Raw genomic sequence first — 52,345 nt, 5'->3', positions numbered from 1 at the left:
ACAATTCCGACGATTGGCAGCGGGCCCGGATGGCATATCGCTTGCTTGCGAACACTACGATCGAATCCCAAAAGGTTGAAAAGTTATGCTTGGAATTGGAAGTCAACTACCGTCGTTCGAAGTCGTCGGCGTGAAGCCCGGATTTGAAGTTCAGGAAGAGAAGGGTGAGAGCGCGTTCGAGACGCTGACCGAAAAGAGCTTTCCAGGAAAATGGAAGATCGTGTTCTTCTATCCGAAGGATTTCACTTTCGTTTGCCCGACCGAGATCGCCGAATTTGCTCGTCTCGCGAAAGATTTCGAGGATCGCGATGCCGTCGTGCTCGGCGGATCGACCGACAACGAGTTCTGCAAGCTGGCCTGGCGGCGCGACCACAAGGATCTGCGCAAGCTGCCGATCTGGCAGTTCGCCGACACCAGGGGATCGCTGGTCGACGGTCTCGGCGTCCGTTCGCCGGATGGCGTTGCCTATCGCTACACATTCGTGGTCGATCCCGACAACACGATCCAGCATGTCTATGCCACCAACCTCAATGTCGGCCGCAGCCCCAAGGATACGTTGCGCGTGCTCGACGCGCTACAGACCGACGAACTCTGCCCCTGCAACCGCGAGGTCGGCGGCGAGACGCTGAAGGTCGCCTGACAGCAGCCATGTCGATTGATCAACTGAAGGACATGGTCCCGGACTTCGCCAAGGACGTGAGGCTCAATCTTTCGTCCATGGTGGCCGACGAGAGCCTGGGCGAGCAAACCAGATATGGCTTGTTCCTCGCGGCCGCGGTCGCGACGCGCAATCCAGCGGTGATTGCCGGGTTCCAAGCGCTCGCGGCCGACAGGCTGACGCCGGCCGCGGTCGCTGCAGCGAAGGCCGCGGCATCGGTCATGGCGATGAACAACATCTACTACCGTTTCGTCCACCTTGCCTCGAACAAGGAATACGGAGCCATGCCGGCACGGCTGCGCATGAACGTGATCGGCAACCCCGGCGTCGACAAGGCCGATTTCGAGCTTTGGTCGCTCGCCGTGTCCGCCATCAATGGCTGCGGCGCCTGCATTGATGCGCACGAGAAGGTCTTGCAGGAGGCCGGCATCGCGGCCGGTACGATCCAGACCGCGGTGCGCTTTGCCGCGATCATCCAGTCGGTTGCGGTCGCCATCGAGGCCGGCGGAGCTGCCGTCCTGACGGCCGCGGAATAGGCCAAGCGACATCCGGACGCCGCCGGCCTCACCGGCGGCGTCCGGATATTCAGCCGAACTTGAACAGCACGCCGTAGCCGCCGCGCGGATAGCTCCACTCGATGTCGCCGCTCTCCTCGCAGATCACCCGGCAGGTGCCGCATTCGACGCAGCCATCGACGGTGACCTCGACCTGCCCCTTGTCGTTGAGCTCATAGCAGCGCGCCGGGCAGGCCTTGAGCATGGTGAGCAGCTGCGGCGACGGTGTCGCGTGCGGTCGCACCTTGATGTGGGCGCGGCCGGCATCGACCAGATAGCGGTTATAGAACAGCTTGTCCTCGACGCGTACGGATGGTTCGATCGACATGATTTTGGTCTCCATCGTTTGTCGCTATGTCGGCTCTCAGCGCCAGGCGCGGGCCAGGCGGAAGGCGTCGCCGAACAACCCGGTCCAGGATCGCGCCTTGATGAAGGATCTCAGCGTCACCTTCTCCTTCTCGATCTTGGGCGTGCCATCGACGCGAAGGAAGTTCTGCATCGCCTTGGAGACGAGTTCCGGATAGGTCAGGAAGAAGTTCTGCGACTGGGTATGCATCAGCGCCGGCATATCCTTGTACTTCTTCAAGTCCTTCATGACGAAGGACTCGTCCAGCATCTTCTTGTAGAGCGCCAGATTGTGCGCCGTCATCGGATCGCGCCGCGACTTGATCTGGAAGATCGCCTCGGCCGCGATCCGGCCGGAGGTCATCGCAAGGTTCGAACCCTCGCGATGAATGGCATTGTTGAGCTGCGCGGCGTCGCCGACCACGACCCAGCCCTCGCCATAGAGCTGCGGAATCGCATTGAAGCCGCCCTCCGGGATCAGGTGGGCGGAATATTCCTTCACCTCCGAGCCTTCGATCAGCGGCGCCACCGACGGGTGCCGCTTGAAGCGATCGAGCAGGCCGTAGGGCGTCTCGCCAGTGCGCTGGAAGTCAGCGACCAGGCAGCCGATGCCGAGCGAGATGCACTCCTGGTTGGCGTAGATGAAGCCCATGCCGGTCATGCCGCGCGAAATGGTGCCGGCGGCCTCGATGACGACGCCTTCGTCGCCGCGAAGGTTGAAGCGCGCCTCAATGGTCTCGCGCGGCAGAAAGTGCATCTCCTTCACCGCGAGCGCCACCTTGTCCGGCTTCGGCCGGTCGCGCAGGCCGGCGCGCGTTCCGAGCAGGCCGTTGACGCCCTCCGCCAGCACGACCACGTCGGCGTGGATCTCGCCGTCAGCGCGATCGGTGCGTACGCCGATCACCTTGCCATAGGCGTCCTGCGCAAGCTCGGTCACCGTGGTCTCGCACAACACCGTCGCGCCGGCTTCGCGGACCCTCGAGGAGAACCATTTGTCGAACTGGGCACGGATGATGGTGTAGCGGTTCGGCTTCTCCTCGTTGAAGTCGTCCGAGCGATAGTGCAATCCGGTGTGCGAGCGGTCGTCCATCATCCAGAAGCGCTGCTCGACCAGATGCCGCTCGAGTGGCGCATCCTCGCGGAAATCCGGGATCAGCTTCTCCAGCATGTCAGCGTAGAGGATGGCGCCTTGCACGTTCTTGGATCCCGAGTATTCTCCGCGCTCGAGCTGCAGAACTTTCAGGCCGCGCTGCGCCAGAGTGAGCGTCGCCGCATTGCCGGCCATCCCGGCCCCGACGACGATGGCGTCGAATTTCTCCTCGATCATGGCGGTCCTCTCCCTAACTTGCGATGCGGTCGCGCGAATGCGGCGACAGCCGCGCGCGGAACGCGGCGGTCAAAGCCGGTAACAGCCTGATGGCGTCGGTGACGATGCCCACATGGGCGAATTCGAAGATCGGCGCGTTTTTGTCGGTGTTGATGGCGACGATGAGGTCGGCGCCCTCGACGCCGACGCGATGCTGGATTGCGCCGGAGATGCCGGCGGCAATATAGAGCTTGGGCCGGATGGTCTTGCCGGTCTGGCCGATCTGCCGGTCGGAGGTGACCCAGCCCTTCTGCACCAGCGGCCGCGAGCAGCCATATTCGGCGCCGATCACGGTCGCGAGCTGGCGCACCAACTGGAAATTCTCCGGCGACCCGAGCCCGAGGCCGCCGGCGACGACCACGTCGGCGTAGGCGAGATTGGACTTGGCGGAGTCGCGATCCGGCAGAAACGACAGCACTTTCGTGACGATATCGTCCTCGACGAGGCCGAGCGGACGGCTGACGATGCGGCCGGTGTCGCGCACCACGCGCTCCGGCATCGGCATCACGCGGGGACGGACTGTCGCCATCTGCGGCCGGTAGTTCAGTGTATAGATCGTGCAGAGCAGCGAGCCGCCGAAGGTCGGCCGCGTTGCTGCCAGCGAGCCGTCCGCATCGACGTCGAGCTCGGTACAATCGGCGGTGAGGCCGGTAAGCAACGTGGTCGCCACCGAGCCCGCCAGATCGCGGCCGAGCGTCGTGGCACCGAGCAGCAGGATCTCCGGCTTGTAGGTGTTGACGACGTCGGTTAGCGCCTTCGTGTAGGATTCGTTGCGATAATCGGCCAGCAGATTGTCTGCGACCATATAGACGAGGTCGGCACCGTAACAGAAGGATTCGGCCGCAGCCTGTTGCGTCGCCTCGCCATCCGGACCGATCACGACAGCGGCGAGATCGACCTTGAGCTTGTCGGCAAGCTTACGGCCGGCCCCCATCAACTCCCAGGAGACCGGATGCACGACGCCGCGCTCCTGCTCGATGAAGACCCAGACATGCTTGTAGGCCTTGAAATGCTCGGGCAGCTCCTTCTTGGTGGAAGCGCGGCCACCGGCGGCCTGAGCGGGAGTTTTCGGTGCGGTGCTCATAGTCGGTACTCCCTTCGCATCAAAATCCACGCGCCAGCGTGGCGAGTTCGGTCTCCAGCGCCGGCTGGCGCTTGAAGATCGCCTCGATCAACGCTTCGGCCGGTTGCTCGCCGACCTCGATCAGATTCGCCTTTTCGCTGCGCGCGGCCGGTGCAAACACCCGCTTGACGATCGTCGGCGATCCCCTGAGTCCGCATTTCGAGATGTCCTCGACGCCTGCATCCTGGGCGCTCCATTTCACGATCGGCGCGCGTGCCGCGCGGAGTGCATCGGCCATGGCGCCACGCCGAATCTGATTGGTCGCTTCCAGCATGGTGACCAGACACGGCAGCCGGGTACGCAAGATCTGCACGCCGCCTTCGGAGCGACGCTCCGCGTCGATCGTACGCGCCTCAAGATCAAGCGCGCTGATCTTCGCGACATAGGTCAGCTGCAACAGGCCGAGCCGCTTGGCGATGCCAGGACCGACCTGGGCCGTGTCACCATCGATCGTCTGCTTGCCGGTGAAGACCAGATCCGGCGGTCCGAACTCGGTCGAAATCTTCCGGATCGCGGTGGCAAGTGCGTAGGTCGTGGCCAGCGTATCGGCACCCGCGAAGAAGCGATCGGTCAGCAGCACGGCGCGATCGGCGCCAAAGGTCAGCGCTTTGCGCAGCGAGTCTTCGGCGGATGGAGGGCCCATGGTCAGAACGGTGACCTCGCCGCCGAACTTGTCGCGCAGCTCGAGCGCCGCTTCGAGCGCAAACAGATCATAGGGGTTGATGATGGTCGGCACCCCTGGCGCATGACGGTGTTGGTCACGGGATGCACGCGAATCTGCGCGGAATCGGGAACCTGCTTGATGCAGACGACGATGTGCATGCGCTTCTCCAAAGCTTGGCCAGATAGAGGACAGCAAGTGTCGTACCAACTGCCGCGACGAAGAAAATCGATCAGGAGTCCAATGGCTTGCGGTGGCGCGGGGACGAGTTTCCCTTCGGGTGGGCACGACACTCGACACACGCGTCGGAAATCCGACAGGCCTCGACAGACATGATTGCCCCGAGGCAGGCGTCCCAGGGCGCACGCAAGCCCGCCCGCGGATCATTCGCGGCTCCGCTGCACGGCCAGAGTACGTTCACTTCAATGTGCCGAGCTGCACCAATGTCGGCGTCGGCTTCGCCTGCGGCGCAACAGCATCCTTCAGGACCTTGAAGACCCGCTGGTCGATCGGCGTCGATGCGACAAAATCCGCATAGGCCCGCTCAAGTACTGCCGTGCATCGCTTGACAACGACATCGTCCGCAGCGCCGGTAAAATCCTCGCCAGCGAGGTATTGGCCCATCCGCCGCAGGATATGCAGCCGCGCCACGTTGACTATCTTCGCGTCGTAGTCGACGCCAAGCAGCGCGAAGAACTCCTCCGCAGAAGACGCGCCATTCAGTTTCGCCAGAATTCCGTCAGCCATTGCAGGTCTCCATCAGGCTCGTGGTGCCGCCACAATCGGACATCGACACGGCGGGATCATCGGCCCGGCCCGGTACGCCGGCCTCACGCAGGCGCTTCTGCATGTGGGTGAGCCGCGCTTCCAGGAATTCGACGCGATCAAGTAGCACCTCGATCGCATCGCCGACGGGGTCGGGCATCAGATGATGATCGAGATCGATCCGTCCGACCACGCGGCGGTGGCTCAATTGCGGCCGCACCACGCGCGCGGGGATGCCGACCACGGTGACGTCGGGCGGCGTGCTCTCGATCACCACCGAATTGGCGCCGACGCGAGAGCCCGCCCCGACCGTGATCGGCCCGAGAATCTTGGCTCCGGCCCCGACGATGACGCGGTCCTCCAGCGTCGGATGACGCTTGCCCGGCGACCAAGACGTACCGCCCAGCGTGACGCCATGATAGAGCGTGACATCGTCGCCGACCTCGGCGGTTTCGCCAATGACGACACCTGCGCCATGGTCAATGAAGAAGCGGTGACCGATCCTGGCGCCAGGGTGAATGTCGACATTGCTGAGGAAACGTCCGAGCCAGGACAGCAGCCGTGCCGGAAAGCGCCAGCCGCTGTTCCACAGCCCATGGGCGATCCGATACCAGATCACCGCGTGGATCCCGGGATAGGTCAGGAGCGTCTCGACCTGGCCGCGCGCGGCAGGATCGCGCTGACGGACACAGGCGATATCCTCGCGGATCAACGCGAGCAAGGACGGTCCAGCCGGCCTCGCATCGTCCGGATCGGCCATTGGAATGTCGACGACACAGGCCATGATAACCTCACGCACAGTTGAGGAGCGAGCGCTCGTGCACTTCGCGCCAGATCGCAGTCACCGTTTCGCGCGCAACCGCGCCCTTGTGTTCGACCGCATGCTTGCGAACCCGGGCAAGAATGGTCCTGGCCTCCTCCGCACTGACTGCAAGCTGCAGTTCCGAGAGCAACGACGTGATCGCCGCCAATCCCGAGTGCTTGCCGATGACGATACGGTTGGCGCGGCCGAGCAAGCCGGGATCGAGCGCCTGATAGGTACGCTGGTCCTTCAACAGGCCATCGACGTGAATGCCCGACTCGTGCGTGAAAACGTGCTCACCGACGATCGCCTTGTTGAGCGGAATCGCACGGGCGGCCGCGGCGGCAACCACCGCGGCGACATTCTCCAGTTCCGACAGCACCACGCCGGTGTCGTGGCCGTAGAGTTGCTTGAGCGCGACCGCGACCTCCTCCAGAGGCGCATTGCCGGCCCGCTCGCCAAGCCCGATCACGGTCACGGAGGCATGGGTGGCGCCGGCCTTGATTGCCGCGAGCGTGTTGGCGGTCGCAAGCCCCAGGTCGTCATGGCCGTGGAACTCGAGTTCGAGATCGGTGGTTGCGCGGAGCGCTTTCATGAGCGCGAAGGATGCGTCGGGATCGAGCACGCTCAACGTGTCGGCGATACGAAATCGGCGCGCACCGGCGGCCTTGGCGGTTGCGATCAGCTCGACCAGAAAATCGACGTCGGCACGCGATGAATCCTCGCCGCCGACGGCAACGTCGAGCCCCTTGTCACGGGCGTAGCCGACCACCCGCCTCACCTGCTCCAGAGCCGCAGCCCGTCCGCCACTGAGTTTGGCGGCAATCTGCACGTCGGAGGACGGGATCGACACATTGACCATGGAGACCCCCGCCGCGATCGCCGCGTCGACGTCCGCCGGCCGCATCCGGCACCAGGCAATCGCCGTCACCGGCAAGCCCGCCTCCACAATGGCGCGGATCGCGGTCACCTCCTCGTGCCCCATGGCCGGGGTCCCGGCCTCGATTTCGACAACGCCTGCCCGCGCCAGCGCACGCGCGATCGATACCTTTTCCCCGTGGTGAAGGCTACGCCGGGCGCCTGCTCGCCGTCGCGCAACGTCGTGTCGTTGAGAACGATGGGGCGGGACAATACCTTGTCCGACAGTGTCGTTACATCGGCGAACGCCATCAGCGGGCTCCGTATCAAATTCTTCCGCTGTTCCTCAGCAACCTGCGTGCCACCACCGACGGCAGCCACAGATGCTTGAAATCAAAGATATTTTCGGCTGATCTGGCTTTGTCGCAAAGGCGACAAGGTTGCGAAGACGACGCGTCAGATGTCCGATGGCTTGCGGCAGATGTGAATGATGATGTCGAGCCGGGATATCTCGTGGCCCGGCAAGGCTTCCGGCATCTGCGCCACAATCAGCCGTTCCGGAACATCAATCAGGACATCCTCGCCCACCAGATAGAAATGCGGATGCACGCTGGTATTGGTGTCGAAGAAGGATCTCGATCCGTCCGGACCGATCCGGCGCAGCAGGCCCGCCTGCGTGAACTGATTCAGCGTGTTGTAGACGGTCGCCAGCGAGAGCTGGATGTTGGCCTCGACCGCCTCGCCATAGAGCATCTCGGCGGTGACATGGCGATCGCCCCGGGCAAACAGCAATTCGCCCAGCATCACGCGCTGGCGCGTCGGCCGCAGGCCTGCATCCCGCAACAGCCGTGCACAACCGGGCCCATCGGCATCAAGCCGCCCGCATCCCGCTTCGGCCTCCGCGTCAACAAGGAACTCCTGATATTTTTCGCCAGGAAACAGGTCCATGTGAGCTTGCCTCAGGGCTGCCGATCGCCGGCCGGATCGACATGATCGTCGGCGCCGCGCAAATATTCCCGGCGGCGCTCGGCCATGCGGCTCTCGCCGCTCTCCTCACCGAAGCAGAGATCGAAATCGCTGCATTGCGTGCAGATGGGCGTCGTGCACATCACGAAGCCGTCGTCCTCGCACAGCATGCGATAGAAGAAGCGCTTCCAGCGCATGTTCCGGGTATTGCGCGCCGCCAGAGGCGCGAAGTGCCGGGTCAGCAGACGGGACAATTCCGGGCGCTCGCGCAATCCGAGATCTTCCCACAGATGGTTCGGCTCCATGGCGCGACGTGCCACCATCGCCGCGAGCCAGCGGCTTATCTCGCCGTCGGTTGACCGCTGCGTGAGCAAGAGATCGCGCACCATGACCGTCTCGTCGTCGCCGTCCCGATCGGACCTGGCATCCCAGGCGAATGCTCTCACCCCGGCCGACGGGAAACATTGAGCCAGCAGTTCATTGAGTTCCCGCTCGGCGAGTCCCGCCCGCTCGGCGATCTGGCCGCCATCCATCACCGAAGCAGCCAGGATGGACGCCAGTACGTGGCGATCGAAATCGTCGTTGTCGCGGATATCGGCATCCGCCGGATCAAGTCCGGTCAGCAGGCGGTAGAAGGCTCTTCCGGCGTGCGTCTCGCCGGCATCTGCCGGCGCGAACGGAATTGACGACACGTCGATCCGGCTCGCTTGTGCTGCAATCACGGAAGGCTCCGCTGCTGTCGTTGTGAAGCCGATGCCGGCCTCCCCGGTCGGGAGGCCGGCACGAGGGATCAGGCCGACATGGCGGCAAGCTCGGCGGCGGTCTTGCCGACGACGGACTCGTCGACCGCCTTCATGATGCCGTGCTCCATCAACATGTCCTCAAGCTCATCCATCGTGATCGGCGTCGGGATGATGCCCTTGCCGCCGTTGTTGTGGATCTTGTGCGCGAGCTTGCGATAGTGCTCGGCCTGCTGGGACTCCGGCGCGTATTCCAGCACCGTCATGCGGCGCAGCTCCGCGTGCTGCACGATGTTGTCGCGCGGCACGAAGTAGATCAGCTGGGTGCCGAGCTTCTTCGCCAGCGCTTCCGCAAGTTCCAGCTCCTTGTCGGTCTGCCGTTCGTTGCAGACCAGGCCGCCGAGACGCACGCCGCCCGAATTCGCATATTTCAGAATGCCCTTGGAGATGTTGTTGGCGGCATACATCGCCATCATCTCGCCGGACATCACGATGTAGATTTCCTGCGCCTTGTTCTCGCGGATCGGCATCGCGAAGCCGCCGCATACGACGTCGCCGAGAACGTCGTAGGACACGTAGTCGATGTCCTCATAGGCGCCGTTCTCTTCCAGGAAGTTGATCGAGGTGATGACGCCACGGCCGGCGCAGCCGACACCGGGTTCCGGACCGCCGGACTCGACGCAACGGATGTCGCGGTAGCCGACCTTCATGACGTCCTCGATTTCGAGGTCCTCGACGCTGCCGGCATTTGCCGCCAGGCTCAGGATCGTATCCTGCGCCTTGGCATGCAGGATCAGGCGGGTCGAATCCGCCTTGGGATCGCAGCCGACGATCAGGATCCGGTGGCCCATCTCCGCCAGCGCGGCCAGCGTGTTCTGCGATGTCGTCGACTTGCCGATACCACCCTTACCGTAAAACGCGATTTGTCTCAGTGAAGACATGTTGCTCTCCATCAACCGATTGCCAATGATTTCGCACGATGCTCGCGCGAGATTGTTTCTCTCTCAGAAACGTGGGCACACGGGGCTCGGGAAGGAGAACATCGCTCGCCATCGGCGTCGGCGTGCTCTCAGCCCTCACTCGTTGTTGCGGCATCCAAATAGCAACTGGCGTGCCATTCCCGGCACGCGCACTAAGCGACTGATCGTGCTTGAAGAATAATTCGCAGCCGGCAGCGACAGAAGCTGTGTCGAACCCTACAGAGGTAGTGCCACTGTCGGAAACCGGACAAGCCTTCGAGCCGAAACGAGCCTGTTTGACGGCCTTTTTCGTGACCGGAAAGCGGAACGGAAATTGCTAACTCTCTTCGTCAGATGCGATTTGAGGAGAGCGACAGATGCAGATCGGAGTCGAGACAGCCAAAGCCGTGGACCAACGACGCGTGTTCGTGGTCGACGAGGACGAGATCACCCGCGCGGCCCTGCAATTCATGCTGCACGACGAGATCGAAACCCATGAGTTGACCAGCCCGGAAGAGGCCTATGCAAAGGGCGTCGACTGGCTCAAGCCCGACGTCGTCCTGCTCGGCGTCTCATTCCTTAGGAGCCGCGGGCCCGGCTTGATCGGGGAGCTCATCGCAAAATTCCCTGGCGTCCGCATCCTTGTCGTCACTGACAGGTCGAACGAGGCGACCGCGGTCGACGCTATGAAAGCCGGCGCGCATGGCGCGGTGGTCAAGCCCCTGACACTCGAGGGCGTGCGGCAGAAGGTCGACACCATTCTCGGCCGCGGTGGGGCCGCGCCGCTGATCCAGCTTTCCGTGATGAAATAGGCGCACGCCATGGCGACCGTCCTGTTCTACCAAAAGCCGGGTTGCGGCACGAATGCACGACAGATCCGCGCGCTCGAAGCCGCGGGTCATCAGGTTGTCGCCAAGAGCCTCCTCACCGAGCCCTGGACCGCGCCGGATCTGATGACCTTCTTCGGAGATACGCCCGTGGCATCCTGGTTCAACCCAGCCGCGCCACGGGTGAAGTCTGGCGAGGTCGATCCCGCCACGATCGATGCCACAGGCGCGCTCGCGCTGATGATCGACGAACCGCTGCTGATCCGACGGCCTCTAGTCGACGCCGATGGCGCGCGATGCGCCGGCTTCGACCCCGAGCCGGTGCTGTCGCTGCTTGGTGCCGGCTCACGCGACGATCTCCAGGGCTGCACACGACCTGAGGCCGCGCCGCGTTGCCCGGATCCCCTCACCGCGACTTAGCTTCGCGCCAACACCATCACGAGGCGATCGACGCGCTTGCCCTGCTTGAGATGGGACTCGACGATCTCGTCGACGTCCTCCGGCGTGGCTGGGCGATACCAGACGCCATCGGGATAGATCACTATCAGCGGACCGGCGGCGCAGAAGCCGAGACAGCCGGACGCGGTGAAACCGATATCCGTCAGCCGCTGCGCCTCGATCGCCTTGCCGAACCGCTCCCACAAAGCGGCACCGCCGACTGCGCCGCAGCTGCCGCGAGGATGGCCGGGTGGGCGCTGGGTATGGCAGGCAAAGACGTGATGCCGGTAGAGTTGCGGGAGCTGGAACTCCTCCTCGTTCAGCTTGTCGCTCATACCCCCGCCACCGCGATACCCTTGTCGTTCAGCAGCGCGGTGAGCTCACCGGCATTGAACATCTCGCGGACGATGTCGCAGCCGCCGAGAAACTCGCCCTTGACGTAGAGTTGCGGAATCGTCGGCCAGTTCGAGAACGCCTTGATGCCATCGCGGATCTCCGGATCGGCCAGCACGTTGACGCCGGCAAAGGGCACGCCAAGACCACTGAGGATCTGCACCACGGCTCCCGAAAAGCCGCATTGCGGGGCCGCCGGCACGCCCTTCATGAACAGCACGATGTCGTTGCTGGCGATGACGTCCCTGATGCGTTGCTCGGTCGGGTTAGTCATGGACATTTTCTCCTCATGATCATGGATGATTGACAGCCGGACGCGCGCCGTTCACTTCGGTACGTCCGTTTCGAGCGCCAGCGCGTGTAGCGCCTCGCCCATGTTTCCCTTCAACGCGGCGTAGACCATCTGGTGCTGCTGAACGCGACTCTTGCCGGCAAAGGCCTGCGAGACGACGCGCGCGCCGTAGTGATCTCCGTCGCCTGCGAGATCAGTCACGATCACCTTCGCGTCCGGGAACGCCTCGCGGATCAACTGTTCGATGTCTGGTCCGGCCATTGCCATGTCATGAACTCCTGCTCTCGGGCCCTTCCATGCAAGCACCAAACCAATCCGGAGAATGCGTTTTGACGTGATCTCCGGGCGCTGTGGCCCGCATCGTGTTCGACTCCCGACAATCCTGTGCCTATCGCTGTCGCGGACGTGACGGCATCGGGCCGCCTGGCGTTCATCGAGATCATCGCTCATCGTCACGCGCCGAATTCACGTCCGTACGGAAGATTTTCCGCGGCCCGGCTCTTGCTTTGCAACAGCGTGACTTGCCGCCCGATGCCAGGAACTGCACCTGCGTTGCCGTGCAGTGACACCAGAATCGGACGCCCGATATGAACACTCGTGAACCATCGTGATCGCCATGCTCGCTGACACCGACGCCATCAATTTCGGAGAGCTCCCGCCGGAGATCGACGCCCTGCTGCAGCGGGGCGTCATCAGCTACCGCTGCGATCCGATCGAGGCCGATCGCATCTTCCGCCAGGCACTGGACGCCGCCCCGACCGAGCTTGCGGTGTATTTTTGCCTCTACAAGATCCACACCTATCGCGGCTATCTGGACGAGGCCCAGGAAATGGCCGAGCGTGGCCTGCGCGAAGCCGCGCTGCAGGCTGGCTGGGAAGCCGACTGGCGAGGCTGGCAGCCTCAGGATGAGCTGCCGGAAGGGGCCGGACGCTTTGCCCTCTACACACTCAAGGCGCTCGCGTTCATCCATTTGAGGAAGGACAACCGGAGGCAGGCGCACGAATTTCTCCTCGCCTTGCGCAGGCTCGATCCCGCGGGCGCCGTCGGCTGGCCGGTCGTGGCCGCCCTCGCCGATGGATTGCAATGAGGCCGTGATGATGACGTCCGCTATTGCCGACAGAGATGCATTGGTCACCGAGATCGTCGCTGCGCTGCGGACCGTGCATGACCCCGAAATTCCCGTGAACATCTACGATCTCGGGCTGATCTACCGGATCGAGCCGAAGGATGACGGTCAGGTCGACATCGACATGACCTTGACCGCACCCGGCTGCCCCGTCGCCGGCGAGATTCTGAATTGGGTGGAGACGGCGGTCCGCGCCATCGACGGCATCGCCGGGGTCGAGGTGCGGCTGGTGTTCGATCCGCCCTGGGACAGCTCGCGGATGTCCGATGACGTCAAGCTCGAGCTCGGCCTGCTCTAGCGACACGGCCGAAGCACATCAACACGGAGGATGCACATGATCGAACTGACCGCAGGCGACGGAAGCCATTTTTCCGCCTATCGCGCCGATCCGGCGGAGACCCCAAAGGGAGCCGTGGTCGTTCTTCAGGACGTCTTCGGGATCACGCCCGACATCCGGAAGGCCGTGGACACGTTTGCCGCCACGGGCTATGTCGCGATCGCACCATCCTTGTTCGATCGCGTGAAACCGGGGGTAAGCCTCAGCCAGGACGAATCCGGCCGGGCTGACGGCACGGCGATATCGCAACAGATCGGCAAGGACCAGGCGATCTCCGACATTCAGGCTGCGGTGAATGCGGTGAAGGATGCCGGCAAGGTCGCGATCGTCGGCTATTGCTGGGGAGGCGACCTCGCCTACTCCGCCGGCAACAAGATCGACGGCATCGCCTGCGTGATCGGCTATGACGGCAGCGAGATCGTCGCCGACTACCGCGAAAAGCGCAAAGTGCCAACGCTGTTGCATTTCAGCGACAACGATCCGCGGGTTTCGCTGGAGCAGATCACCCAATTCCGCGCCTATCGCCCCGACGTCAGCGCCTTCACCTATCCAGGCGACAGCTATCGCGAGGACGCCGGTGATCAGGCGCTGGCGCGCACCCAGTTCTGGATCTCGCAATATGTCCAAGGCCAGCCGCCCATTCTCCTGAAGAATGCGGGTGCCTATGCGCAGGCAAAGACCGAGAAGAAGAAAAAGAAGAAGGACGACGATCTCGGGCCGCCGTTGGATTGACAGCTCGCCCGTCCGCGACCTGGAAGGAGCACCGCATGCTTCCGACGACCATTCTCATCGACGATGCACCGCGCTGCGTGGTTCGTCCGACCGACAGCAAGGATCTCAATCGCTTCATCCGCAACGGCAAGGCCTTCCTGCTAGCCGAAAGGGCCGACGGCAAGATCACGTACCGCCCCGCCAACGAGTCCGAGCTGGAGCATTGGCGGAACGGCCTCGCCCTGCACGAGGCGTGGGGCGGCTCGGAGGACGATTTCTTCGGCTTGCCACTGCCGGGATGACGGGACACCGGCTCAAGCCGGATGGCCGCCGGCATCATGCGGATTGCCGGCCTGGTTGCGCATCCAGTCGGCGAGACGGGACAACGCCACGTCGAGCTCCTGGCGCGCTGCGCCGTTCGCGACCGTCTCGTCCAGCGCACCACGCATGCAAAGCAGCCAGGCATCGCGCTCCGCGCTTCCGATCGGAAAGCCCATGTGCCGCTGGCGCAACCGCGGATGCCCCTTCTCGACCGAATAGAGCTTCGCGCCGCCGGTCCACTCCGTGAGATAGCGCTTCAGCACCTGCTTGGTGCAGTCCAGGTCGGAGGGATGCATGGCCCGGATACAAGCGGCCTCCGGCAGCTCATCCATTCGCCGATAGAAGCTCTCGACCAGCCGGTCGATGGTGACCGTGCCGCCGATCCGCTCGAACATTGAAACCACGACTGCCGTATCACTCATTGGTGTCCCGCTCCTTGCTACGCCGTGCTTTCTCCCGGCCGCAGGGGTCTCACTCGTCCATGCTGGGCGACAAGACGACCTCTGCCGGCGCGCCCGGCCCTTGCCCTGCAACGAATTCCAGCGCCGCGACGCGCGACAGCCCGCCGCCACTGTCCACCAGGACGACGGCGTCGCCAGGCAGCCTGTTCAATTCCTCGAGCAACTGAGCGACGGTCATGGGGTCATTCCGGATGGATCATGATCTCCATGGTCTCGTCGTGGTCGTCGAACGGATCGCGCGGCTGGTCGTCCTCGACCAGCCGCTCGCCGCACAGGCAGACTTCGCCGTCGACCACCGCAAGCGCGATCGGCTCCAGGCTCTTGCCTTGGCATGGTCCGTCGATACCGAGCCCGCTGTCGATCTCGAAGGTCGCGCCATGGCGGCCGCACTTGAGAAAGGCGCGGTCCGGCGTGAAGAAGTCGCCGCTGCCGATGTTGAGCCACACGCCATCATGCGGGCAGGCATTGACATAGCCGATGTAGTCGTTGTCGTGCGTTCTTATCACGACGATCGGGAACGGGCGGCTCTCGCCTGACGCGTCGATGCGTGACAGGCTGAAGGCCTTCGCGCCGCCGCGTTCGACCGCGTCGGTGGCGCAGATGACGAAGACCTCGATCTCATCGGTGTCCATGCGATTCCCCTTCCGGCCCTAGGCCGCGGCCGGCGTGGCGGCCTCCTTCAGCGCGTTCAGCTCTTCCCGCGTCAACCGAAACACGCCCCGGCCGCCGGCCAGCGCCTGGTAGACATCGCCGGCCTTGTCACTGAGGAAGTTGAACCAGTCCTGCGGCGCGAGGCCGGCCGGCCGTTCGCCGATTTCGACAACGGTGCCGTTCGGCGCGAAACGCGCATGCAGCACAATGCTCTGCGTCTCCATTTTTCCCTCTTCCGCGCTCATAGGCCCGAGCCGAATCCGAGCAACTCGATCCTGATGTCCTCGGTGCCGAGCACGGTGGCCTGGCAGGCGAGCCGCGACTTCGAGCCGATGCCGACGATGGAATCCAGCTTCTCGTTCTCGAGCCGCGCGATTTTCGACAAGCCCTTGCGGCCTTCTTGCACGTAGATGTGGCAGGAGCCGCATTTGGCCTGGCCCTCGCACTTGTGCGGGACCGCAATCTCGGCGCCCAGCAGCGCCGCCAGCAGCGTCGTTCCTTCCGAGACCTCGATGGTCTTGCCTTCCGGCAGCACGGTCAGGGTCGTCATGGTCTTCATCCTCTCTGTTACGTTGGCTTTCAGTTCAATAGATCGCGGCTCCGGCCCCCACGTTGATCGAGGCGTCCTTCATGGTTTCGACGATGAACTCGATCTGGGCATCGGTGAGATGGCTGTGGAACGGCAGCGCGACGGCACGGTCGGCGATCTTTTCGGTAACCAGGAGGTCGCCGCGCCGATAGCCGAGATCGAAATAGTGCCGCTGCAGATGCAGCGGATGGCAGTACGCCGTCGCCTCGACCTGCTCGACCCGAAGATCCTCGGCGATGGCGTCGCGACTGGAGCGGGAGAACCGGGTACCGAGATGCACGACATAGAGCAACCAGTTCACCTCCGTCACGTCAGGGGCGATATAGGGCGGCTTGATGCCCTCGAAGGACTGCACATGCGTTGCGTACAGATTTTCTGTCAGCCGGCGCCGCTCGATGATTTCCTCGATGCGCTCGAGTTGCGCGAGCCCCAGCGCGGCCGCTAGATCGCTGATGCCGGCCTGGTAGGGCGCGGCGGAACTGACCACGACGGAAGAACGCTCGTCCAGCCGATGCGAGCGGTGCCGACGGAGGGTCACGGCAAGGTCGATATCGTCGGTGACGACCATGCCGCCCTCACCGCACGTCAGGAGCGAGGGCTGGGAGAAGTCGAATATGGCGGCATCGCCAAATGTTCCGACCAGTTCGCCCTTGTAGCGTGATCCTATCGCCTCGGTTGAATCCTCGAGCAGCACGAGCTTGTGCCGCGACGCGATATCGCGAAGTTCCGACCAGACCGCTGGATGGCCATTGTTGTTACCCGCAACGATGGCGCGGGTCCTGGGCGAGATACGCTCCTCGACCTTCTGCGGCGCCAATACGCCCGACCAATAGTCGATATCGGCAAACACCGGCCGCGCCCCGGCAAGGCTGATCGCGTGCGCGGTTTCGCGGAACGAATAGGCCGAAGCGATGACCTCGTCGCCAGCGCCGATGCGGCACGCTTTCAGCGCGAGCAGCAGCCCGATCGTACCGTTCGGTACCGCGATTGCGTATTTCCGGCCAAGATAGCCGGCAAAGGCCGTCTCAAACGCTTCCGCAACAGGCCCGGTCGAGAGCCGCGGCGAACGCAGCACCGCGTCCACCGCAGCTATTTCGGCGACCGTGATGTCGGGATCTGACAGCGGGATGAAGGATTCGTTGCCTGTCCCGACCGACTCCGCGCCAATCTCCTCTACCTCATAGGCCAGCGCGGGCTCCGTCATGATGCTGCGTCCCGCTTTGCGAGAACGATGCCGGTCGCACGCTCCGGATCTGCAGTAATCTGCGCACAATGATCAGCACTATCGAGCAGATGCAGGTCGAATTCCCGGAACGAGCGGAACGGCGTCTCCGTCACGTCGGACGCGTCGCAGCGGATCCAGGCGAGATGCGGGTATCTACGCCGCAGCTCCGAATAGGCCTGCGAGCCTGCATCCGACGACGCAAGCATCTGCTCGATCTCTGCCAATTCGCTTGCCATCAAAGCCATCTCGCAAATCCCGCTATTGCCAAAACACGCGTTCGGGATCGGCGTTCAGGACGTCGGTCACCGACCCAAGTCGGGGATGCGACGAGTGCAATTCCCAGACGCCTCTCTTGTGATCCTTGCGGAAGAGCTGCCACATTGCGCTGGCCGCATCGTGGTGCAGCAACGCAACGTCGATGACGCCACCTTCGGTATCGATGTTCCGCGAGCAGCACGGGCTGACGACGAGATAGCCTCCAGTCACCGCGGTGACCTCAGGCGAGACATAACGATAGCGCTGACGTGACTTGATGGCGCGCTCGATCCGCTTGCGATCGAGATCGTTCGGATGCGCGGGTCGTCCGGTATCGAGCTTCCTCAACACAGCGGCGTTCATCGCGCTAATTCCCATGTAGGGGGCTGATCTCTTCCTCGAGGCAGCCGACCACCAGCTTTTCGCCGAACTCAACGAGGTAGATCGGCAGGTTTGCATCCGTATGTCTGCCGACCTGGACGATTTCGCCGGTATCCCCGACTCCGACCAGACGACCATCAGCCGGTGCGTCCGGAAACGATCCGTCGTTCATCAGATCCGTCACCGCCTTGACGCGCTGGCCCCACTGATATTTCGGGAGTCTCGGTTCAGGCATCATGATGCAGCTCCAGGCAGTGGCAGATCCTCGACCTCGTCGCGCGGCGTGACCGGATCGAGCTCCTTGCGTTTCATCCCGACACGGTTGCCGCTCTCGAGGAATTCGACGCCGTAGATGTAGAATTGCTGCAGAAAGGTTCCGATCGAGACGACGTAACCGACCTCGCCCTTCTTCGCGAGGATGTCGCCGATCTCCTTGCCGGCATAAGTGCCGTCGTTGCGGATGGTGCGCTTGGCCCGCACTCTTTCGCCGAAATTGAAGAAGGGCGGCGCCGACAGTTCGACGACGTCGCTGTCACGAACGATGTTGCTCATGCCGAACTCCCTGAGCCTCGCTCCGGCCGCACCGACACCCTGGCGCGTGCAACCTCGCGTACCAGGCTGTCCGGGTCCTCGGCGAGATCGGACAATTCCGACACCGCTGCGCGGCTCGCGACCTCGTACCGGATGCGCCAATCCGAATCGCGGCGCAGCAGCGTCAGGACCTCCGGTGAAAGCCGCTGGGCCACGTCCAGCCGCACCGAGGCGTCGCAATCGTTGATCATGCCGAGCAGCCACCCGTCAGGAATCCGCCGCGCCACCACACGGCGCACCTCGGCCTCCGGGTCGTCGATCATCCGCCCGAGCAGCGGCGGCGCGATCCGGCGCGCGACCACGAGGCGGACGTAGTAGTCCTCGTCGGAAGCCATGGGCAGCAGTTCGTCACCATCCAGAAGCGTTACAACCCGCATCCTCACCTCGCGATGTGGATCCTTCCGCAATCGCAGTGCGTATCGCTTCGGCAACCGTCGGACCGCGTTCCAGCGCACGGTTTCGTCGACATCGGCGAGCAGCGTCGGCAGCAGGAACACATTGGCGAATTTCGCAGCGATCGCGCGCACCTCGAAATGCGGGTGGCCGAGATAACTGTCCGCGAGGCCGGGATTCCAGTTGAAGAAGCGGTCAATCCGGCGGGCATAGCGGTCGTTGACGCAGGCATGCTTCAACCGGCAACGACCGTCGCCACTCATCGCAAGATGGGCGCAGGCGGCACAATCAACTTGTTGCCCCTGCCAGTCTCTGGCTTCATCGATGTCGTCACTCATCGTCCCGCCCCATGCGTTCGAGCACACCGAGGAGAACCTTCGCCCCGATCTTATCGGTGGGATCGAGCTCCAGAAGCTTAGCGACAGCCAGCCGCCCCTCCTCCATGCGTCCGAGCCGCATCTGGAGGTAAGCGTAGCCCTTCAGAGAGAACAGGAAGAACCGCGGCAGGATGCTCTCATAGCGACCGAACTCAGCGTCCGCCGCGCCCACAGTGCGCCAGTCGGCGGCGAAATGGTTCGCCTCGGCCGCTTTCAGCAGGCAACGTTCGACGACGTCGAGCGCCGCAGCGAGGCGTCCCTTGTAAAAATAGAAGCGATAGAGGCCGATCAGCACCGCCGCGTGCCCGGGGGCGATCGCCGCGGCTTCCCGCAGGTGATTTTCGGCAATGTCGTCCAGATGGTAGGACAAGCCGGCCTGCCACAGATGATGCTCGGCCTCGCTGGGCAGCCCGCCGCCAAGCAACGCGCCGGCGAGCAGCGCGTCGCTGATCTCTGATTGCGGGCTGAACGGCGTGTCAGGCATCGGCTGTGGCCTATCGTCCTCAGTGATGTCCGCAGGAGACCTGCTTCGGATCGTGGAACACCAGCCCGGTCTGGGTCGGCGTGTCCGCAAAATCGATGGTCACGCCATCGAGCAACAGCCGGCTCTCCGCGGGCAGGAACAGCTTGACGCCGTCACGTTCGACGACCGCATCGCCCGACAGGGGCGTGGCAAGCACCTTGATATCTGCGGCGAGGCCGGAGCAACCGCCCGGACTGACGGCGAGGCGGAAACCGCTCCCCGCGGGGCCATCCACCCGGAGCATCATGCGCATGAATTTCTGCGCCGCCGGTGTGATCGTGAAGTTCATGTCCTTCCTCCTCTTAGGCGGGCGCCAGATAGCGCGGCAACGAATTGTCGATGACGCAGGTGTTGTCGACCGGACACACCGCCACGCATTGCGGCTCGTCGAAATGGCCGAGGCATTCGGTGCATTTCTTGGGATCGATCACGAACGTCCCGCCCTTCTCGCGGATCGCGACGTTCGGGCATTCCGGCTCGCAGGCCGAGCAGCTCGTGCACTGCGAGGCGATGATCTTGAATGGCATCACGTCCTCCGATGTCAGGCCGCCGAGATCAACGCACCCTGGCGGATCTCGGCATCGCCGCGCTCCACGTGCTCGATCTCCTTGCTATTGACCTTGTCGAGATAGGCCCTGAACCAGGCGATCGCCGACTTCTCGATGAACTCGTGGGCATATTGATCGACCGGCTCGATGCCGGCCTTGGTCAGATCGTCCTTCGGGCAGCCGCCGATCTTGGCCACGAACACCGCGTGGCAGTCGTTGATCGCACGGATGATGGTCTCGAGGCTGTCCTCCTCGCCATAGCCGCCCTGGCAATAGAGATCGACGCGACGATGGCCGACGAACTTGGCCCCTGCGGTGGACAGTTCATAGACCTGGAACTCCTTGGCATGGCCGAAGTGCTCGTTGATCAGGCCGGATCCCTTGGTCGCGACCGCCACCAGCACCTTGATGTCGCTGGAAGTACCGGCGAGCTCCGCCAGCTCTTCCTGCTTCGCGGCCACCTTGGCGACGCGCTCCTCCTCGACCTTGGCCTGGTAGGCCTTGCGGGTGTCTGAGTCGTACTTGACCTCCATCGCCATGATCTTCTCGGTGGTGAACTCGGCGCTACGGTCCTCGCCGAGCAGACCGACCGCATCGGCACGGCACTGGCGGCAATGCCGCATCATGTTCATCTCACCCTCGCAGGAGTCCTGCAGAGCCTTCAACTCCTGAGCGCTGGGGCCGCGCTGGCCGTTCAAGCCGAACACCGTGCCGTGCTCGGGCGCGGAGATCAGCGGCATGATATTGTGCAGGAAGGCGCCGCGCGATTTCACGGCCTTGTTGACCTCGACCAGGTGCTTATCGTTGATCCCCGGGATCATGACCGAGTTGATCTTGCAGAGAATGCCGCGCTCGGTAAGCATCTCGAGGCCCTGGAGTTGGCGATCCGTCAGTATCTTGGCAGCCTCGACGCCGGTGTATCGCTTGTGCTTGTAGAAAATCCACGGATAGATCTGCGCGCCGATCTCGGGATCGACCATGTTGATCGTGATCGTGACGTGGTCGACGTTGTACTTCGCGATGGTGTCGACGTGGTCGGGCAGCATGAGGCCGTTGGTCGACAGGCAGAGCTTGATGTCGGGCGCCGTATTGTAGATCAGCTCGAACGTCTTGAAGGTCTTTTCCGGATTGGCCAGCGGATCGCCGGGACCGGCGATCCCGAGGACGGTCATCTGCGGGATGGTGGAGGCCACCGCCAGTACCTTCTTGGCGGCCTGCTCAGGGGTGAGCTTCTCGCTCACCACGCCCGGGCGCGATTCATTGGCGCAATCGTACTTACGATTGCAATAGTTGCACTGGATGTTGCAGGCCGGCGCGACCGCGACATGCATGCGCGCGTAGTGGTGATGCGCTTCCTCGCTGTAGCAGGGATGGTTCTTCACCTTCTCCCAGATCTCAGTCGGCAGATCGCCCTGCCCCGCGCCCGAGCCACAGCTCGCCTTGCCGCTACCGCCGGTCGTGCCACAGCCCTTGTGGTCGGCAATCGCCTGCATGATCTCGCCGACATCGGCGACGTTGCTGCTCGCTTCGTGTTGCACTGAAACATCCATTGCCGCGTTCTCCGTGATGCCGAATGAGTTTCCCGGGGCCCGACTTCCGAGAAGCAGTCTAAGAGTGGTTCTAGAGAGGTATTAGCAACTCGCATGCCATGGCCTCGGCCGGGCACATTCCGCTATCGCGTCAAAGAGTTAGCGAACGCTCCGGCAAATGTCGGATTGTCAACATCAGCGCGCATCGCGACGATGCATGTTGCAAAGGTGACAGCCGCGGCAACCACGACAGCGCGCAATGATGATCAACGCAAAAAACCGCGCGAGCATTGCCCGCGCGGCTCCGTCGGATCGAGATGGATGATGTCACCCCGCGAGCACGATCTCGATAGCGCGCGCGAGCGGGATCGCGAGCGGCGTCAGGCCCTGATTGACGAGGAAGCGGAGCTCGTTCTTCGACAGCGCGTCCGGCTCGACGACGGCATAGTGACTCTCGGCCGAGCGCTTCGACACCTGGCGCGCATAGGTACGCAGGAGTTGATCGTTGAACCGACAGCCGAGGAACAGGAAGTTGCGGCCGGTGCGACGGACCTTTACCTCGTCGGGAATGGGCGTCTGGATGTCGATCTCGGTCAGGACTTCGACATAGTCGGCGTCCGTGATCAGGAAGTTCTTCGCCGGCGCGATGCTGCCATGCGGCTTGTAGAGGATGGTGCTCCATCCCTGTGCCAGCGTCCGATCAACTTCCTTTCCGGCGGGATCGTAGAAGCGGTACCAGCGATCCTCACCTATGCCGGCCCGGGTGATACCCTGGATTTCCCCCCAATCGCTCCGATCAGCGAACGCCGTTCGCATCGCGCCGTCGTACCAGCTGTCGATGATCAGAGGCAGGGAAAGCGTCGCGAGGTGGCGATGCAGCGGGGTCGGCTCGACAGGCACGGCGAAGGCCTCCGACATCAGCGCCGTCACGGTGGAACGATGCTTCGTGCTTTCGATATGCTGTGCCGCGGCCCAGGCATTGCCCCTGGCTCGCCGGGGCAGTGCGACTTTGCTGCCAAGGAATGCCGCAAGCGCCTCCGGATTCATCGGTACGCCCGGCTTGGCCAGCTCGGTGACGCCGGTCCCGAGATAAGGAATGACGCTTCCGGCGCGCAGGTTCGCGGTCACCTCGCGGAGGATGGCTTCTGCATCGGCGGAACTGGCGAAATCAATCCGCGGTACGGGTACGGTCATCGCTCCTCTCCGTCGTCGCCGCGCTTCCTGGCATTGATCGTGATCGGCAGCGTGGTATCGCTCGCCATCTGTGGCAGGTCGAGCACCCAGCCGTTCGCGATCTTGATCCAGCCTCCCCACAGCGTCTCGTGCTCAGTCTCCACGATCGGCTCTTCGAGATCCTTTTTCGGGACGTAGATTGACAGGCCGGTCTCCGGCGAACGTCGTATCATGACTTTCATAAACTCATCTCCGCAGGAAGAGAGGTGTCGCTCGCGCGTTCCTGCGAAGGAGACAATGCTCTCAGTTTCTCTATGATGTCAGGCAGCGCCGCGAGGACGCAGTCGACCTCGTCGGCGGTGGTCTCTCGCGAGAGTGAGAAGCGGATCGCCCCGCGCAATGCCGTGGGCGGCACATTCATGGCGCGCAGCACATGCGACGGCTCCATCGATCCGGACGCACAGGCCGACCCAAGCGATGCAGCGATGCCGGCGCGGTTCAGATGATGGATGATGGCTTCGCCCTCGAGCCGTTCGAAGGCGATGTTGGAGGTGTTCGGCAGGCGGGTGCGGACATCGCCGAGCGCCATGCAATGGCCGAGCCTCAGGATGCCCTGCTCCAGCCGGTCGCGCAGCACGGCGATCTGCGCCCGTTGCGGCTCGAGCTGCGTCGCTGCAAGCTGCGCCGCCTTGCCCAGGCCGACGATGCCGGGCACGTTCTCGGTCCCGGCCCGGCGGCGGCGTTCCTGCGGACCGCCGACGATCAGCGGCTTGAACTTGGTGCCCTTGCGCACATAGAGCGCGCCGATCCCCTTGGGTCCATGAAGCTTGTGGGCGGAGAGCGACAACATGTCGATTTCGGTGTTCTTCAAATCGATCGGAATCCGGCCGACGGCCTGGACCGCATCGGTATGAAACAGCGCGCCGGCCGATCGCGCCATCTTCGCCAGAAATTCCACCGGGAAGATCGTGCCGGTCTCGTTGTTGGCCCACATCACCGAAGCGATCGCCGTGCGCGGCGACAGCGCGCGCCGGAACGCCTCGATATCGAGGCGGCCCCGCGTATCGACGGAAATGAGATGGCTCTTGATACCGCGGCGGCCGAGCTCCTCGACCAGCGACAGCACGGCCGGATGCTCCACCGCCGTGGTGACGACCTCGTCACGCCCCTCCTGCACCGCGAGCGCCGACAGGATCGCCGTGTTGTCGGATTCCGTTCCGCCCGAGGTGAAGACGATCTCGTGATCGTAGACCGCGCCGATCAACGTCTGCAGGCTCTTGCGCGCCTGCTTCACGGCCGGGGCGACCTCGCTGCCAAACGCATGCGACGACGACGCATTGCCGAACTGGTCGGAGAAGAACGGCAGCATCGCCGCGACGACGGCGGGGTCCGTGCGGGTCGTCGCATTGTTGTCGAGGTAGACTGACCGCACGGAATGTCCCTCTCGATGCCGCCTCAGTGCCGGGCTTTTGCCGCTCCGGCGACCGGGATCAGGCGGACGAACTCACCGAGACGCTCGACCAGACGGGCCTGAATGCCCTCCAGCGTCGCGCTCGCAAGCTTGCAGAACACGCAGGCGCCGGTGAGCCTGACCATGATCTTGTTGCCGTCGATCTCGAGCAATTCGCAATCGCCGCCATCCCGCTTGAGGTTGGGCCGGATCTCATCGAGTACGGCCCGGATAATGCGCTCGCGGTCCGTCGGTTCGGCGGCCGGCAGCTGCTTGAGTGGTTCGGATTCGACGAGCATGCGTGTTCTTTCTCTGGCAAATCGTTACGTGGGAGCGGTGGGATCAGCTGAACGACTTGCCGCAGGAGCAGCTCGACTTCGCGTTCGGATTGTCGAAGGTGAAGCCCGAACCTTCCAGCGCCACCACGAAGTCGATCGTGGTGCCGTTGAGATGCTCGTGGCTCGCACTGTCAACGAACACCTTCACGCCGCCGCGTTCGATCACGGTATCATCGGGCTTGGCGTCTTCCGCGAGACCCATCATGTATTTGAATCCGGCGCAGCCGCCGGTTTCGACCATGATCCGCAGGCCGTTCGCCGGCTCCGCTGCGGAGGAGATCGCGGTCTTCACCGCATTCACCGCACTGTCCGTCAGATTAATCATCGTTTGCCCTCGCCATCTGGGTCTGTTGGCATAGGGATCGCAAGTCCCGTGCCACCTGGCACGCAATTGAAAATGCTGCATTTTTCTTCTGACGGAGCCTGTTGCCTTTGCGACGCGTGTCGGATTTCCGACACAAGGCTTTGGCGACGCCGCAACAAACGTATCGGCGAGACCGCCCCGCTCCGCGCGCGATTCCTGCGCAAAACCCCACCAAATGCGCTGTGACCCGAACTTTCGGTGCGCGCGCACGCGGTCGGCAAACTCCTTGCATAAGGTCACCCACACAACGGCAAGCGAGTTTTTGCGCCGGCCGACACCGCTGCGAGCGCATTGAACGAGGAGGCTTTCATGACGTCGATCGACAACACCGCCCTTGGCCGACTGGACAAGGAGGGTCGGCTCCTGAATGCGGTGCTGAAGGGCGACACGACAAAGCCGGGCCGCTTTGGCTTTCGCGGCGATATCGCGCTGAAGTTCCAGGCCCAGGTCGCTGACGAGAAGCGCCCGCCGGACTATTCGATCGAGCAGGTGTTGACGGTGGCGCAGGAGGGAGAGGCGACGATCCCCGTCCTGGCCGGCTACCTGCATTCCTTCGCCTACCTGGCCGAGCTCGCAAAAGTTCTGGACGGCGCGCTGACACCCAAGGGCAGCTACTTCATCTTCTGCAACAACATCGACCTGCTGGCCAAATACCGCACGAGGATCGGCGACATCACCTTCCGCGTGCTGCCCTGCGACGAATCGACCGTCTGGAAAGAGATGATGGACCTCGCCGGTGTCGACAAGAACGACATCAAGAAGCTCGATACCGCCGGCAAGCTCGATTACCTGCTCGATGTCGCAAAGGACCTCGATGGATCCTATGCCGAGATCAGCTACGAGGAAGGCCTCGCCAAGATGGAGCCGGTGAAGAACCGCAACGAGAACCGCCCAGTCTGACGCCCCGCGCGTCAGGCCTCTTCGTCGCAAGCCTCTTCTTCGTCTTCGACCAGCGTCACGCCGGTGACGCAGATATCCCCGTCAAGAACGGCAAGCGCAATCGGGGTCAGGCTTTGGCCCTTGCACGGCCCGTCGATCCCAAGGCCGGTGCCGAGCTCGAAGGTCGAGCCGTGCTTGCCGCACAAAAGCTTGCTGCCGTTCGCGTCCAGGAACTGGTTGCGCTCCCAGTCCAGGTTCACGCCGTTATGCGGACACCTGTTGAGATAGCCGAAAACCTGCCTGCCCCAGCGGACGACGACAATCGGCCAGGGCCGCGGCGCGCCGTCGTCGCCGACGATCATGAGTTGAAAGCCGATCGCCCTCTGGCTTGGAATATCGCTGAAGCGGCAGATCGCATAGGCGGTATCCTGTTCCATACTGTCCTCGTTTGCGGGCCTGAGCTACCTGGCCCGAGACATTGCAAGAATCGCGCTACGCAAAAGTCCCGTTATCCGTCGCGTCCTTGTGCGGAAACCGACATTCGCATCGATCGACCCGTGCCAACTCGCAAGAATCAGAGGCCTTTTCCTCTGTTTGGAGGCATTCCCCGCCAGGCTGCATGCCAGACGCGTGGCACGAAATTTGATGTTCTTCAGCCAAGCCCTTTGGCATGGAGAATGACATGAACGTCGCGTCCGCATTTGCCGGCTGTCCGGTAGAGGAACTGAAGTCCCTGCTCGCCGGCGGCACGCTGACCGTCTACTCGGTCGCGCGCCCGGTGACGGCAGATCGTGCGGTCGATCGCAGTGACGTGCTCGCAACGTTCAATTTCGCCAGTCCTGCCTTCGGTCCCGCGGCGGACGGGGGCGAGACCGCCACGTTTGCGGCCAATCCCGTTCCCGCCAGCAGCGTTGGCACGCCGGGTTTCGCCCGCGCCTGCAAGGCGGATGGCACCGTGATCGCCGACTTCTCCGCAGGGCCCGGCCCTCGCGAGATCAAATTCGCGGAGGTCTCGTGCTCGCAAGGCGCGCCGGTAACAATTACGGCCTTCACGTTCATTGCCGAAGGCGGTTGGCCGGAACGGCCTGACTATTACGACACCCATCCCCGCCCCGGCTACGCGATGCCGACGGTTCTCTGATTCACGGCACGCGCGCGAGGGCGAACACATGGCGACATTGGTGAAGACGACCCAGGACGGACGCAAGCTCGAAGTGACGGGGCTCGCGATCACACTCGGCGGCAAGCTCGAGGCCAACGAACTGATCGAAGTCAAGGATCACCCCTATCGGCGCGCGATCTGGAGCGCGGTGCCCGAGGCCACGCACATGGCCGGCCGCGTCCCGCTGACGCATGAGGAAGCCGAGATCGTTCTCGCAGCGTTCAAGCGTGCCGAGGCCGACATGCTCGCAAATCCGATCGCCATCCACGAGCGGTTTCGCATCGCCGCGATGATGAAGGCGCGTGAGCAGGGAATTGAATAGGCCAACTCGCGTGCCACGCCGGCCTGCTGTCCGGCACACCTAGTTCATCAATCGCTTCCGGCGGCGATAGCCGCCGCCCTCGTCGACTTCGAGCAACCCGCTGATCTCCGGATGGTTGACCGGCTCGCCCGATTGGTCGGGTAACAGATCCTGCTCGGCGATGCAGGCGACGTAAGGAATCTGGTCGTCCACGGCGAACATCCGGTAGAACACCCCCGGTGCTCCGGGCCCCGGCATCGGGCCGATATCGGCCGCCGCGGGAGACGCATCGACGTCGAAGATCACACCGCGCATTTCATAGAGGCGATGGCGGATCACCTGGCCGATATTGTATCTGGCGATCTGGGTCTTACTCATCGCTCACCGCATCGTCCGCCGCTCTCACGCCGGGGCGTGAGTCTGGCAATTGGTCGGGCAGACCCGGGCACAGGCGCCGCAGCCGATGCAGGCGCCGTCGTCATTCATCACCATGACCTTTTTCTCGACCTCGTCATCATCGTCGTCGAGATCGATCATCTCGCCGTCCTCGTTGAGACCCTTCAGCGTCATGACCTCGCGGCCGCAGACCTTGTAGCAGCGGCCACAGCCGATGCATTTCTTGGGGTCGATCGAGACCAGATAGTCCGGTCTCCAATCACGACCATCGCGGGTTGCAGATGACATGGCGGAGTCCGTTCAGGCCTTTTCCAGCGCCTTGAGATCCTCGCGCTTGCGCTCGAGCTCGGAGAAAGCGTCGTGCGCCTTCTGGGCGACGCTCATGATCGAGGTCCAGTTGATCGGCAGCTCCTCTGAGAGATCGTGGAGGTCCATCTTGGCCGCCGTAGCCTTGGCCGAGAGCTTCTTGATCTCGGCTTTCAGGGTTTCAGGATCGCTCATGTGTTACCTCAATAATTGGCCACGCCAGGAAATTTGCGGATCATCTCGATCCCGTCGTTGACGAACTTGTCGCCTTCAGCCGCGAGCTTGCCGAGACTGTCGAAGCCGTAACGGTGGACGTCGCGCAGTTGCTTGTTGACGACGATCAGCCGGCCGCCGATCAAGACCATGCGGCCGAAGCCTTCGTGATGCATCTTCAGCATCGGCGAAATCATCACGCCGGTCGCCTTCTCGATCGCGAGTGCGACCGCGTTGAAAAACAACTCCATCCGCCAGATCGTATCCGGGTCGGGATCTCCGACGATGGGCAGCGCCCGGCGCGCCTCCTTGTCGAGAATATAGGGTTCGAGCAGGTCGAGATCCTTCTTGCCCTCCCAGGCGCCGTGGGTATCCTGCGCCCGCCAGATATTGATGAGCTCCTTGATGAACGGAGCATCTGCCGCGGACTCGGGTTGGGTCAGTTCAGCCGCATCGGCCATGTTCGTTTCCTTCAATCTTCGAAATCGAGCGTGCGTTCCTGGTCCCTGGCGAGGACCTTGCGGAGCCAAGGCGGCGGCGTGCCCTTGAGCACGTCCTCGAGCTTGCAGCAGAGATCAGCGATCGCCTCCGGCTGCGCCACCTTCATCGGATGGATATTGTTGGCAACGACCCGCGCCGCGCCGGAGCCGCCGATCGCCGCGACATAGAGGATCGTACAATCCTTGATCGCCTCGATCTTCGGCGCGAGCTTGTCCTCGTTGCCGTCCTCCTTGAGGTCGCCGTCGAACTGGATCGCTTCGACGAAACGGTGTCCCTCGGGACTGACGTCGTAGATGGCGATGTTCTTGGCCCAGCCAAAATGCGCGTCGACGCGCTTCAAATCCTGGGTAGCAAAGGCGACCTTCATCGGATTGATCCTTTTCTCGCGTCAGTGCAGCTGCGGCGGAACGACAGGCAGGCCGGCATCAGTGGTACGCCAGGTGTCCGGCGTCGGCTGATGGTGATCCTCGCGGTCGGTGATTATCAGATTGGCGAGATCGAAGACCAGATCGCGCGTGCCGCGATAGCCGACCGACAGCAGGTGCCCCGCACCCAGCCGGTCGAACATCGGGAAACCGGCGCGATAGAACGGGATTTTCAGGCGCGAGGCCGCCTGCCGGCCGTGCGAATGGGTGATGAGAAGATCGCAATCGCGGGCCTTGGCGAGGTCCTCGAGGTCTTCCAGATCGCCGATCAGGACCTCCTGGGTCTTGACACGGCTCGAGCACGGGCGAGGCCGTGGTGGTCACCGCCACCGTCACTTGCGCTCCCATCTCATGAAGCATGCTCGAGAGGTCGAACAGCAGATCCGGCTCGGCTCCGATCGCGAGCTTGCGGCCGCCGATGTGGAAATGCAGATCCAGCATCGCGTCCGCAAGCTGGCCGCGCTGCCGCCGATACTTCAGCGGCACCGGCCTGCCGCTGATCTCGCTCAGGAACGCGATGAATTCGTCGTTGGGACCGAGGCCGCAGAGCCGCTCGAACAGCCGGAACGGCGTGCCGGCTTTGGCCTGCATGGCTTCCGCCGCCCGCCGCATCTGCGCGCCGATCGCGATCGTCCAGGCCGCCTGGCCCATGGTGGCAATCTCGTCGACGCCGATGCCACCGATCGTGGTCGGCGTGAACTCGTCGGGGATATGGCCGTCCAGCGAGCCGGCAAGATCCGGCAGGAACGACGGTCTGAGCCCGAAATCCTCCAGAATGGTGCGGAGTTCGTCCAGATCCCCGGGCGTGAGATGGCAGCCGGGCAGCACGTTGACGCGTGCGGCATCGCGCGGAGCGGCAGCATCGACCGGGTCGACCAATTCCTCGACCAGCCGCGCGACCGTCTTCTCCCAGCCGTCCTGGAAAGCATCCTTGAAATCCGGGGTCGAGACGTAGACCAGCGGAAACTTCTCGAGCTGGGGATGTCTCTGGCGGATCAGGCGGATGAAACCGTCGACATCGTCGCCCTTGGTCTCGGTGACGCCAGTCGAGTTGATGCCGATGATCTCGGGCTTGGTGCGATTGTAGATGTTGAGGATCGCCTGCTCGACATTCTCGTAGCCGCCGAGCACCGTGGCGACCTCGCTCATCGCGGTGGTCTGCATCGGCACGGCTTCCTTGAAATGCCGCACGAACAGCGTGAGCCCGAACGAGGTGCAGCCCTGCGAGCCGTGCAGCAGCGGCATCGCGCCACGCAGCCCCATGAACGCGAAGGAGCCGCCGATCGGCTGGCTCATCTTGAGCGGATTGACCGAGCAGGCCTTCTTGGACGTGGAGACGATCGCCATGTGACGCCCTACTCCGCCGCCTGGAGCACGACGGGCACAGGCTGCGCGGCGAGAATATCCTCGACCCGCCCCTTGCAGGCGCCGCAGCCGCCGGACGCGTTGGTCCGTTCCTTGACGCCGTCGACGGTCGTCAGGCCATGCGCGGATATTGCGTCCTCGATGGTACCGAGATCGACGGTCTTGCAGAAGCAGATCTTCTTCGCCCGGCGGGTGGCCTCGGCGAGCGCGGGATCGGCCGCGATCTCGGCGGCCTTCGCGTCCATCTGGGCCATTGCCCTGGCCTGCCAGCTGACGCTGCCGGCGTCCCACGGCGCGGGCTTGCGGAGCTGTTCCCACATCGGATTGTAAAGCGCCTTCTCGATCTCCTCCATCAGCTCCACCATGCCGATATAGCCCATATAGGCGTGGGATCGCTCCTGGTTGATGTCGAGCCAGGGCATCGCGGCCTTCAGCGCCACGAATTGCGACTTGCCGCCGGAGAGCATGATGTCCGCTTTCGCGTCCTTCAGCATCTTGTACATCTCGCGCGGGGTCATATCCTCGATCATGTGGGCGTCCTGGCCCATCAGCTCCTTGATCCGCTCCTTGTCCTCCTTGGTGGATTTCTTCACCGAGGTGCCGACGATCTCGAGCCCGGCCTCCTGCAACGCCGCCACGACCGACCAGGATTTCACACCCCCGGTGATCAGAAGCACTTTTTTGTCCTTGAAGCGCGGCTTGAAGCGTTCGATCGCAGCCCCGGCCTTTGCCTCCTCGCGCGCGATCACGGCTTCGGTACGGTCCATCAACTCCGCCGGCGCGCCGCGCTCGATCAGCATGCGGGCGATCTCGCGTAGCGAGTCGCTGGAATCCTGGATGCCGTAGAACGAGCCCTCGAAGAAGGGAATGCCGTAACGCTCCTCCATCTTCCGCGCGACGTTGATCATCGCCTTGGAGCACACCATCATCGCGGCCTTCGCGCGGTGTGAATAGGCGAGCTCGCGATATTTGCCGTCGCCGGAGATGCAGGAGAGGATGCGGATACCAAGCTCGTCCAGCAGCGGCTTCACCTGCCAGAACTCGCCGGACAGGTTGTACTCACCGATGATGTTGATGTCGTAGGGCGTGGTGTAGTCGGGCTCCTCGGTCCCGATCACATGCTCCAGCAGCGCCTCGCCGGCGAGCTTGTTCCCGAGGTTCTTCGGGCCGACAAAGCCCGGCGAATTGATTGGGATGACCGGCTTTCCGAACTTGGTTGCAGCCGCTTTGCAGACCGCATTGATGTCGTCGCCGATCATGGCGGGAACGCAGGTCTGGTAGACGAAGATCGCCGGCGGATCGTACTTCTCGATGATCTCTCTGATTGCCTTGTAGAGCCGCTTCTCGCCGCCGAACACGATATCGGTCTCGTTGATGTCGGTGGTGAAGCTTCGGCGCCAGAGATCGGAGCCGGACGAGGCGGCGCCGCGGTTGTCCCAGGAATTGCCCTCGCAGGCGATCGGGCCATGGACGAGATGGGCAACATCGGTGAACGGCTGCAGTGCGATCTTGGCGCCGTCGAATGCGCAGCCGCCGGCAGCGCCGCCTGGCTGAAGCTGCTTCGTGCAACCTTTCTTGCGTTCGGCCTCGGACTTGGTTGCGTTCTTGCCGCAGCCCGGCTCGTTGAAGACGTCCTGGATGGTGGCCGACAGCGAGCTCATTCGTCTCTCCTATTCCCTGACCCGCTGCGCGAGCCCTTTGCCCCGCAGTCTCGATCGCTCTGGCTAGACTGGTCGTCCGCCGCTGCCCGTTCATGGAGCAGCGGCAGACCTCCGCGACGTCAACGGATGATGTCGAAGCTGTAGTCGGTCTTGGCAGGCACGTTGGTGTTCTTGTCGATCTCGTCGAAGATCTTGTCGAGAACCTTCACGAGCACATTCATGCCGCCCTGATAGCCCCACACCGGATAACGGTGGTGATGGTGGCGATCGAACACCGGGAAGCCGATACGGATCAGAGGCGTTCCGGTGTCGCGCTCCAGGTACTTGCCGTAGGTGTTGCCGATCAGGAAATCGACCGGCTCGGTGAACAGCAGCGAGCGCATGTGCCACAGATCCTTGCCCGGATAGGCGTGGCAGTTCTGGCCGAACGGCGAGCTCGCGAACAGCCCCTGCATCTTCTCAGCCCAACCCTTGTTGCCGTTGGTCGACAGCACATGGGTCGGCTCGGCGCCGAGTTCGAGCAGGAACGCCGCGAGGCCATAGCAGAGGTCGGGATCGCCATAGATCGCGAACTTCTTGCCGTGGATATGCGCGCTGGAATCCGCCATTGCGTCGAGCAGACGGCCGCGCTCCTGCTCGAGCGCCTTCGCGATCGGCTTGCCCGCAATGCGCGAGAGCGTCATCAGAAGCTCGTCGGTGGCGCCGACGCCGATCGGGTGGTTGAAGGCGACGACCTCCTGGCCGTGACCGCCGATGAAGGGCAGCGTCTTCTCCGTGCAATATTGCTGCATGGAAATAGTGGCCTTGGCGTGGATCGCGTTCGCAGCATCCTCCAGCGTGGTGCCGCCATCATACATGCGGAACTCGCCATCGGTCGGGGTATCGAACACGTCGCTGTTGTCGGCGAGAATCGTGTACTCGATCCCCATCAGCTCGAAGATGCGCTTCATCTCGCGGATGTTGCCGACTGTGTAGCCGTCGAAGCCGCCGATGAAGTTGATCTTTCCATTCGGCTTGCGCTCGAGCTTCGGCGCCGTGCCGGCCTTTCCGTCCCAGAAGTGCTCGATGATCCCCTTCAGCGCGTTGTCATAGCCGGTGACATGGCTGCCGACGAACGCGGGCGTGTGGGCGAAGGGAACGTCGTACTCGGCGGGAACCGAGCCCTTTTCCTTGGACGTCTTGATGAAGGCATTCAGGTCGTCGCCGATGACTTCCGCCATGCAGGTGGTGGAAACCGCGATCATCTTCGGCTTGTACATGTTGTAGGTGTTGGCGAGCCCGTCGATCATGTTGTTCAGGCCGCCGAACACGGCCGCATCTTCCGTCATCGACGACGAGACGCAGGAGCTCGGCTCCTTGAAGTGGCGCGACAGATGGCTGCGGTAATAGGCGACGCAGCCCTGCGAGCCGTGCACGAAGGGCAGCGTCCCCTCGAAGCCGACCGCGACGAACACCGCGCCCAAAGGCTGGCAGGCCTTGGCGGGGTTGACGGTCAGCGCTTCGCGGGCAAAGTTTTTCTCGCGATATTCGGGCGTCTTGGCCCATTCGCGGATGCGCTCGACTTCCGCCGGGTCGTGCGGGTTCTCGAAGAGCGCTTTCTTGTTGGCCAGCATCTGCTGGTATTCCGGACCCCGGAACAGCTCGAAGTGATCGAGCACGTGTTCGGCATTCTGTGTCATCGTCGCATCCTTTGGATTCGTGTTCGATCGCCTGTCCCGGCTCTTCCCGGGACCGGGAAGAGCCGCACCTCGTCTCTGTTATTCCGCCGCCATCAGGCTCGGCCGGGGGCATCCTTCCAGGGCGCCTTGGTCTTCTTCCAGATCGGCGAGTTGATCGCCATGTCCATGTCACGGGCGAAGATCGCGAAGCCGTCATAGCCGTGGTACGGCCCGGAATAATCCCACGAGTGCATCTGACGGAACGGCACACCCATCTTCTGGAAGACGTACTTCTCCTTGATGCCGGAGCCGACGAGGTCCGGCTGGATCTTCTCGACGAAACGCTCGAATTCGTAGCCGGTGACGTCGTCGTAGATCAGCGTGCCGTCCTTGACGTAATGCTGGGCGGTGCGCTGATAGTCGTCGTTGTGACCAAATTCGTACCCGGTCCCGACCACTTCCATGCCGAGGTCCTCATAGGCGCCGATCACGTGGCGGGGACGCAAGCCACCGACGAACAGCATCACGGTCTTGCCTTCCAGCCGCGGCCGGTACTTGGCGATCACCGCGTCCATCAGCGGCTGATACTTCGCGATGACGCGCTCGGCGCCCTCCTTGATCTTGTCGTCGAAGAAGTTGGCGATCTTGCGCAACGACTCCGCGATCTTGCTCGGGCCGAAGAAGTTGTATTCGCACCACGGAATGCCGAACTTCTCCTCCATGTGGCGGGAGATGTAATTCATCGAGCGGTAGCAGTGCAGGACGTTGAGCTTGGCCTTGGGCGTGGCTTCCAGCTCGGCGAGGCTGCCGTCGCCGGACCACTGCGCAATCACGCGCAGGCCCATTTCCTCGAGCAGGATGCGGGAGGACCAGGCGTCGCCACCGATATTGTAGTCGCCGATGATCGCGACGTCGTAGGGCGTCGGCTCGAATGTCGGCTTGGCCTCCGGCGAGATCTTGTCGAAGATCCAGTCGCGCACGGCGTCGTTTGCAATGTGGTGACCGAGCGATTGCGAGACGCCACGGAAGCCCTCGCAGCGCACCGGCACGATGGTCTTGCCTTCATACTCCTTCGACTTCACCTTCGACACCGCCTCGATGTCGTCGCCGATCAGGCCGATCGGGCATTCCGACTGGATGGTGATGCCGTGGTTGAGCGGGAACAGTTCCTGGATCTCGTCGATGATCTTGGCGAGCTTCTTGTCGCCACCGAACACAATGTCCTTCTCCTGGAAGTCGGAGGTGAACTGCATGGTCACGAAGGTGTCGATGCCGGTCGTACCTATGTAGTAGTTCCGGCGCGCCGCCCAGGAATACTGGCCGCAGCCAACCGGGCCGTGGCTGATATGGATCATGTCCTTGATCGGGCCCCACACCACGCCCTTGGAACCGGCATAGGCGCAGCCCCGGATGGTCATGACGCCGGGGATGGACTTCAGGTTGGACTTGACGCCGCAATCCGACTTGCCGGCCTCATGGACGTTGAGATGCTTGGCGCGACGTTTGGCCGTTTTCTCCGGATAGACCTTCAAGACCTCATCGATCAATTGCTTGTTGCGGGCCTTGATCTCCGCGACGCTCTCGGTGGTTGCTAGGCTCATGCGAATATCCTTCGGTTCGTTCTTTGCAATGAGGGGCCGGCGCTTTCTCCGAAGCGCCGGATGTAACTGGGCGGCCTCAGGCCGACATGGCGGCGAGTTCGGCGGCGGTCTTGCCGACGACGGACTCGTCGACCGCCTTCATGATGCCGTGCTCCATCAACATGTCCTCGAGCTCGTCCATCGTGATCGGGGTCGGGATGATGCCCTTGCCCTTGTTGTTGTGAATCCTGGCCGCGAGCGTGCGATAGTGCTCCGCCTGCTTCGAGTCGGGCGCATATTCCAGGACCGTCATGCGGCGCAGTTCCGCGTGCTGCACGATGTTGTCGCGCGGCACGAAGTAGATCAGCTGGGTGCCGAGCTTCTTCGCCAGCGCTTCCGCAAGTTCCAGCTCCTTGTCGGTCTGCCGTTCGTTGCAGACCAGGCCGCCGAGACGCACGCCGCCGGAATTGGCGTATTTCAGAATGCCCTTCGAGATGTTGTTGGCGGCATACATCGCCATCATCTCGCCGGACATCACGATGTAGATTTCCTGCGCCTTGTTCTCGCGGATCGGCATCGCGAAGCCGCCGCACACGACGTCGCCGAGAACGTCGTAGGACACGTAGTCGACGTCCTCATAGGCGCCGTTCTCCTCCAGGAAGTTGATCGAGGTGATAACGCCGCGGCCGGCGCAGCCGACGCCGGGTTCCGGACCGCCGGACTCGACGCAGCGGATGTCGCGGTAGCCGACCTTCATCACGTCCTCGATTTCGAGGTCCTCGACGCTGCCGGCATTCGCCGCCAGGCTCAGGATGGTGTCCTGCGCCTTGGCGTGCAGGATCAGGCGGGTCGAGTCCGCCTTGGGATCGCAGCCGACGATCAGGATCTTGTGGCCCATCTCCGCCAGCGCAGCCAGCGTGTTCTGCGACGTCGTCGACTTGCCGATACCGCCCTTGCCGTAAAACGCGATTTGTCTCAGTGAAGACATGTTGCTTCTCCTCCAGCCGATGCTGATCGCCCGGCGTGCGCTCTCTCATGATCCGGTCGGACGGCCACCTTTCATCTGCATCTCGACGAGATCCAGAGGGCGACAGCCGCGCCTTGCGCAAGGACTTTTGCAACGAGTGTGCCAGTGCGGACTCAATGCAAAAAGCGCTATATTATGAGCGAGATAGCGATGCGGACCGTGATTGTTGCAAACCCGACATCGCGCCATGTCGACATGTGCCCCACGGCGCGCTGTTCGAAACAAAACAATGCGCCGGGCCATCAAACGATTGCGGAGTGCGCGCGGTATGGAGCTTGCTTGATACCATCCTGCAGGGCTGGAGCGAGATGCTCGTGCCCGCACTCAATGCGCGATCTCGCCCGCGCCAAGGTCCCGATCGTGCGCATGGCATTTGGCTAAACCCAGACGAGCGCAAGCGTGCCAACCACGGAGAAGCCCCATGACCACACCGCAGCAGCCGGCACTCTCGATCGATGACATCGTCGAAAACTTCGCGCTGCTCGACGAATGGGACGATCGCTACCGTTACGTGATCGAACTTGGCCGCAAGCTCGATCCGTTTCCCGAGCAAGATCGCAACGAGGTCAATAAGGTACGGGGTTGTGCCAGCCAGGTGTGGCTGGCAACGACCGTCTGCCGGAGCGATGACGAAACAGTGCTCACCTTCATGGGCGACAGCGATGCGCATATCGTCCGCGGCCTGGTCGCGATCCTGATCGCGCTGCTGTCGGGACGACCCGCTCGTGAGATCGCAAACGAAAATCCAATCGTCCTGTTCGAGCGGCTGGGTCTTGGCGAACATCTGACGCCGCAGCGCTCCAACGGTTTCCGCTCCATGGTGGAGCGGATCCGCGCAGATGCCCGAGGCGTGCTGTCAGACGCGGTCGAGTTGGCGTCTATGCAAGGCCAGCGTCGAGAGCCGTCCCCATCCGCACCATCTCGTGGCCACGCATGATGACGAACACCGAGCGTCCGGCGAATTCGACCGTGTAGTAAGTATCGTCGAGAAACCGCCACCTTTCGCGGACGATTCCGGTATCGCCGGGATACACCAGGGCCTCACCGACGTCCTTGTGCGGGTACATGCCGTCGTTCATGATCGGCGCCAGCGAACGGATCGGCTCTCCCGGGTCGAAACGGCCCGCCAGTCGCATTTCCATGTTGCGCACGGTCTTGTGCCGACCGGCGTTGCATACGACGCGCGCGATCGGCTTCGACCTGGACCCCGACGGGGCTTCGACTTCGCAGCGGTCTGTCCGCTCATGAGAATAGCTCCTGGGCCTTGGTCAGCGCCTCCGCGAGGGCGTCGACCTCCTCCTTCGTATTGTAGAGCGCGAACGAGGCACGGCAGGTGGCCGAGACACCGAACCGATCGAGCAACGGCATGGCGCAGTGAGTGCCCGCCCGCACGGCGACGCCGGAGCGATCGATCACGGTCGCAAAATCGTGGGCATGCGCGTCCTTCATCTCGAACGAGACGATGGCGCCTTTTTCGGCGGCAGTCCCGATGATCCGCAGCGAATTGATTCCACGCAGCCGTTCCTGGGCATAGGTCAGCAGTCCATTCTCGTGTCTGCGGATCCGCTCTTTGCCGATGGAATTGATGTAGTCGATCGCCGCGCCAAGCCCGATGGCCTGCACGATCGACGGCGTCCCGGCCTCGAAGCGGTGCGGCGGATCGCCATAGGTGACGACGTCGCGTCTAACCTCGCGGATCATCTCGCCGCCACCGTTGAATGGCGTCATCGCGGCGAGGTGCTCGTACTTGCCGTATAGCGCGCCAATGCCGGTCGGTCCGTAGAGTTTGTGGCCGGTGATGACGTAGAAATCGCAGTCGATGTCGCGGACATCGACGTCCATGTGGACGCAGCCCTGCGAGCCGTCGACCAGAACCGGAATGCCCCGCGCGTGCGCCAGCCGAACCGCGTCCTTGACGGGAACGACGCTTCCCAGCACGTTCGACATCTGCGTGATCGCGACCATCCTGGTGCGATCGGTCAGGAGCTTCTCGAACTCGTCGAGCAGGAAGTTTCCATCGTCATCAACCGGTGCCCATTTGATGACGGCGCCCTGGCGCTCCCTGAGGAAGTGCCAGGGCACGATATTGGCGTGATGCTCCATGATCGAGAGCACGATCTCGTCGCCAGGGCCGATGCGCTCCCGACCAAAGGTCTGCGCCACCAGATTGATCGCTTCCGTGGCACCGCGCGTGAAGATGACCTCCTCGCGGCGCCCGGCATTGAGGAAGCGCGCGACCTTGTCGCGGGCGCCCTCATAGGCTTCCGTCGCCGCATTGGCGAGATAGTGCAACCCGCGATGCACATTGGCGTATTCGGACGTATAGGCCTGGGTCAGGCGATCGAGCACCGCTTTCGGCTTCTGGGCGGATGCAGCATTGTCCAGATAGACCAGCGGCTTGCCATAGACCTGCATCGCGAGGATCGGGAAATCCTCACGGACACGCTGAACGTCATAACTTCCGTTGCTGACTGCAGGATGCATGGGATCATCCCCGCCCCTTGAGCCAGTCCGTCATGATCCGCGACAGAGCACCGCGCAGATCCTCCCGGTCGATGGCGTCGATCACTTCGCCGACAAAAGCCTGGATCAGCAGCGCTTCGGCCTCCTTCTCGGGGATGCCGCGGGCCATGAGGTAGAACTTGAGCTGATTGTCCAGGGCGCCGGTGGTGGTTCCGTGTCCGCACTGCACATCGTCGGCGAAGATCTCGAGCTCCGGCTTGCAATTGGCAATCGCCTCATCGGACAGCAACAGCGCCCGCGCCATCATCCTGGCGTCGGTCTGCTGCGCGCCCTGCTGTACCGTGATCTTGCCCTGGAACACCGCGCGGGCCTCGTCATCGACGACGGCCTTGAAGACCTCGCGGCTTTGCGAGCCGGCTGCGACGTGATCGATGACCAGCGTGGTATCGGCGTGCTGCCGTCCGGCGAGCAGGCTCGCTTGATGGATTTGAGCATCGGTCCCCTTGCCGGCGAGCGTCACGAGGAGCTGGTTCCGCACAACGGCGCCGCCGGTCGTGAAACCAAACTCGCGATAGCGGGCGCGGGCCCCGATCTCGGCCTGGAGCGTCGCAATATGCAACGCAGCGGCTCCCTCGCAGGTCAGCTTGATGCGGTCGAACTCGGCGCCGTCCGCCACAATTAACTGAAGCGCGGTATTGACCTGATAGTCGGACAGGTCGGGACCCTCATGCGTCTCGATCAGGGTGACACGCGCCCGTTCGCCCACCTCGAGCCGGGAAGCCGTGAACATCGCCGATGCCGTGCCGGTCGTGGTGACGTAGGCAAGATGGATGGGTCGCTCGAGAACGACGTCGGGAGCAACCGCAATCACGACGCCGGAGGCCGCGAACGCACCATTGAGTAAGGCGGCCGGATCGCGCTCCGCGCCGCTCAAAAGAACCGGCTCGTCCGCGGCAAGAGCCTCGGTGGCCGAACGAATGCTGACCCCGGCTTCAAGGCCCGCGAGATCGGACAGGTCGGGGATGAACACGCCGTCGACGATGAGGAGCCGCCGCAACCCCAGATCGGCGAGCGCCAATCCCGGCACGGCGGCGGCCACTTTGCTCGCATCGGGCAGCGGGGCCAACGGCTTGGCATCACGCACGAGGCGCCGGAGATCGGTGTACTTCCAACCCTCCAACCGCGCGTGAGGCAGGCCGGACTCGGAGAAGCGGTCGAACGCCTCGAGCCGGAGCGCTTCGGTCCGGCTGCCGCCAGGCAACGTCTGGCGCGCTGCGGCAAACAGGTCGGCGAGCCCGATTTCGGCTGCAGTCTTCACAGGGCGAATCTCGGCGTTCATGGCGGTCAGGCCGCTTCACTTTGATACTGGGCGTAGCCGGTCGCCTCCAGCTCGAGGGCCAGCTCCTTGCCGCCGGTCTTCACGATGCGGCCGGCCGCGAGCACGTGCACGACATCGGGCACGATATAATCGAGCAACCGCTGATAGTGCGTGATGACGATCATGCCGCGGTCCACCGCCCGCAGCCGGTTGACGCCGTCTGCGACGATGCGGAGCGCATCGATGTCGAGACCGGAATCGGTCTCGTCCAGCACGCAGAGACGCGGCTCCAGGAGCGCCATCTGAAGGGTCTCGTTGCGCTTCTTCTCGCCGCCCGAAAAACCGACATTGAGGGGACGCTTGAGCATCTCCGGATCAATACTGAGTTGCTTGGCGAGTTCTCGCACGCGCTTCAGTACATCGGGTGATGACAGTTCTTCCTCGCCACGCTTCTTGCGCTGGGCATTGAGCGCGGTGCGCAGGAAGGTCAGCGTGGCGACACCGGGAATCTCAAGGGGATATTGAAAGGCCAGGAACAACCCTTTGGCGGCGCGTTCATCCGGCGCCATGGCCAGCAGGTCTTCGCCATTCAAATGCACTTCGCCACCGGTGATCTCGTAACCCGGCTTGCCTGACAGCACATAGGACAGCGTCGACTTGCCGGCGCCATTCGGCCCCATGATGGCGTGGACCTCGCCCTTGCCGACGCAGAGGTCGAGCCCATTGAGAATCTGGCGGCCATCGATCTCGGCCTTGAGCCCACGGATGTCCAGGAGCGCCGTCATCACACTTCTCCTTGCGTCTCGCGTTCGGCCATCATCAGCCTACGCTACCTTCGAGCGAGATCGAGATCAGCTTCTGCGCTTCCACCGCGAACTCCATCGGCAGTTGCTGCAGCACGTCCTTGACGAAGCCGTTGACGACGAGGCCGACAGCCTCTTCCTGGCTGAGTCCGCGCTGGATGCAGTAGAACAGCACGTCCTCGGAGATCTTCGAGGTCGTCGCCTCGTGCTCGAACGTCGCGGACGAGTTCTTGGCCTCGATGTACGGCACGGTGTGCGCGCCGCATTTGTCGCCGATCAGCAGGGAATCGCACGCCGTGAAGTTGCGCGCACCGGTCGCCTTGCGATGCGCCGTGACGAGGCCGCGATAGGTGTTCTGCGACTTGCCGGCGGCGATACCCTTGGAGATGATCCGGCTCGACGTGTTCTTGCCGAGATGGATCATCTTGGTGCCGCTATCGACCTGCTGATAGCCGTTCGAGATCGCGATCGAGTAGAATTCGCCGCGCGAATTATCGCCGCGCAGGATGCAGCTCGGATATTTCCAGGTGATCGCCGAACCGGTCTCGACCTGGGTCCAGGAGATCTTGGAATTGTCGCCCCGGCAGTCGCCCCGCTTGGTGACGAAATTGTAGATGCCGCCCTTGCCTTCCGAATTGCCGGGATACCAGTTCTGCACCGTCGAATATTTGATCTCGGCGTCGTCATGGGCGACGAGCTCGACCACGGCGGCGTGCAACTGGTTCTCGTCGCGCTGCGGCGCGGTGCAGCCTTCGAGATAAGAGACGTAGGAGCCCTTGTCGGCGATGATCAGCGTGCGCTCGAACTGGCCGGTGTTGCGCTCGTTGATACGGAAATAGGTCGACAGCTCCATCGGGCAGCGTACGCCGGGCGGCACGTAGACGAACGAGCCGTCGGAGAACACCGCCGAGTTCAGCGTCGCGTAGAAATTGTCCGAGGTCGGAACCACCGAGCCCAGATATTTCTGCACCAGTTCGGGGTGCTCGCGGATCGCCTCCGAGATCGGCATGAAGATCACGCCGGCCTTCTTCAGTTCGGCCTTGAAGGTGGTCGCAACCGAGACCGAGTCGAACACCGCGTCGACCGCGATCTTGCGCCTGTTGGGGTCCTGCTCGCCGGGTTTAGGCTCGACGCCTTCGAGCATGGCGACTTCCCGCAAGGGGATGCCGAGCTTCTCATAGGTCTTCAGGATCTCGGGATCGATCTCGTCGAGCGAGGTGATCGTCTTCTTCGGCTTCGGCGCCGAATAGTAATAGAGGTCCTGGAAGTCGATCTTGGGATAGTCGACGCGGGCCCAGGTCGGCTCGATCATGGTCAGCCAGCGCCGATAGGCCCCGAGCCGCCACTGCAGCATCCAGGCGGGTTCGTTCTTCTTCTCGGAGATATATCTTACGATGTCTTCCGACAGCCCTTTCGGGGCCTTCTCGGATTCAATTTGTGTTTCGAATCCATAGCGATACTGATCGACGTCGATGCCGCGGACCCGCTCGATCGTTTCCTGAACCGCTGCCATCTATTGCTCCGTACGCGAAATCGATAGACCGGCAACGCTCCGCGCGCGATGCGTACGCGCCCGGTTGGCCGCGTGGGCGATGACCCGCGTCACATGCCGTTCGGGACCGGTCACGAGTTGGCCCAATTGCATGGCCCGGCGCAGGACCTGTGCCGGCAGCGTTTCGATCCAGCCCAATGGTCCAGAGCGCGTCATCGGCCCGCTCTAAGCCGGAACGCAAGTGTCGGGTACGGGGCAGACGACGGCGCATTGCGCCGTATCGAAATGCCCTTCGCACTCCGTGCACTTCTTGGGATCGATGACGTACATGTCGCGCTTGAGGCTGATCGCGGCGTTGGGGCATTCGAACTCGCAGGCACCGCAGACCGTGCATTGCGAGGCGATGATCTTGTAGGCCATGTGGTGCGGCTCCTCGACCGAGCGATGTCATTCGACATCACCCTTTCAAAGGCCGTGCCAACCGCGAGAGGCCTGAAATCCAACAGCTATTCTTGCTATCGCGTTGTCATGGGCCAGACAGCGTGTCGCATCTGCGACATGCGCTGTCAGAGCCGCTTGACCTCGATGTCGTACTTCTTCAGCGCGTAACCGATCTGCCTCGGCGTCAAGCCGAGCAGACGCGCCGCTTTCGCCTGGACCCATCCGGACTTTTCCATCGCCGCAAGGACGCGATCGCGGTCGGCCAGTTTGGCGACACCGGACGCGTCAGGCGCCGAGAGTGCGACAGGCTCGGCGGTTGCCGGCGACGGCGCAATGGCGCCGGACCCTGTTGGTGGCGCGGACCGTATCGTCGATAGCGGCACGATCGGCAGGGAGCGCTGCGCCGGTACGTCAGATCCGCCATTCCACAAGATCGCCGACAGGCACTGGCCGTGGGAGCAGGCAAAATCGCTCCTGACGATCTCACGTCCCGGCGCCAGCGTCGCCGTCCGCTGCACGCAATTCTCGAGCTCGCGCACATTGCCCGGGAAGCCGCAATTCATCAGGACTTCAACAGCATGCGAACCGAAGGTCAGCTCCCGGCCGTTTTCGACGTTGAAGTTCCTCAGAAACTCGCCCGCCAACAGCGGGATATCGCTGCGCCGCTCTCGCAGCGGAGGCAATATCATCGGCACGACGCTGATGCGATAGTAGAGATCAGCCCGAAACTCGTTACGCGCGACCGCTTCTTCGAGATTGCGGTTGGTGGCGGCAATGACGCGGACGTCGACCTTGATGGTCTGGTTTCCGCCGACACGCTCGAATTCCTGCTCCTGCAGCACACGCAGGAGCTTGGCCTGGAACGAGGCGGAAATCTCGCCGATCTCGTCCAGGAACAACGTGCCCCTGTCGGCGAGCTCAAACCGCCCCTTGCGGGCATTGAGCGCACCGGTAAACGCGCCCTTCTCGTGGCCGAACAATTCCGACTCCAGCACCGATTCCGGCAGCGCCGCACAATTGATCTTGATGAACGGCCGCTTGGCCCGCGGCGACAATTCGTGAATGGCCTTGGCAATCAGTTCCTTGCCGGTTCCGGACTCGCCGCGCAACAGCACCGTCGAATTCGATTTCGCGACGATGGCAATCTTCTCCAGCAATGCGCGCAATGCCGGGCTGTCGCCGATGATACCTTCCACGTGGACTTTCTTGCGGTCCCGCTGCGGCTTGAGTTCGGACAGTTCCTTTTGCAGCCGATAGCTTTCATGCATCAGCCGCTCACGGTCCTGCGCCACGACGCGGTGCAGCTTCACAGTCTGCCCGACCAAATTGGCGATCATGGTCAACAACCGGACGTCCGAGTCGAGCCGGAACACCGATCGCTCGTCCCAGATGCGGTCGATCGTCAACGTACCGACGACCCTGGCGTCGATACGGATCGGAACACCAATGAAGGAGACGCGCGTTGCTTCGGAGGCTCCGAGCACCTCCATGTCGGCGGGGCTAAAGGCAGGATGGGCCGCGATGCTTTCTGCAACCAGGGGCATGGCGGTCGCCACGATCTGGTCCACCGCCATCTGCGGTAGACGACTCCGGTAGCGCTCATCGCTTCCTTCGCTCCAGCCCGCGCCGACGGCAAGGTCCGGAATTCCGTCGTCAGCGAGCAGCGCCACAACGCCGTGACGCATTTGAAGGAACGATTGCAGGAGATTCACGACGCTGGCGAGCGTCGTCTCCAATCGCGTCGGCGCAGTCAATATCTTGGAGATCTCGAAGATGCCGGTGAGCGCGATCTCATTGATCGGCACGAGCGGCGCCGTACGCTGAACGTTCTCACGCGCGACTGCAGAAGTGGATTGCAGCATGACGGACTCCCCGTTGCTCTTTCCATCCTCCCCGATGCTTTCTTCAGATTTTGTCGTATTGTGGTTCATGTGCAATCGGAAGTCGCGCCCAACTTGTCAGCATCGCTGCAAAAAACTTCTGTGGTGCCTGCCCGCTTTCTCATCTGTTCCGCGGAATCGCCCCTCAAAAACCGCCGAACGTCCGAAAGCTGCTCCTCCGCCTTGATCTGACGCAAACTGCGCGATTTTTTCTTGCCCCCATTCGCTCAGACATGCTGGCCGCCATTGATCGGTACTTCGGCACCTGTGACGTAGCTCGCCGCCTCCGAGCATAGGAAAAAATCACCTTCGCAACTTCGTCGGGGGTGCCAACGCGGTGCATCGGTATGATCGGTGCGAGCAGCGCTTCGGTCTCCGGGGACAGGATATCGGTCTTGATCTCGCCCGGCGCGATCGCATTGACGCGAATTCCAAGGGGCGCGTAGTCGTGCGCCATTTCACGTGTCAGGCAGGCAAGCGCAGCCTTTGACGTCGCATAGGCCGTACCGGCGAACGGGTGCACACGGGAGCCGACGATCGAGGTGACATTGACGATCGCGCCGGAGCCCAGCTTGAGCTCGTCGAGCAAACCCCGGGCGAGCAGGATCGGTGCCAGCAGATTGACGTGAAATACGTCCATCCACGTCTCGACCGGTGTCGTCAGCGAGGTCAGCCGGCGGCCGTCAGCCGCCTTTGGCGAAATCCCCGCGTTGTTGATCAGTGCATGCAGTGGCGCGCCATTCAATCGTTCCTTGATCAAGGCGATCGCCCGCGGCAACGCGCGGTGATCGCTCAGCTCGACCTGAACATGATTGTCGGCGCCCGAATCCCAAGGGCATCGGCCGCCATCGAACGGTTGGCGGGAGCACGTAATGATGCGCCAGCCTGCGTCCGAGAACAGCTTTCCCGTGGCATGACCGATGCCGCGCGAGGCTCCGGTCAACACGAGGGTCTTCCCTTCCCGTGCTGCGCGCGCGACTTGTCGCCGTGGAATGGGCAGAGCGCAGCATCCGGTAGAACGGAAACATCGTCACGATTCAATGTATCGAGGGACAAGCAGGCTCCTGAACATGTTTCCCGAAAGGCGCATCGGTCACATCGCTAGCGATCGCTGCTGCAGGAATTGGGCCATGCCTTGCGAACGAATTGCGGCGGTTTTCTCCGCTTGTTGTCGGCTTCGCGACACGTTGGCAGGTTTACAACAGGAAGACGTTGGCTTCCGGACCACATGCTCCGGTGGTTGCGCATCATGCGTTCCTGAATGTTGCCGGGCGGTTGAAGGCTGATTTTCAACGATTCCAAATGGCCCGCCTCTTGCTCCCATTTATTCCAAGCTCATGCAGTGATCTTGCCTTGCGGAGACTGTGTCGCCCGCGTCCCGGCTTGACGCTCCTGTCTGCAAACGTGGTTTCAAATGGCTCAACCGAACGACCAACAACTCTTTGCCGTTATCCTCGGTACCAACGAGATCGCTTCCGCGATCGGCGTCCAGCTTGCGCATGTCGGATATTGTGTGGTGCTGTCGCACGATCCGGATCCGCCCGTGATCCGGCGCAAGATGGCATTCCACGACGCGCTGTTCGCCGACACCGCGCAGGTTGAAGATGTCATCGCCGAGCGCGTGGACGATGGTTTGCAGGTCTACCAGGCGTTGCGCCAGCCGTCGCAAGTCCTGGTCACCTGGCTCGGCTTGCTTGATCTGCTTCCGGTACGTCAGATCGATGTTCTGATCGATGCGCGCCTTCAAAAGCGCCGGATTACACCCGACCTCCGGCGCCTTGCCCGGTTGAGCATCGGACTGGGTCCCGGCTTCTCGTCGAACTTCAATTGCGATGTCGCGGTCGAGACCCGCCCCGGCAAGATCGGGCTCGTCACGGATCAGCACTGGACCGATGCCGCCGACAGCGTGGCAAGTTCGCTGGGGGATGTCGGCGCCGAACGCTTTGTCTACTCGCCGTTCGCGGGCCGCTGGCATACCCCGATCGAGATCGGCACCCGCGTCTACAAGGATCTCGTGCTTGGTCACCTCTCCGGCATTCCGGTGGTCGCACCGCGCGACGGCATCTTGCGTGGCATCGCGCGGGACGGCAGCGAAGTTCCGGCCGGCGTCAAGCTGCTGGAGGTCGATCCGCGCGGACGCCACGCTCAGTGGACCGGAATAGACCACCGTGGGCGGGCGATTGCGAACGCGACCTGCTCGGCCGTCAGGCTTCGCGCCGTCCGAAGCGCCACACAACGGAATCCGGCATGATCGTTTGCTCCTGCAACGTCATCAGCGATCACGACATCAGAAGCGTCGTTGTGTCGGCGGACGATGGTCTGTGTTCGGCTGCGCAGGTCTATGGTTGCCTTGGATGCACCGTCCGGTGCGGGCATTGCTCCCACTCCGTGAGGCGCATTCTCGCGGAACGATCGCTTGATTGCGCACAATATCCGGGGAGCGCGGAGATAGCCCCCCAGCCGTAGCGGTCCCAGCCTGCGACCGCTTCTCTTTACTCGTCCAGCAGATCCATCAGTTCCTCCACCCGGTCGAACGTATCCTCGTGCCCCCCGCCCGCGTAGACCACGCGATCGCCATCGCGCTGGAGCGACCGCGCCCTGGTCTTGCGCAGTCGCCCGGGGAGGAATGTCGCGGCGACGGCCTCAGGCCCGACATCGAGCCGGACGATGCCACGCCGCTTGCAATCGAGCCTGAGTCTCGCCGCTGCAAACAAATCGCGCGCCTCCGGGGGAGCTTGCCGAAACGGCGCGAGATCTCCTCCTCCAGATCCACCAGATCGTCTTCGTTCCGGCACCTCGCAGCGCGACCATAGATCTCGAGCCGCATCGCCTCGGATTGCACGTAGCCTTCGGGCAACGTGTCGGCACACGGCAGATTGAGATCGGGCACCCACAGAAAGGCGCCGGTGTCGTTGGCTCGCTCGGAGGCCAGCTTCAGGAGATGACTGTAGAGCACCGGTCCGAACACCTGGACATGCCCGGACTGCTGCTCCGAGAACAGATCGCCGGCGCCTCGAAGGTCCAGATCGCGCGCGCTGATGGCGAAGCCGGCGCCAGGCTTGCTGAACTCCTCGAGGACGGCCAGGCGCTTCTCGGATTGTTCCGAAGCCGACTCCGTCAGCAGATATGCAAAGGCGCGCGTTCCGCCACGCCCGACACGTCCTCTGAGCTGATGAAGCTGCGCGAGACCGAACTTCTCGGGCCAGCACACGACGATGGTGTTCGCGCGCGGAATGTCGAGACCGCTCTCCACGATATTTGTCGCGAGGAGAACATCGGCCTCGCCGTTGACGAAATTCATCATCCGTTCGTCGATCTCGTCGACAGGCAGTCTGCCATGGAGACAGACGATGCGGAGGTCGGGAGCCACCGATTGCACACGTGCCAGCATCGGCTCCAGATCCTGGATACGCGGGCAGATCAGAAAACTCTGTCCATTCCGCCTCCGCTCGCGAAGCAGGGCTCCGGCGATCGCCGCATCCGAAAGCGGAGCGATCTTGGTCACGATCGGAAGCCGGTGAACGGGCGGCGTCGCGATCACGCTGAGATCTCTGAAGCCTGCAAGTCCCGCAGCGAGCGTGCGAGGGATCGGCGTCGCGCTCATCCAGAGCGTATGCGCATTCTTCGCCAGCCCCGAAAGCTTGGCCTTTTCGGCCGCCCCGAAATGCTGTTCTTCGTCGATGATGACGAGCCCAAGATCGGCGAACTTCACGTCCTTCGCGGAGAGCGCTTGCGTGCCGACCACGACTTTCAGCCTGCCACTTCGCAAGCCCTCTTTCGTTTCTCTCGTCTCCGGGCCTGAGGTGGCCCGCGACAGGTTTCCGACTTCGATGCCGAGAGGACCAAAGCGTTTGCGGAAGGTTTCGACATGCTGACGCGCCAGGACCGTCGTCGGCACCGCGATCGCCACCTGTTTCCCTGACAGCGCCACCGCGGCCGCCGCGCGCAGCGCCACCTCGGTCTTTCCAAATCCGACGTCGCCGCACACCACCCTGTCCATGGGATGACCTGCCGCCAGATCGTCGAGAACGTCCTGAATGGCCTTGGCCTGGTCGACCGTGGTGAAATACGGAAACCGTGCGACGAACCTTTCATAGGCCTGCCCTGGCGCGACCAGCTTGGGTGCGCGGCGGCGATGGCGCTGGCTGATGTGCTTGGCGAGCGCCTTGGCGGCGACCTGAATTTCCGCTTCGGCCTCGGTCCGGCGTGCCCACCATGTGCTGCCGTCCGCCTTGTCCCGCGTCAGCTTGCCGGGCTCCGCTGCATACGGCCAGATCAGGGCAAGATCGGCCGGCGGCACGAGAACGGCGTTGTCGCCTGCGAACGCCAGCCTGACCATCTCGCGCCGCGCCCCTTCCCCATACTGAATATCTGCAAGCCGTCGAGCACGGCCAGGCCGCGCTGCAAATGGACCACCGCCGTGCCGCGCGACGGCACGTCAGGATGATCGAACGCGGTGGTCCACGCCTTCGCCATCGGCTGCGGATGATGGGCCCTGCTGCCGAGCACGTCGGATGCCGTCACGACGACCATGGGCTTGCGGCCGGCCCCGATGAAGCCGGCATCGAAGTCAGCCAGCAGCGCCGTCTCGCGATCCCGTCCCTTGGTCGCGTCGTTCCAATCGCCACAGCGCTCCGCCTTGATGCCGCTCATCCGCTCCATCGCGCGAAGGTCGTCCTCGACCGCCGCGACGAGGAGCAGTTGCGATCCGGCGCTTTGCATATCGGCAACAAACGCGCGAAGGATCTTTCTTGGCGAGGCTGCCTTCGAGAAATCCGGGGTCGGGGTGAAGGCCGACTTTTGCGGCAGCACGCTCATGCGCTTCTTCAGCCGCTTCCAGTCCGCCTGTCCCAGATACTCGCGCTCCGCATCCCTGCGGCCGGCCGCCTCCTCGATCGTCCCGAGCCAGCTCTCGGCGTGGGCCAGCACGCCGGCATCAGCGATCCACCGCGCACGGCTGCAATAATCCGGCAGCGTCGCCCGCTGTCCGCGCTTGTTCCCAAACGCAATCCGCTCGGACATCGGATCGATCAGCAGTTCCCTGGTCTCGAACAGGACCTCATGTTCCACCGGATCGACGGCGACGATTCGGCGGAGAGCGCCGTCGGAATGCTCGATCCTGAACGGACCAAGCGCGCCGGCGGGAAACACTTCGAACGTCTTGCCGTGGAACAGGACGCCTCCCGGATAATCCGCCTCTTCGTCGAGATCGTAGCCGAGAGCTTCGAGGCGACGCTCCAGCTCCTGCTCGGAATAGGCCGCGCCCACCTTCAGGCTGAGGCTGGTCTTCGACCAGCTCGCCTGCAGCGGCAGCCGCTCCATGATGGCCTCTGCGGTGGACACCAGGAAGACAGGCTTCTTCGTCTTGGCAAGACGCCGCAACACTGAGCTCCGCCGGCCCGCGATCTCCCGTGACGGCTCCAGACCGTCGAACGGCAAATTGTTGAGTCGCGGGAACACCAGTGCCTCGACCGAGGGATCGAGCGCGTGGATCACGCCCCCCAGCCGCTCCGCCCTGCTCTCGTCATCGCAGAGGAAGACGAGGCCGTCGCGGCCGGACTTGCTCCATTGCTCAAGCAGATGGAGAGCCAGCATGCCGAGAGGCGATGAGGAGGAGATCGCGGAACGGGATGTCGTCTTGCTTTTCTTGGGCGCAACCTTTACGGCGCGGGCTTTCTTGGTGGCCGCCAATTTGTATCCATCATTGTTTCGTAACAATAGGCGTGCGACGGCGAGCCCTCAGTCGAGCTCCGTCCATAACGCACGCGGGGCCCCGAGGCCCAGGGACGTCATTACAATTTCGCGATGGCATTGGAAAGCGGAGACGCAAGCTTTAGGAAGCGCTCCTTGGAAAACGGTCTCTTGGAAACGGCCTGACGGCAACCGGAGGCTATTGCAGGACCTTTGGCAGCACCACGACCACGTCGACGCTCTGCTTGAGGATTTGCGTCGCGACCACGGCGAGGTGATGCGAAAATTCGTCTTCGATCTCGCTCGCACAGTCTTCGTCCCTGGCGATCGCAAACAGCAGATTGCCGTCGATTTCGTCGAATCGGATTCCGGCGAAGAGGCGATCAAACGTCTCGGCACCCGCAATGGACGCGATTCGCGCCTGGATGGCCTGATCTTCGACGAGGGACAGTTTCATCATGTGCAATGAGATATAGCCGGGCCGCTCGAATGCAAGCGCTGGCACGGCGGGCTGGTCGAACTATATTTGATGATATCGTCCCGCCTGATCGTCGTCCGCCCTTGAGGAAAATCTTGATTCTCTTTCTGCTGCTGATCTTCCTGCCGATAGGACTGTCGGCCGGTCGCTACTTTGTGTTCGGCGATGGCCGCGGCAATTGGCAGACAGCGGATCGATCGAGCGCCGGCCTGCTGCAGCCCGCATCCGCCAGTCCGGAGGCGCTGATCCGGGTCTTTGCGGCGCGCACGGTACGCTGGCGCGGCATTTTCGCCGTGCACACCTGGATCGTCGTCAAGGACAAGGGCGCCGCGACTTACAACCGATACGATTATACGGCATGGGGTGATCCGATCCGCAGCAACGGGTTCGCGCCCGACGGCCGCTGGTTCGGCGCCATGCCCGAAACCGTCGTGGCGGTCGACGGCACACTCGCCGAAGAGCTGATTCCCAAGATCCGGCACGTCGTCGAAACCTACAGGTTCCGCGCCTATGGCGATTACAGCGCCTGGCCGGGACCGAATTCCAACACCTTCGTGCAGGCGACTTTGGACGCCATCCCCGAGCTTCGTGCTGTCCTTCCTCCAACTGCCGTCGGAAAGGATTATCCCTACAGCGGACGCTGGGTCGGCATCACCCCGTCCGGCACCGGCCTCTACGCCTCGCTTTCGGGTTACCTCGGAATGACGGTCGGCTGGATCGAGGGGATCGAGGTCAATTTCTTCGGGGCGGTGCTCGGCGTGGACATCCGGCGGCCAGCTCTCAAGCTTCCCGGCATCGGCCGGCTTGGCATAGCGGCTGGCTTCTAGCGCCACCGCCGGCACCCTCACGCCGATACGCCGAACAGATTTCCGAAAACAACCCCATGCACAGTAGAACAGCCACCGGCCGGTTGCCGGCCGTGGCGCGGCCCAAGCTGCGGTGAGATCTGTTGAATCCCGGTAAATTGCCGACGCCGGGTATCACCTGACTCATGTTCCGCGCCCGAGGCACCGAATTAACAGTTTAGTAACAATGTGGGCCCGCCTCGGCTGCATTAATCCAAATCGCAGCCTTCCGGTGTCTCGACCACCACGACCCTGCTATAACCGCGCCGATCCGGCTCGATCGACTTTTCCGGGCCATCTCGTTTCCCTGGTCATTTATGAATAAGCCCAGCAACACATTCGATATCGCCATCGAGCAGGCGTTCGATTT

At 63.0% G+C, this 52,345-nt stretch carries 63 protein-coding genes and 6 pseudogenes (1 of these 69 only partly in view); 15 read left to right on the top strand and 54 right to left on the bottom strand.

The genetic code is table 11. The features are described 5' to 3' along the window. Positions 1-85 precede the first annotated feature (85 nt). Both ACQ86E_RS26420 and ACQ86E_RS26415 read left to right on the top strand, forming a co-directional pair. Complete coding sequence (locus ACQ86E_RS26420; protein ID WP_143844449.1) at positions 86-640, top strand: peroxiredoxin; 555 nt, start codon at positions 86-88, stop codon at positions 638-640. An 8-nt stretch (positions 641-648) separates the two neighbouring features. Next, positions 649-1,194, top strand: coding sequence for a carboxymuconolactone decarboxylase family protein (locus tag ACQ86E_RS26415; protein ID WP_431202482.1), 546 nt, complete (start codon positions 649-651; stop codon positions 1,192-1,194). Between the two features lie 49 nt (positions 1,195-1,243). Here ACQ86E_RS26415 and ACQ86E_RS26410 read toward each other — a convergent pair whose 3' ends face one another. The 10 genes and pseudogenes from ACQ86E_RS26410 to nifH (ACQ86E_RS26365) form a co-directional block, all read right to left on the bottom strand. After that, entirely contained in the window at positions 1,244-1,540 is a 297-nt protein-coding gene (locus ACQ86E_RS26410) for a ferredoxin family protein (RefSeq protein WP_041748971.1), read from the bottom strand. A 36-nt stretch (positions 1,541-1,576) separates the two neighbouring features. Continuing rightward, positions 1,577-2,884: an FAD-dependent monooxygenase gene (locus ACQ86E_RS26405; RefSeq protein WP_431202481.1), complete on the bottom strand. Its 1,308-nt coding sequence runs from the start codon at positions 2,882-2,884 to the stop codon at positions 1,577-1,579. A gap of 13 nt (positions 2,885-2,897) precedes the next feature. After that, positions 2,898-4,007, bottom strand: coding sequence for an electron transfer flavoprotein subunit alpha/FixB family protein (locus ACQ86E_RS26400; protein WP_431202480.1), 1,110 nt, complete (start codon positions 4,005-4,007; stop codon positions 2,898-2,900). A 19-nt stretch (positions 4,008-4,026) separates the two neighbouring features. Further along, positions 4,027-4,868: pseudogene (locus ACQ86E_RS26395) on the bottom strand (electron transfer flavoprotein subunit beta/FixA family protein). Positions 4,869-5,124: 256 nt separating this feature from the next. Then, positions 5,125-5,454 carry a nitrogenase stabilizing/protective protein NifW gene (gene nifW / locus ACQ86E_RS26390; RefSeq protein ID WP_431202479.1) on the bottom strand — a complete coding sequence of 110 codons (330 nt, stop codon included), beginning with the start codon at positions 5,452-5,454 and terminating at the stop codon, positions 5,125-5,127. Next, positions 5,447-6,256, bottom strand: a complete 810-nt coding sequence (cysE, locus tag ACQ86E_RS26385; protein ID WP_431202478.1) for a serine O-acetyltransferase — start codon at positions 6,254-6,256, stop codon at positions 5,447-5,449. The genes nifW and cysE overlap by 8 nt, the downstream gene beginning before the upstream one ends. A 7-nt stretch (positions 6,257-6,263) precedes the next feature. Next, a pseudogene (nifV, locus tag ACQ86E_RS26380) lies at positions 6,264-7,444 on the bottom strand (homocitrate synthase). Positions 7,445-7,588: 144 nt separating this feature from the next. Continuing rightward, on the bottom strand, positions 7,589-8,080 hold the full coding sequence (gene irr / locus ACQ86E_RS26375) for a Fur family transcriptional regulator Irr (protein ID WP_431202477.1): 492 nt from the start codon (positions 8,078-8,080) through the stop codon (positions 7,589-7,591). Between the two features lie 11 nt (positions 8,081-8,091). Beyond that, positions 8,092-8,820: a nitrogen fixation protein NifQ gene (locus ACQ86E_RS26370; protein WP_431202476.1), complete on the bottom strand. Its 729-nt coding sequence runs from the start codon at positions 8,818-8,820 to the stop codon at positions 8,092-8,094. A 68-nt stretch (positions 8,821-8,888) separates the two neighbouring features. Further along, positions 8,889-9,779, bottom strand: coding sequence for a nitrogenase iron protein (gene nifH / locus ACQ86E_RS26365; RefSeq protein ID WP_431202475.1), 891 nt, complete (start codon positions 9,777-9,779; stop codon positions 8,889-8,891). Between the two features lie 395 nt (positions 9,780-10,174). On the opposite strand from nifH (ACQ86E_RS26365), the gene ACQ86E_RS26360 reads away from it, so the two are divergent. Beyond that, the gene (locus ACQ86E_RS26360; protein ID WP_431202474.1) at positions 10,175-10,609 is read left to right on the top strand and encodes a response regulator; all 435 of its coding nucleotides are present in this window, start codon (positions 10,175-10,177) and stop codon (positions 10,607-10,609) included. Between the two features lie 9 nt (positions 10,610-10,618). Further along, on the top strand, positions 10,619-11,044 hold the full coding sequence (locus ACQ86E_RS26355) for an ArsC/Spx/MgsR family protein (protein ID WP_431202473.1): 426 nt from the start codon (positions 10,619-10,621) through the stop codon (positions 11,042-11,044). Here the strand turns inward: ACQ86E_RS26355 and ACQ86E_RS26350 are convergent. From ACQ86E_RS26350 to ACQ86E_RS26340, 3 genes are read right to left on the bottom strand one after another with little or no spacing between them, the layout of a single operon-like run. Beyond that, a complete protein-coding gene (locus ACQ86E_RS26350) occupies positions 11,041-11,397 on the bottom strand; it encodes a (2Fe-2S) ferredoxin domain-containing protein (RefSeq protein ID WP_431202472.1) in 357 nt (118 codons plus the stop codon). The genes ACQ86E_RS26355 and ACQ86E_RS26350 overlap by 4 nt on opposite strands. Next, entirely contained in the window at positions 11,394-11,729 is a 336-nt protein-coding gene (grxD, locus tag ACQ86E_RS26345) for a Grx4 family monothiol glutaredoxin (RefSeq protein ID WP_431202471.1), read from the bottom strand. Before grxD ends, ACQ86E_RS26350 begins: the two co-directional genes overlap by 4 nt. 51 nt (positions 11,730-11,780) lie before the next feature. Further along, positions 11,781-12,014, bottom strand: coding sequence for a BolA/IbaG family iron-sulfur metabolism protein (locus ACQ86E_RS26340; RefSeq protein WP_431202470.1), 234 nt, complete (start codon positions 12,012-12,014; stop codon positions 11,781-11,783). A gap of 349 nt (positions 12,015-12,363) precedes the next feature. On the opposite strand from ACQ86E_RS26340, the gene ACQ86E_RS26335 reads away from it, so the two are divergent. The 4 genes from ACQ86E_RS26335 to ACQ86E_RS26320 are packed head-to-tail and all read left to right on the top strand — an operon-like array spanning position 12,364 to position 14,223. Further along, positions 12,364-12,834 (top strand): hypothetical protein, encoded by a 471-nt coding sequence (locus ACQ86E_RS26335; protein ID WP_431206567.1) that lies wholly within the window; start codon positions 12,364-12,366, stop codon positions 12,832-12,834. Positions 12,835-12,841: 7 nt separating this feature from the next. Beyond that, a complete protein-coding gene (locus tag ACQ86E_RS26330; RefSeq protein WP_431202469.1) occupies positions 12,842-13,171 on the top strand; it encodes a DUF59 domain-containing protein in 330 nt (109 codons plus the stop codon). A gap of 36 nt (positions 13,172-13,207) precedes the next feature. Beyond that, positions 13,208-13,942, top strand: a complete 735-nt coding sequence (locus tag ACQ86E_RS26325) for a dienelactone hydrolase family protein (RefSeq protein WP_431202468.1) — start codon at positions 13,208-13,210, stop codon at positions 13,940-13,942. 35 nt (positions 13,943-13,977) lie between these two features. Beyond that, positions 13,978-14,223, top strand: a complete 246-nt coding sequence (locus tag ACQ86E_RS26320) for a hypothetical protein (protein WP_431202467.1) — start codon at positions 13,978-13,980, stop codon at positions 14,221-14,223. A 12-nt stretch (positions 14,224-14,235) separates the two neighbouring features. On the opposite strand, the gene ACQ86E_RS26315 is transcribed toward ACQ86E_RS26320, so the two are convergent. The 20 genes from ACQ86E_RS26315 to ACQ86E_RS26220 all read right to left on the bottom strand — a co-directional run bounded on the left by ACQ86E_RS26315 (position 14,236) and on the right by ACQ86E_RS26220 (position 25,051). Then, positions 14,236-14,664, bottom strand: coding sequence for a group II truncated hemoglobin (locus ACQ86E_RS26315; protein ID WP_431202466.1), 429 nt, complete (start codon positions 14,662-14,664; stop codon positions 14,236-14,238). A gap of 49 nt (positions 14,665-14,713) precedes the next feature. Beyond that, positions 14,714-14,881, bottom strand: a complete 168-nt coding sequence (locus tag ACQ86E_RS26310; protein WP_431202465.1) for a hypothetical protein — start codon at positions 14,879-14,881, stop codon at positions 14,714-14,716. A gap of 4 nt (positions 14,882-14,885) precedes the next feature. Next, positions 14,886-15,335: a Rieske (2Fe-2S) protein gene (locus ACQ86E_RS26305; RefSeq protein WP_015687086.1), complete on the bottom strand. Its 450-nt coding sequence runs from the start codon at positions 15,333-15,335 to the stop codon at positions 14,886-14,888. Positions 15,336-15,353: 18 nt separating this feature from the next. Next, positions 15,354-15,578 carry a hypothetical protein gene (locus tag ACQ86E_RS26300; protein ID WP_431202464.1) on the bottom strand — a complete coding sequence of 75 codons (225 nt, stop codon included), beginning with the start codon at positions 15,576-15,578 and terminating at the stop codon, positions 15,354-15,356. A 17-nt stretch (positions 15,579-15,595) separates the two neighbouring features. Beyond that, entirely contained in the window at positions 15,596-15,904 is a 309-nt protein-coding gene (locus ACQ86E_RS26295) for a 2Fe-2S iron-sulfur cluster-binding protein (RefSeq protein ID WP_431202463.1), read from the bottom strand. 34 nt (positions 15,905-15,938) lie between these two features. After that, positions 15,939-17,147, bottom strand: a complete 1,209-nt coding sequence (locus ACQ86E_RS26290; protein WP_431202462.1) for a DegT/DnrJ/EryC1/StrS family aminotransferase — start codon at positions 17,145-17,147, stop codon at positions 15,939-15,941. Next, positions 17,144-17,413 (bottom strand): hypothetical protein, encoded by a 270-nt coding sequence (locus ACQ86E_RS26285; protein WP_431202461.1) that lies wholly within the window; start codon positions 17,411-17,413, stop codon positions 17,144-17,146. Before ACQ86E_RS26285 ends, ACQ86E_RS26290 begins: the two co-directional genes overlap by 4 nt. Before the next feature lie 13 nt (positions 17,414-17,426). Next, positions 17,427-17,786, bottom strand: a complete 360-nt coding sequence (locus ACQ86E_RS26280; protein WP_431202460.1) for a hypothetical protein — start codon at positions 17,784-17,786, stop codon at positions 17,427-17,429. A gap of 4 nt (positions 17,787-17,790) precedes the next feature. Then, the gene (locus tag ACQ86E_RS26275) at positions 17,791-18,039 is read right to left on the bottom strand and encodes a nitrogen fixation protein NifZ (protein ID WP_431206566.1); all 249 of its coding nucleotides are present in this window, start codon (positions 18,037-18,039) and stop codon (positions 17,791-17,793) included. Beyond that, positions 18,039-18,356, bottom strand: a complete 318-nt coding sequence (locus ACQ86E_RS26270) for a nitrogen fixation protein NifZ (protein ID WP_431202459.1) — start codon at positions 18,354-18,356, stop codon at positions 18,039-18,041. The genes ACQ86E_RS26275 and ACQ86E_RS26270 overlap by 1 nt, the downstream gene beginning before the upstream one ends. Further along, positions 18,353-19,126, bottom strand: a complete 774-nt coding sequence (locus ACQ86E_RS26265; RefSeq protein WP_431202458.1) for a 4Fe4S-binding leucine-rich repeat protein — start codon at positions 19,124-19,126, stop codon at positions 18,353-18,355. The genes ACQ86E_RS26270 and ACQ86E_RS26265 overlap by 4 nt, the downstream gene beginning before the upstream one ends. Next, the gene (locus ACQ86E_RS26260) at positions 19,119-19,649 is read right to left on the bottom strand and encodes a hypothetical protein (RefSeq protein WP_431202457.1); all 531 of its coding nucleotides are present in this window, start codon (positions 19,647-19,649) and stop codon (positions 19,119-19,121) included. The genes ACQ86E_RS26265 and ACQ86E_RS26260 overlap by 8 nt, the downstream gene beginning before the upstream one ends. 19 nt (positions 19,650-19,668) lie before the next feature. Next, on the bottom strand, positions 19,669-19,977 hold the full coding sequence (locus ACQ86E_RS26255; protein ID WP_431202456.1) for a HesB/IscA family protein: 309 nt from the start codon (positions 19,975-19,977) through the stop codon (positions 19,669-19,671). A gap of 13 nt (positions 19,978-19,990) precedes the next feature. Next, positions 19,991-20,215 carry a 4Fe-4S binding protein gene (locus ACQ86E_RS26250; RefSeq protein ID WP_431202455.1) on the bottom strand — a complete coding sequence of 75 codons (225 nt, stop codon included), beginning with the start codon at positions 20,213-20,215 and terminating at the stop codon, positions 19,991-19,993. 14 nt (positions 20,216-20,229) lie between these two features. Further along, a complete protein-coding gene (gene nifB, locus ACQ86E_RS26245) occupies positions 20,230-21,786 on the bottom strand; it encodes a nitrogenase cofactor biosynthesis protein NifB (RefSeq protein ID WP_431202454.1) in 1,557 nt (518 codons plus the stop codon). A gap of 306 nt (positions 21,787-22,092) precedes the next feature. Beyond that, a complete protein-coding gene (locus tag ACQ86E_RS26240) occupies positions 22,093-22,959 on the bottom strand; it encodes an SIR2 family NAD-dependent protein deacylase (protein WP_431202453.1) in 867 nt (288 codons plus the stop codon). Further along, positions 22,956-23,180 carry a putative nitrogen fixation protein NifT gene (nifT, locus tag ACQ86E_RS26235; protein WP_431202452.1) on the bottom strand — a complete coding sequence of 75 codons (225 nt, stop codon included), beginning with the start codon at positions 23,178-23,180 and terminating at the stop codon, positions 22,956-22,958. Before nifT ends, ACQ86E_RS26240 begins: the two co-directional genes overlap by 4 nt. Continuing rightward, the gene (gene nifS, locus ACQ86E_RS26230) at positions 23,177-24,370 is read right to left on the bottom strand and encodes a cysteine desulfurase NifS (protein ID WP_431202451.1); all 1,194 of its coding nucleotides are present in this window, start codon (positions 24,368-24,370) and stop codon (positions 23,177-23,179) included. Before nifS ends, nifT begins: the two co-directional genes overlap by 4 nt. Positions 24,371-24,393: 23 nt before the next feature. After that, complete coding sequence (locus ACQ86E_RS26225; protein ID WP_431202450.1) at positions 24,394-24,687, bottom strand: NifU family protein; 294 nt, start codon at positions 24,685-24,687, stop codon at positions 24,394-24,396. Positions 24,688-24,730: 43 nt separating this feature from the next. Further along, complete coding sequence (locus ACQ86E_RS26220; protein WP_431202449.1) at positions 24,731-25,051, bottom strand: iron-sulfur cluster assembly accessory protein; 321 nt, start codon at positions 25,049-25,051, stop codon at positions 24,731-24,733. Between the two features lie 348 nt (positions 25,052-25,399). On the opposite strand from ACQ86E_RS26220, the gene ACQ86E_RS26215 reads away from it, so the two are divergent. Then, entirely contained in the window at positions 25,400-25,990 is a 591-nt protein-coding gene (locus tag ACQ86E_RS26215; protein WP_431202448.1) for a hypothetical protein, read from the top strand. A gap of 11 nt (positions 25,991-26,001) precedes the next feature. Here ACQ86E_RS26215 and ACQ86E_RS26210 read toward each other — a convergent pair whose 3' ends face one another. Then, on the bottom strand, positions 26,002-26,406 hold the full coding sequence (locus ACQ86E_RS26210) for a Rieske (2Fe-2S) protein (protein WP_431202447.1): 405 nt from the start codon (positions 26,404-26,406) through the stop codon (positions 26,002-26,004). A gap of 245 nt (positions 26,407-26,651) precedes the next feature. Here ACQ86E_RS26210 and ACQ86E_RS26205 point away from each other — a divergent pair, with 245 nt between their 5' ends. Together ACQ86E_RS26205 and ACQ86E_RS26200 are read left to right on the top strand one after the other, a co-directional pair. Next, positions 26,652-27,110, top strand: coding sequence for a hypothetical protein (locus tag ACQ86E_RS26205; RefSeq protein WP_431202446.1), 459 nt, complete (start codon positions 26,652-26,654; stop codon positions 27,108-27,110). A gap of 28 nt (positions 27,111-27,138) precedes the next feature. Then, positions 27,139-27,453 carry a hypothetical protein gene (locus ACQ86E_RS26200; protein ID WP_431202445.1) on the top strand — a complete coding sequence of 105 codons (315 nt, stop codon included), beginning with the start codon at positions 27,139-27,141 and terminating at the stop codon, positions 27,451-27,453. A 39-nt stretch (positions 27,454-27,492) separates the two neighbouring features. On the opposite strand, the gene hspQ is transcribed toward ACQ86E_RS26200, so the two are convergent. The 10 genes and pseudogenes from hspQ to nifH (ACQ86E_RS26150) all read right to left on the bottom strand — a co-directional run bounded on the left by hspQ (position 27,493) and on the right by nifH (ACQ86E_RS26150) (position 36,525). Next, positions 27,493-27,810 (bottom strand): heat shock protein HspQ, encoded by a 318-nt coding sequence (gene hspQ / locus ACQ86E_RS26195; RefSeq protein ID WP_431202444.1) that lies wholly within the window; start codon positions 27,808-27,810, stop codon positions 27,493-27,495. A 24-nt stretch (positions 27,811-27,834) separates the two neighbouring features. After that, positions 27,835-28,116, bottom strand: a complete 282-nt coding sequence (fdxB, locus tag ACQ86E_RS26190) for a ferredoxin III, nif-specific (RefSeq protein WP_431202443.1) — start codon at positions 28,114-28,116, stop codon at positions 27,835-27,837. A gap of 12 nt (positions 28,117-28,128) precedes the next feature. Next, positions 28,129-28,329, bottom strand: a complete 201-nt coding sequence (locus ACQ86E_RS26185; RefSeq protein WP_015687110.1) for a CCE_0567 family metalloprotein — start codon at positions 28,327-28,329, stop codon at positions 28,129-28,131. 8 nt (positions 28,330-28,337) lie between these two features. Further along, complete coding sequence (locus ACQ86E_RS26180) at positions 28,338-28,808, bottom strand: NifX-associated nitrogen fixation protein (protein ID WP_431202442.1); 471 nt, start codon at positions 28,806-28,808, stop codon at positions 28,338-28,340. A gap of 11 nt (positions 28,809-28,819) precedes the next feature. After that, on the bottom strand, positions 28,820-29,215 hold the full coding sequence (nifX, locus tag ACQ86E_RS26175) for a nitrogen fixation protein NifX (protein WP_431202441.1): 396 nt from the start codon (positions 29,213-29,215) through the stop codon (positions 28,820-28,822). Positions 29,216-29,236: 21 nt separating this feature from the next. Continuing rightward, positions 29,237-30,620, bottom strand: a pseudogene (gene nifN, locus ACQ86E_RS26170) (nitrogenase iron-molybdenum cofactor biosynthesis protein NifN). Between the two features lie 8 nt (positions 30,621-30,628). Continuing rightward, complete coding sequence (gene nifE, locus ACQ86E_RS26165) at positions 30,629-32,299, bottom strand: nitrogenase iron-molybdenum cofactor biosynthesis protein NifE (RefSeq protein WP_431202440.1); 1,671 nt, start codon at positions 32,297-32,299, stop codon at positions 30,629-30,631. Positions 32,300-32,418: 119 nt separating this feature from the next. Further along, positions 32,419-33,978 (bottom strand): nitrogenase molybdenum-iron protein subunit beta, encoded by a 1,560-nt coding sequence (nifK, locus tag ACQ86E_RS26160; protein ID WP_431202439.1) that lies wholly within the window; start codon positions 33,976-33,978, stop codon positions 32,419-32,421. A 78-nt stretch (positions 33,979-34,056) separates the two neighbouring features. Then, a pseudogene (gene nifD, locus ACQ86E_RS26155) lies at positions 34,057-35,558 on the bottom strand (nitrogenase molybdenum-iron protein alpha chain). A gap of 76 nt (positions 35,559-35,634) precedes the next feature. Beyond that, positions 35,635-36,525, bottom strand: coding sequence for a nitrogenase iron protein (gene nifH, locus ACQ86E_RS26150; protein WP_431202438.1), 891 nt, complete (start codon positions 36,523-36,525; stop codon positions 35,635-35,637). Between the two features lie 460 nt (positions 36,526-36,985). Between nifH (ACQ86E_RS26150) and ACQ86E_RS26145 the strand changes: the two genes are divergently transcribed. Next, positions 36,986-37,501, top strand: coding sequence for a SufE family protein (locus ACQ86E_RS26145; protein WP_431202437.1), 516 nt, complete (start codon positions 36,986-36,988; stop codon positions 37,499-37,501). On the opposite strand, the gene ACQ86E_RS26140 is transcribed toward ACQ86E_RS26145, so the two are convergent. The 8 genes and pseudogenes from ACQ86E_RS26140 to ACQ86E_RS26105 all read right to left on the bottom strand — a co-directional run bounded on the left by ACQ86E_RS26140 (position 37,443) and on the right by ACQ86E_RS26105 (position 46,017). Then, positions 37,443-37,706, bottom strand: a complete 264-nt coding sequence (locus ACQ86E_RS26140) for a nitrogen fixation protein NifZ (protein WP_431202436.1) — start codon at positions 37,704-37,706, stop codon at positions 37,443-37,445. The two genes, ACQ86E_RS26145 and ACQ86E_RS26140, sit on opposite strands and share 59 nt — an antisense overlap. 100 nt (positions 37,707-37,806) lie before the next feature. Then, entirely contained in the window at positions 37,807-39,048 is a 1,242-nt protein-coding gene (locus ACQ86E_RS26135; RefSeq protein WP_431202435.1) for a cysteine desulfurase, read from the bottom strand. A gap of 4 nt (positions 39,049-39,052) precedes the next feature. Next, positions 39,053-40,366, bottom strand: a complete 1,314-nt coding sequence (sufD, locus tag ACQ86E_RS26130) for a Fe-S cluster assembly protein SufD (protein ID WP_431202434.1) — start codon at positions 40,364-40,366, stop codon at positions 39,053-39,055. A 5-nt stretch (positions 40,367-40,371) separates the two neighbouring features. After that, complete coding sequence (gene sufC / locus ACQ86E_RS26125; protein ID WP_431202433.1) at positions 40,372-41,130, bottom strand: Fe-S cluster assembly ATPase SufC; 759 nt, start codon at positions 41,128-41,130, stop codon at positions 40,372-40,374. A 34-nt stretch (positions 41,131-41,164) separates the two neighbouring features. Beyond that, positions 41,165-42,661 carry a Fe-S cluster assembly protein SufB gene (sufB, locus tag ACQ86E_RS26120; protein ID WP_431202432.1) on the bottom strand — a complete coding sequence of 499 codons (1,497 nt, stop codon included), beginning with the start codon at positions 42,659-42,661 and terminating at the stop codon, positions 41,165-41,167. Positions 42,662-42,865: 204 nt separating this feature from the next. Beyond that, entirely contained in the window at positions 42,866-43,060 is a 195-nt protein-coding gene (locus ACQ86E_RS26115; RefSeq protein ID WP_015687126.1) for a 4Fe-4S binding protein, read from the bottom strand. A 146-nt stretch (positions 43,061-43,206) separates the two neighbouring features. Continuing rightward, positions 43,207-44,943, bottom strand: a complete 1,737-nt coding sequence (nifA, locus tag ACQ86E_RS26110; protein WP_431202431.1) for a nif-specific transcriptional activator NifA — start codon at positions 44,941-44,943, stop codon at positions 43,207-43,209. 245 nt (positions 44,944-45,188) lie between these two features. Next, positions 45,189-46,017 (bottom strand): annotated as a pseudogene (locus ACQ86E_RS26105) (SDR family NAD(P)-dependent oxidoreductase). 358 nt (positions 46,018-46,375) lie between these two features. Between ACQ86E_RS26105 and ACQ86E_RS26100 the strand changes: the two are divergent. Then, complete coding sequence (locus ACQ86E_RS26100) at positions 46,376-47,212, top strand: xanthine dehydrogenase (RefSeq protein ID WP_431202430.1); 837 nt, start codon at positions 46,376-46,378, stop codon at positions 47,210-47,212. A 241-nt stretch (positions 47,213-47,453) separates the two neighbouring features. Here the strand turns inward: ACQ86E_RS26100 and ACQ86E_RS26095 are convergent. Together ACQ86E_RS26095 and ACQ86E_RS26090 are read right to left on the bottom strand one after the other, a co-directional pair. After that, positions 47,454-50,556 (bottom strand): annotated as a pseudogene (locus ACQ86E_RS26095) (DEAD/DEAH box helicase). Positions 50,557-50,851: 295 nt separating this feature from the next. Continuing rightward, positions 50,852-51,112: a hypothetical protein gene (locus ACQ86E_RS26090; protein ID WP_143846231.1), complete on the bottom strand. Its 261-nt coding sequence runs from the start codon at positions 51,110-51,112 to the stop codon at positions 50,852-50,854. A gap of 113 nt (positions 51,113-51,225) precedes the next feature. Here ACQ86E_RS26090 and ACQ86E_RS26085 point away from each other — a divergent pair, with 113 nt between their 5' ends. Then, the gene (locus tag ACQ86E_RS26085; RefSeq protein ID WP_431202429.1) at positions 51,226-51,957 is read left to right on the top strand and encodes a DUF3750 domain-containing protein; all 732 of its coding nucleotides are present in this window, start codon (positions 51,226-51,228) and stop codon (positions 51,955-51,957) included. A 335-nt stretch (positions 51,958-52,292) separates the two neighbouring features. After that, positions 52,293-52,345: the 5' portion of a GNAT family N-acetyltransferase gene (locus ACQ86E_RS26080; protein ID WP_431202428.1), read on the top strand. Its footprint extends 1,084 nt past the window's final position; only the first 53 of its 1,137 coding nucleotides appear in the window; the start codon lies at positions 52,293-52,295; the stop codon falls past the right edge of the window.

This window comes from Bradyrhizobium betae (assembly GCF_050632175.1).
Lineage (GTDB): Bacteria > Pseudomonadota > Alphaproteobacteria > Rhizobiales > Xanthobacteraceae > Bradyrhizobium > Bradyrhizobium betae_B.
The sequence above is the reverse complement of the archived record's forward strand: the minus strand, read 5'-3'. Positions and strand labels throughout refer to the sequence as shown.

Excerpts from the sequence above, each read along its gene's own strand:
- ACQ86E_RS26420 (WP_143844449.1), top strand. The coding sequence starts at position 86 with ATGCTTGGAATTGGAAGTCAACTACCGTCGTTCGAAGTCGTCGGCGTG.
- ACQ86E_RS26415 (WP_431202482.1), top strand. The coding sequence starts at position 649 with ATGTCGATTGATCAACTGAAGGACATGGTCCCGGACTTCGCCAAGGAC.
- ACQ86E_RS26410 (WP_041748971.1), bottom strand. The coding sequence starts at position 1,540 with ATGTCGATCGAACCATCCGTACGCGTCGAGGACAAGCTGTTCTATAAC.
- ACQ86E_RS26405 (WP_431202481.1), bottom strand. The coding sequence starts at position 2,884 with ATGATCGAGGAGAAATTCGACGCCATCGTCGTCGGGGCCGGGATGGCC.
- ACQ86E_RS26400 (WP_431202480.1), bottom strand. The coding sequence starts at position 4,007 with ATGAGCACCGCACCGAAAACTCCCGCTCAGGCCGCCGGTGGCCGCGCT.
- nifW (WP_431202479.1), bottom strand. The coding sequence starts at position 5,454 with ATGGCTGACGGAATTCTGGCGAAACTGAATGGCGCGTCTTCTGCGGAG.
- cysE (WP_431202478.1), bottom strand. The coding sequence starts at position 6,256 with ATGGCCTGTGTCGTCGACATTCCAATGGCCGATCCGGACGATGCGAGG.
- irr (WP_431202477.1), bottom strand. The coding sequence starts at position 8,080 with ATGGACCTGTTTCCTGGCGAAAAATATCAGGAGTTCCTTGTTGACGCG.
- nifH (WP_431202475.1), bottom strand. The coding sequence starts at position 9,779 with ATGTCTTCACTGAGACAAATCGCGTTTTACGGTAAGGGTGGTATCGGC.
- ACQ86E_RS26360 (WP_431202474.1), top strand. The coding sequence starts at position 10,175 with ATGCAGATCGGAGTCGAGACAGCCAAAGCCGTGGACCAACGACGCGTG.
- ACQ86E_RS26355 (WP_431202473.1), top strand. The coding sequence starts at position 10,619 with ATGGCGACCGTCCTGTTCTACCAAAAGCCGGGTTGCGGCACGAATGCA.
- ACQ86E_RS26350 (WP_431202472.1), bottom strand. The coding sequence starts at position 11,397 with ATGAGCGACAAGCTGAACGAGGAGGAGTTCCAGCTCCCGCAACTCTAC.
- grxD (WP_431202471.1), bottom strand. The coding sequence starts at position 11,729 with ATGACTAACCCGACCGAGCAACGCATCAGGGACGTCATCGCCAGCAAC.
- ACQ86E_RS26340 (WP_431202470.1), bottom strand. The coding sequence starts at position 12,014 with ATGGCAATGGCCGGACCAGACATCGAACAGTTGATCCGCGAGGCGTTC.
- ACQ86E_RS26335 (WP_431206567.1), top strand. The coding sequence starts at position 12,364 with ATGCTCGCTGACACCGACGCCATCAATTTCGGAGAGCTCCCGCCGGAG.
- ACQ86E_RS26330 (WP_431202469.1), top strand. The coding sequence starts at position 12,842 with ATGATGACGTCCGCTATTGCCGACAGAGATGCATTGGTCACCGAGATC.
- ACQ86E_RS26325 (WP_431202468.1), top strand. The coding sequence starts at position 13,208 with ATGATCGAACTGACCGCAGGCGACGGAAGCCATTTTTCCGCCTATCGC.
- ACQ86E_RS26320 (WP_431202467.1), top strand. The coding sequence starts at position 13,978 with ATGCTTCCGACGACCATTCTCATCGACGATGCACCGCGCTGCGTGGTT.
- ACQ86E_RS26315 (WP_431202466.1), bottom strand. The coding sequence starts at position 14,664 with ATGAGTGATACGGCAGTCGTGGTTTCAATGTTCGAGCGGATCGGCGGC.
- ACQ86E_RS26310 (WP_431202465.1), bottom strand. The coding sequence starts at position 14,881 with ATGACCGTCGCTCAGTTGCTCGAGGAATTGAACAGGCTGCCTGGCGAC.
- ACQ86E_RS26305 (WP_015687086.1), bottom strand. The coding sequence starts at position 15,335 with ATGGACACCGATGAGATCGAGGTCTTCGTCATCTGCGCCACCGACGCG.
- ACQ86E_RS26300 (WP_431202464.1), bottom strand. The coding sequence starts at position 15,578 with ATGGAGACGCAGAGCATTGTGCTGCATGCGCGTTTCGCGCCGAACGGC.
- ACQ86E_RS26295 (WP_431202463.1), bottom strand. The coding sequence starts at position 15,904 with ATGACGACCCTGACCGTGCTGCCGGAAGGCAAGACCATCGAGGTCTCG.
- ACQ86E_RS26290 (WP_431202462.1), bottom strand. The coding sequence starts at position 17,147 with ATGACGGAGCCCGCGCTGGCCTATGAGGTAGAGGAGATTGGCGCGGAG.
- ACQ86E_RS26285 (WP_431202461.1), bottom strand. The coding sequence starts at position 17,413 with ATGGCTTTGATGGCAAGCGAATTGGCAGAGATCGAGCAGATGCTTGCG.
- ACQ86E_RS26280 (WP_431202460.1), bottom strand. The coding sequence starts at position 17,786 with ATGAACGCCGCTGTGTTGAGGAAGCTCGATACCGGACGACCCGCGCAT.
- ACQ86E_RS26275 (WP_431206566.1), bottom strand. The coding sequence starts at position 18,039 with ATGCCTGAACCGAGACTCCCGAAATATCAGTGGGGCCAGCGCGTCAAG.
- ACQ86E_RS26270 (WP_431202459.1), bottom strand. The coding sequence starts at position 18,356 with ATGAGCAACATCGTTCGTGACAGCGACGTCGTCGAACTGTCGGCGCCG.
- ACQ86E_RS26265 (WP_431202458.1), bottom strand. The coding sequence starts at position 19,126 with ATGAGTGACGACATCGATGAAGCCAGAGACTGGCAGGGGCAACAAGTT.
- ACQ86E_RS26260 (WP_431202457.1), bottom strand. The coding sequence starts at position 19,649 with ATGCCTGACACGCCGTTCAGCCCGCAATCAGAGATCAGCGACGCGCTG.
- ACQ86E_RS26255 (WP_431202456.1), bottom strand. The coding sequence starts at position 19,977 with ATGAACTTCACGATCACACCGGCGGCGCAGAAATTCATGCGCATGATG.
- ACQ86E_RS26250 (WP_431202455.1), bottom strand. The coding sequence starts at position 20,215 with ATGCCATTCAAGATCATCGCCTCGCAGTGCACGAGCTGCTCGGCCTGC.
- nifB (WP_431202454.1), bottom strand. The coding sequence starts at position 21,786 with ATGGATGTTTCAGTGCAACACGAAGCGAGCAGCAACGTCGCCGATGTC.
- ACQ86E_RS26240 (WP_431202453.1), bottom strand. The coding sequence starts at position 22,959 with ATGACCGTACCCGTACCGCGGATTGATTTCGCCAGTTCCGCCGATGCA.
- nifT (WP_431202452.1), bottom strand. The coding sequence starts at position 23,180 with ATGAAAGTCATGATACGACGTTCGCCGGAGACCGGCCTGTCAATCTAC.
- ACQ86E_RS26225 (WP_431202450.1), bottom strand. The coding sequence starts at position 24,687 with ATGCTCGTCGAATCCGAACCACTCAAGCAGCTGCCGGCCGCCGAACCG.
- ACQ86E_RS26220 (WP_431202449.1), bottom strand. The coding sequence starts at position 25,051 with ATGATTAATCTGACGGACAGTGCGGTGAATGCGGTGAAGACCGCGATC.
- ACQ86E_RS26215 (WP_431202448.1), top strand. The coding sequence starts at position 25,400 with ATGACGTCGATCGACAACACCGCCCTTGGCCGACTGGACAAGGAGGGT.
- ACQ86E_RS26210 (WP_431202447.1), bottom strand. The coding sequence starts at position 26,406 with ATGGAACAGGATACCGCCTATGCGATCTGCCGCTTCAGCGATATTCCA.
- ACQ86E_RS26205 (WP_431202446.1), top strand. The coding sequence starts at position 26,652 with ATGAACGTCGCGTCCGCATTTGCCGGCTGTCCGGTAGAGGAACTGAAG.
- ACQ86E_RS26200 (WP_431202445.1), top strand. The coding sequence starts at position 27,139 with ATGGCGACATTGGTGAAGACGACCCAGGACGGACGCAAGCTCGAAGTG.
- hspQ (WP_431202444.1), bottom strand. The coding sequence starts at position 27,810 with ATGAGTAAGACCCAGATCGCCAGATACAATATCGGCCAGGTGATCCGC.
- fdxB (WP_431202443.1), bottom strand. The coding sequence starts at position 28,116 with ATGTCATCTGCAACCCGCGATGGTCGTGATTGGAGACCGGACTATCTG.
- ACQ86E_RS26185 (WP_015687110.1), bottom strand. The coding sequence starts at position 28,329 with ATGAGCGATCCTGAAACCCTGAAAGCCGAGATCAAGAAGCTCTCGGCC.
- ACQ86E_RS26180 (WP_431202442.1), bottom strand. The coding sequence starts at position 28,808 with ATGGCCGATGCGGCTGAACTGACCCAACCCGAGTCCGCGGCAGATGCT.
- nifX (WP_431202441.1), bottom strand. The coding sequence starts at position 29,215 with ATGAAGGTCGCCTTTGCTACCCAGGATTTGAAGCGCGTCGACGCGCAT.
- nifE (WP_431202440.1), bottom strand. The coding sequence starts at position 32,299 with ATGAGCTCGCTGTCGGCCACCATCCAGGACGTCTTCAACGAGCCGGGC.
- nifK (WP_431202439.1), bottom strand. The coding sequence starts at position 33,978 with ATGACACAGAATGCCGAACACGTGCTCGATCACTTCGAGCTGTTCCGG.
- nifH (WP_431202438.1), bottom strand. The coding sequence starts at position 36,525 with ATGTCTTCACTGAGACAAATCGCGTTTTACGGCAAGGGCGGTATCGGC.
- ACQ86E_RS26145 (WP_431202437.1), top strand. The coding sequence starts at position 36,986 with ATGACCACACCGCAGCAGCCGGCACTCTCGATCGATGACATCGTCGAA.
- ACQ86E_RS26140 (WP_431202436.1), bottom strand. The coding sequence starts at position 37,706 with ATGGAAATGCGACTGGCGGGCCGTTTCGACCCGGGAGAGCCGATCCGT.
- ACQ86E_RS26135 (WP_431202435.1), bottom strand. The coding sequence starts at position 39,048 with ATGCATCCTGCAGTCAGCAACGGAAGTTATGACGTTCAGCGTGTCCGT.
- sufD (WP_431202434.1), bottom strand. The coding sequence starts at position 40,366 with ATGAACGCCGAGATTCGCCCTGTGAAGACTGCAGCCGAAATCGGGCTC.
- sufC (WP_431202433.1), bottom strand. The coding sequence starts at position 41,130 with ATGACGGCGCTCCTGGACATCCGTGGGCTCAAGGCCGAGATCGATGGC.
- sufB (WP_431202432.1), bottom strand. The coding sequence starts at position 42,661 with ATGGCAGCGGTTCAGGAAACGATCGAGCGGGTCCGCGGCATCGACGTC.
- ACQ86E_RS26115 (WP_015687126.1), bottom strand. The coding sequence starts at position 43,060 with ATGGCCTACAAGATCATCGCCTCGCAATGCACGGTCTGCGGTGCCTGC.
- nifA (WP_431202431.1), bottom strand. The coding sequence starts at position 44,943 with ATGCTGCAATCCACTTCTGCAGTCGCGCGTGAGAACGTTCAGCGTACG.
- ACQ86E_RS26100 (WP_431202430.1), top strand. The coding sequence starts at position 46,376 with ATGGCTCAACCGAACGACCAACAACTCTTTGCCGTTATCCTCGGTACC.
- ACQ86E_RS26090 (WP_143846231.1), bottom strand. The coding sequence starts at position 51,112 with ATGATGAAACTGTCCCTCGTCGAAGATCAGGCCATCCAGGCGCGAATC.